This is a genomic window from Pseudomonas germanica (genome assembly GCF_019614655.1).
Classification (GTDB): domain Bacteria; phylum Pseudomonadota; class Gammaproteobacteria; order Pseudomonadales; family Pseudomonadaceae; genus Aquipseudomonas; species Aquipseudomonas neuropathica.
Genome location: NZ_CP071586.1, coordinates 355,001 through 412,671, shown reverse-complemented (window position 1 = coordinate 412,671; position 57,671 = coordinate 355,001). Strand labels below are relative to the sequence as shown.

General features: G+C 60.5%; 29 protein-coding genes, 3 rRNA genes and 1 pseudogene (2 of these 33 running past the window's edge). 11 read left to right on the top strand and 22 right to left on the bottom strand.

Annotated features, from left to right (window positions below; all coding sequences use genetic code 11):
• Positions 1–641 carry the 5' portion of a sulfotransferase family protein gene (locus J0G10_RS01800; RefSeq protein WP_220557266.1) on the bottom strand. Its footprint begins 205 nt before the window's first position, so 641 of the gene's 846 nt are visible here — the first part of the coding sequence; the start codon lies at positions 639–641; the stop codon falls past the left edge of the window.
• 150 nt (positions 642–791) lie between these two features.
• Entirely contained in the window at positions 792–2,372 is a 1,581-nt protein-coding gene (locus J0G10_RS01795; RefSeq protein ID WP_220557265.1) for a glycosyltransferase family 39 protein, read from the bottom strand.
• Between the two features lie 238 nt (positions 2,373–2,610).
• Between J0G10_RS01795 and J0G10_RS01790 the strand changes: the two genes are divergently transcribed.
• Positions 2,611–3,198 carry a phage tail protein gene (locus tag J0G10_RS01790; RefSeq protein WP_038367359.1) on the top strand — a complete coding sequence of 196 codons (588 nt, stop codon included), beginning with the start codon at positions 2,611–2,613 and terminating at the stop codon, positions 3,196–3,198.
• A 53-nt stretch (positions 3,199–3,251) separates the two neighbouring features.
• Entirely contained in the window at positions 3,252–3,563 is a 312-nt protein-coding gene (locus tag J0G10_RS01785) for a DUF6916 family protein (RefSeq protein ID WP_064117422.1), read from the top strand.
• Between the two features lie 42 nt (positions 3,564–3,605).
• On the opposite strand, the gene J0G10_RS01780 is transcribed toward J0G10_RS01785, so the two are convergent.
• The 4 genes from J0G10_RS01780 to J0G10_RS01765 are packed head-to-tail and all read right to left on the bottom strand — an operon-like array spanning position 3,606 to position 8,304.
• Complete coding sequence (locus J0G10_RS01780) at positions 3,606–4,100, bottom strand: GNAT family N-acetyltransferase (RefSeq protein WP_220557264.1); 495 nt, start codon at positions 4,098–4,100, stop codon at positions 3,606–3,608.
• Between the two features lie 11 nt (positions 4,101–4,111).
• Entirely contained in the window at positions 4,112–6,208 is a 2,097-nt protein-coding gene (locus J0G10_RS01775) for a biotin/lipoyl-binding protein (RefSeq protein WP_220557263.1), read from the bottom strand.
• On the bottom strand, positions 6,209–7,528 hold the full coding sequence (locus J0G10_RS01770) for an efflux RND transporter periplasmic adaptor subunit (protein WP_220557262.1): 1,320 nt from the start codon (positions 7,526–7,528) through the stop codon (positions 6,209–6,211).
• Positions 7,525–8,304 carry an efflux RND transporter periplasmic adaptor subunit gene (locus J0G10_RS01765; protein WP_220557261.1) on the bottom strand — a complete coding sequence of 260 codons (780 nt, stop codon included), beginning with the start codon at positions 8,302–8,304 and terminating at the stop codon, positions 7,525–7,527. The genes J0G10_RS01770 and J0G10_RS01765 overlap by 4 nt, the downstream gene beginning before the upstream one ends.
• Before the next feature lie 486 nt (positions 8,305–8,790).
• Between J0G10_RS01765 and J0G10_RS01760 the strand changes: the two genes are divergently transcribed.
• A complete protein-coding gene (locus J0G10_RS01760; protein WP_038367380.1) occupies positions 8,791–9,480 on the top strand; it encodes an NYN domain-containing protein in 690 nt (229 codons plus the stop codon).
• Here the strand turns inward: J0G10_RS01760 and J0G10_RS01755 are convergent.
• The 10 genes from J0G10_RS01755 to J0G10_RS01710 form a co-directional block, all read right to left on the bottom strand.
• Positions 9,461–11,041, bottom strand: coding sequence for an efflux transporter outer membrane subunit (locus J0G10_RS01755; RefSeq protein ID WP_245398012.1), 1,581 nt, complete (start codon positions 11,039–11,041; stop codon positions 9,461–9,463). The two genes, J0G10_RS01760 and J0G10_RS01755, sit on opposite strands and share 20 nt — an antisense overlap.
• Positions 11,038–12,108, bottom strand: a complete 1,071-nt coding sequence (locus J0G10_RS01750) for an HlyD family secretion protein (protein ID WP_220557260.1) — start codon at positions 12,106–12,108, stop codon at positions 11,038–11,040. The genes J0G10_RS01755 and J0G10_RS01750 overlap by 4 nt, the downstream gene beginning before the upstream one ends.
• Before the next feature lie 26 nt (positions 12,109–12,134).
• Positions 12,135–13,673 carry an MFS transporter gene (locus J0G10_RS01745; protein ID WP_220557259.1) on the bottom strand — a complete coding sequence of 513 codons (1,539 nt, stop codon included), beginning with the start codon at positions 13,671–13,673 and terminating at the stop codon, positions 12,135–12,137.
• Between the two features lie 223 nt (positions 13,674–13,896).
• On the bottom strand, positions 13,897–14,814 hold the full coding sequence (locus tag J0G10_RS01740; protein WP_016985559.1) for a LysR family transcriptional regulator: 918 nt from the start codon (positions 14,812–14,814) through the stop codon (positions 13,897–13,899).
• A gap of 197 nt (positions 14,815–15,011) precedes the next feature.
• Positions 15,012–15,878: an ABC transporter permease gene (locus J0G10_RS01735; RefSeq protein ID WP_016985558.1), complete on the bottom strand. Its 867-nt coding sequence runs from the start codon at positions 15,876–15,878 to the stop codon at positions 15,012–15,014.
• Between the two features lie 20 nt (positions 15,879–15,898).
• Positions 15,899–16,759 (bottom strand): ABC transporter ATP-binding protein, encoded by an 861-nt coding sequence (locus tag J0G10_RS01730; RefSeq protein WP_116029366.1) that lies wholly within the window; start codon positions 16,757–16,759, stop codon positions 15,899–15,901.
• 22 nt (positions 16,760–16,781) lie between these two features.
• A complete protein-coding gene (locus tag J0G10_RS01725; protein ID WP_095047028.1) occupies positions 16,782–17,678 on the bottom strand; it encodes a TauD/TfdA dioxygenase family protein in 897 nt (298 codons plus the stop codon).
• Positions 17,679–18,049: 371 nt separating this feature from the next.
• Positions 18,050–19,417, bottom strand: coding sequence for an HlyD family type I secretion periplasmic adaptor subunit (locus J0G10_RS01720; protein ID WP_007918311.1), 1,368 nt, complete (start codon positions 19,415–19,417; stop codon positions 18,050–18,052).
• Positions 19,407–21,563: a type I secretion system permease/ATPase gene (locus tag J0G10_RS01715; protein WP_095047027.1), complete on the bottom strand. Its 2,157-nt coding sequence runs from the start codon at positions 21,561–21,563 to the stop codon at positions 19,407–19,409. Before J0G10_RS01715 ends, J0G10_RS01720 begins: the two co-directional genes overlap by 11 nt.
• A 34-nt stretch (positions 21,564–21,597) precedes the next feature.
• Entirely contained in the window at positions 21,598–22,950 is a 1,353-nt protein-coding gene (locus tag J0G10_RS01710) for a TolC family outer membrane protein (protein WP_095047026.1), read from the bottom strand.
• 360 nt (positions 22,951–23,310) lie between these two features.
• Here J0G10_RS01710 and J0G10_RS01705 point away from each other — a divergent pair, with 360 nt between their 5' ends.
• Positions 23,311–42,249, top strand: coding sequence for an immunoglobulin-like domain-containing protein (locus tag J0G10_RS01705; protein ID WP_220557258.1), 18,939 nt, complete (start codon positions 23,311–23,313; stop codon positions 42,247–42,249).
• A 147-nt stretch (positions 42,250–42,396) separates the two neighbouring features.
• Positions 42,397–42,735 carry a hypothetical protein gene (locus J0G10_RS01700; protein ID WP_007918987.1) on the top strand — a complete coding sequence of 113 codons (339 nt, stop codon included), beginning with the start codon at positions 42,397–42,399 and terminating at the stop codon, positions 42,733–42,735.
• A gap of 342 nt (positions 42,736–43,077) precedes the next feature.
• Here J0G10_RS01700 and lapD read toward each other — a convergent pair whose 3' ends face one another.
• Both lapD and lapG read right to left on the bottom strand, forming a co-directional pair.
• A complete protein-coding gene (lapD, locus tag J0G10_RS01695) occupies positions 43,078–45,024 on the bottom strand; it encodes a cyclic di-GMP receptor LapD (RefSeq protein ID WP_095051123.1) in 1,947 nt (648 codons plus the stop codon).
• 14 nt (positions 45,025–45,038) lie between these two features.
• Positions 45,039–45,731, bottom strand: coding sequence for a cysteine protease LapG (lapG, locus tag J0G10_RS01690; protein ID WP_095113878.1), 693 nt, complete (start codon positions 45,729–45,731; stop codon positions 45,039–45,041).
• 197 nt (positions 45,732–45,928) lie between these two features.
• On the opposite strand from lapG, the gene J0G10_RS01685 reads away from it, so the two are divergent.
• The 5 genes from J0G10_RS01685 to J0G10_RS01665 all read left to right on the top strand — a co-directional run bounded on the left by J0G10_RS01685 (position 45,929) and on the right by J0G10_RS01665 (position 52,983).
• A complete protein-coding gene (locus tag J0G10_RS01685; protein ID WP_095126616.1) occupies positions 45,929–46,639 on the top strand; it encodes a GntR family transcriptional regulator in 711 nt (236 codons plus the stop codon).
• Positions 46,640–47,384: 745 nt separating this feature from the next.
• On the top strand, positions 47,385–48,161 hold the full coding sequence (locus tag J0G10_RS01680) for a DUF3050 domain-containing protein (protein ID WP_095051121.1): 777 nt from the start codon (positions 47,385–47,387) through the stop codon (positions 48,159–48,161).
• Complete coding sequence (locus tag J0G10_RS01675) at positions 48,158–49,087, top strand: diiron oxygenase (protein ID WP_095126617.1); 930 nt, start codon at positions 48,158–48,160, stop codon at positions 49,085–49,087. Before J0G10_RS01680 ends, J0G10_RS01675 begins: the two co-directional genes overlap by 4 nt.
• Before the next feature lie 13 nt (positions 49,088–49,100).
• The gene (locus J0G10_RS01670; RefSeq protein ID WP_220557257.1) at positions 49,101–52,493 is read left to right on the top strand and encodes an amino acid adenylation domain-containing protein; all 3,393 of its coding nucleotides are present in this window, start codon (positions 49,101–49,103) and stop codon (positions 52,491–52,493) included.
• A 22-nt stretch (positions 52,494–52,515) separates the two neighbouring features.
• A complete protein-coding gene (locus J0G10_RS01665) occupies positions 52,516–52,983 on the top strand; it encodes an SRPBCC family protein (protein ID WP_095126619.1) in 468 nt (155 codons plus the stop codon).
• Positions 52,984–53,125: 142 nt separating this feature from the next.
• Here the strand turns inward: J0G10_RS01665 and J0G10_RS01660 are convergent, their stop codons facing one another.
• Positions 53,126–55,006 carry a methyl-accepting chemotaxis protein gene (locus tag J0G10_RS01660; protein ID WP_095051117.1) on the bottom strand — a complete coding sequence of 627 codons (1,881 nt, stop codon included), beginning with the start codon at positions 55,004–55,006 and terminating at the stop codon, positions 53,126–53,128.
• Between the two features lie 262 nt (positions 55,007–55,268).
• On the opposite strand from J0G10_RS01660, the pseudogene J0G10_RS29910 reads away from it, so the two are divergent.
• Positions 55,269–55,505: pseudogene (locus J0G10_RS29910) on the top strand (PepSY domain-containing protein); the annotation flags it as partial.
• A 71-nt stretch (positions 55,506–55,576) separates the two neighbouring features.
• Here the strand turns inward: J0G10_RS29910 and rrf (J0G10_RS01655) are convergent.
• The 3 genes from rrf (J0G10_RS01655) to J0G10_RS01645 form a co-directional block, all read right to left on the bottom strand.
• Positions 55,577–55,692 (bottom strand): 5S ribosomal RNA (gene rrf, locus J0G10_RS01655).
• A 106-nt stretch (positions 55,693–55,798) separates the two neighbouring features.
• Positions 55,799–55,914, bottom strand: a 5S ribosomal RNA gene (gene rrf / locus J0G10_RS01650).
• 151 nt (positions 55,915–56,065) lie between these two features.
• Positions 56,066–57,671: ribosomal RNA gene (locus J0G10_RS01645) — 23S ribosomal RNA — on the bottom strand (it continues 1,288 nt past the right edge of the window).

Below are 57,671 nucleotides of genomic sequence, written 5' to 3'. Positions count from 1 at the left end.
TGTTCGAAATCGTGCTCGAACCAAGGCTCGCCAATGAACTCGTAGACCAGCCGCAACACGCGCTCCGGCGCCTGGGTCAGCAGGTCGTAATCGATGATCAGCAGTGAGTCCGCGTGTTCGCCGTAATAGGCTTCCTTGAGCGCCGCCCAGGCAAAACCCACCAGGCGATTGCGCTGAGCCAGGGTTTCGCAACGGCTGTACACCGTGTTGCGCTCCACGGCATCGCCAAACAGTTTGGTGTTTTCAAAGGGATTGGCGCGGTACAGCCGTTCGAGACTGTCCATCACCCAGGCGACGTTGCGCACGCAGGCGATGACTTTGGCGTGAGGAAACAGGTCGTTGAGTGCCGGCAGACGCGAGCTCCACTGCCGGTTGGTATCGAACACCACCGGTTTGTCGGCCTTGTCGGCATAGTAGGCGTCGAACAGACCGCGCAACAGGCGACGGCGCATGTCGGTGTCGATCACCGCACCGTACTCGCTGCCGGCGCTGCATTGTTCGAGGACACTGGAGAACAGCGATCCGACCGGGCTGGTCATTCCGGCGTGAAAGCGCGGGTTCTGCAGAAGAATCGCAGAAAGCAGGGTGGAGCCTGAACGCGGCAAGCCGGAGATAAAGTGGAACTGCTGCAATCCCTTCACCCTGATCTAAAGTCCCTTTGTCCGACAAAGCGTAGTCCAACAACCACCCTGCGACTAGTAGTGTTTTGATATCAACCAAGAGCAAAAAGAACTAATAAGTTAATTTTTAATCGCGAATTCTAAGGTGAAACGTTTTAGTCTGACCCGCACCTATTTGGCTGCAGATTGCGGCGTGATCAACCGCGCTTGCGCCCCACCCGCATAGACTTGCGCGCTGATCTGCCAGGTGACGGGTAACGGTGCAAATTCTGCCGGGTCATCGAAGGTGCCAACCAGCCATATCCGGGCATTGCCAGCAACCTCGGCAAGGCTGTCGAGGTAGACATCGTCGCTGACCAGCGTACCGAAGCCATACTCATTCGGGCGCGTCGAACGGCCATCCGCAGCTGGCGGCGTGTACAGCCGCACCTGTGCGCCAGTTCGATCGTAGTAGACGTAACTCAAGTACCAGAGCATGTCGCTGGTAACGATGCGATCACCAGGCTGGAAATGCTGATTGACGTAGTTCACCACGCGATCGAACTGATCGTTGCTGTCGACCGTGGCGTTGTTTTTCAGGCCAACCATTTCCACCCCGAGCAACGACACCAGCACCGCCAACGCGAGAACTCGCACGCGGCTGTACAAGCGGTCGATGGCCAGCCCCGCCAGCAGCGGCGAACCGAGGGCATAAGCGGTCAGATAGCGCTCGATGAACACCGGCGTGATGAACGACACCGCAAACACCAGCAACAGCGGTAAGCCGGTGTACAACGCCAGCAGGACACTGCCGCGCGACACGCTGCGATCTCGCAGCACCGCCACCGCCGTCAGCAGCAACAACGCCAGCGGCAATGCGCCGAACACCAGCAACGGCAAGTGTTCGCCGTCATCCTGGATCAACCAAGTCCAGATCATCGACGGCAACGACGCCAGCGTCACCGGGTCTTCCCAGCCAACATCGCCACCGACCTTGAGTTGTTCCATGTGCTGCGTCAGGTCGAGCAGGTTGGGCAGCCACGGCAGGTACAACGCCGCGATGGCCAGATTCGCCAGCCACCAGCCCGGGCGCTGGATGTGCCGCAAGCGATAGCCGCGCTGAAACCGAATCACCGTCAGATAAACCCAGTGACACAGCGCCGCCAGCACCGCGAAGTAATGGGTGTAGAGCGCCGCCGTCATCAACAGCACATAAATCACCAGATAGCGATGACGCTGCGGCCGGCGGATCCAGTAGACCAGCGCCAGCGTCGCGGCGATCAGCAGCAGGCCGAGCAGCGAATACATGCGCACTTCCTGGCTGTAGCGCACCGCTGTCGGCAATAACGCCAACAGCAGCCCGGCGAAAATCGCCGCGCGGCGCGTGGCCAGGCGATCCACCAGCCAGATGCCCATGCCGACCGCGGCGATACCGGTCAGAGCGCTGAGGCAGCGGATGGCAAAAATGCCGTCGTCGAACAGTTCGATCCAGCCATGCAGCAGCATGAAGTACAGCGGTGGATGCACATCGAACGCCGCGTGATGCCAGATATCGGCCAACGAATAGCGCGCCAGCAGCAGGCTGGAACCTTCATCGCCCCAAATCGCCGCAGCGGTCAGGTCGTAAAAGCGTACGGCGCCAGCCAACAACAAAATCGGCAGCAGCCAGTGTTCCCTGGCCCAGCGGATCAAACGCAAGCGGGCAAACCACGAACCCGGCAGCGCGTGCGGATCCTGTGTGTCGCCCACCGGTGTCACTCTGTTGACCGCCATTGCTGCCTCTTGCCGTGCCACGACACCACGCCTGTATGAGCCCGAACCTGCCAGTCACTCTAGGTCAGGCGCAGGAGCACCGTCGATGCCGATTTGCGACTTCACGACACCCGGCAACCTTGCCAATCCGGGTCTACGCTCTGGCGTGGCGTGACCTGGCCACGGAGTGCCAAGGCAATAGCATCAGCCTGATCCCACTAGCGGCCCGCCGACAACCAATCAGAAGGATAAGGACTTTATGGACGTTTACATGGGCACTGTTCTGACGTTTGCCTTCAACTACGCGCCCAGCGGCTGGGCCTTGTGCAACGGTCAGATCATCGGAATCAACCAGAACCAGGCGCTGTTTGCATTGCTGGGCACCACCTACGGCGGCAACGGCACCGTCAACTTCGGCCTGCCCAACCTGCAGAGCCGCATGCCGATCTGCCAAGGCAATGGCGGGGGCCTGACGCCGAGAGTCATGGGAGAAATCTCCGGCGCCGAGCAAGTCACTGCCACCCTCAACAACCTGCCGAATCACACCCACACCCTCGCCGGCCTTACCGCCACCACCACCGTGCAACTGGCCAACCCGGCCAGCAATCCGGCGGGCGCGCCGACGGCAACCAACGCCTACATTGGTGCTTCGGGCACCGGGCCGGGTCTGGCAAATATCTTTTCCGATGCTCAGGGCGCGTCACCCGTTCCGCTCAAAGGCGCCGCGACCACCATCAGCGGCACGATCTCGCCAACTGGCAACGGCTTGCCGCTGCCCATCATGAACCCATATCTGGTGCTCAACTTCAGCATCGCGCTGAACGGCATTTTCCCTTCGCGTAACTGATCGACCACCGGGGGATCACATCCCCCGGTTCCCCACTTTGCCGGAGCGAGACCATGCTGCAATCGGTTAAAAGCCAACATTTCCAGGCCCTTCTCGGGCGGATCGGCACCCTGTATCTGCCCGATGGCAGTGCATTGCAAATCCATATCGGCGAACTCGCAGAGAAACCGCTGGCGCAAATGCGTTACAGCGAGCGCATGCCATTCAGCGTCGAATTGAGCAGCCTGGAAGCGACTGAATTCGTCGATGGTTTATGTGCACTGGAGTTGCCTGAACTGGGGCGAGTGGACGGCATCTTCGTGTCGCGCGTACCACCGATGGGGCGGCCGCCAGAGCTGGCTTACTTCCACATCACCTTTAACTGACCCGAACCCAAGGAGCAGCCTTCGCCAGCTCCTGCACGGAGATTACCGGGGATACCAGACCAGTCGCTCCGCCGCCGGATTGCTTTCTTCAACCGCAAACCCGAGCGCGAGGTAATGCCGTCGCGCATGGGGATTGCTGGTCCAGACCACCGTCGCCACCGGGCAGCGAATCTGTTGCGCGGCTTTCTGTACACCTTGCAGCACGGCGCGACCAAAGCCCTGGCCACGCGCCTTTGGGATGAACGCCAGGTACAACACGCGAATCTCGTTAGCGCCGAAATCAGTACTCAATGCTCCGATCGCCGTGCCGAGCTTTTCCACCACGTAGTGCATGGCGTTGGGGTAGTTGTCGCCCATGCCCAGCTCCTGCACCTGAAACTGCTGGGCGACCACTTGCTGCACCTGTTCCTGCTCACCGTCGATCCATTGCAGGTCCGGCCGCGCGGTCTGATACAGGCTTTGCAAAAACGGCCCATCGGTTGCCCGCGAAGGCCGCACCACCAATCCTTCTGCCGCCACTGCTGCGCTGTCCGCCATCATGCTCTCCGTTAGAAACCGCTTTCCCTGACCCCCAGCGCCGCCATTCGGCGCCATGCCACACCGAGCAACGATTCGCCGCTGCCTTGCAAGATCACGACACCGCGCAACGGTTGCGGCGGTGTTGACGCATCGTCCAGCACGCTGAGCCGCGCGCCGTATTGCGCCTGCACCGGTTCGGCCCGCTGCTGTTGATCGCGGCGCACGGCAATCGGCCCCTGATGATCGGAGGTCAGCGCCTCCTGATCGACGTAGGCCACGCCGTTGGTATCGATTTCATTCAGTTGCACGGCGAGCGCCGGGTGCATCGGGTCATCGGCGATAAAGCGGCCACTGGCCCCGGGCTTGACTCGCCACAATTCGGCTTCCGCCAGATAGCCGCGCAGGCGCGCGCCGTCTTCGACGACCCGGGCCAGTGCATCCTTGCTCGACAACCAGCGCCCGACCGTCATGTTCGGCAGCAGATCACGCACGCTGCCGGCCTGCGGTGCGCGCAGCAGCAGGCGTTCGCGCTGCGCCGTCAGCCCGCGGTATTCGGCGACTGCTTCGGCCAGCCTTTGCTCGACAATGCCGGCATCGGCGGCGGTTTCGCTACGACTGGCCTGACGGCGCATCAATAGCTGCTGAATCTGGATTTCCCGGCGCACGATCGCCAGCCGCGACTCGAGATCCGGTGACTCCAGTTCAATCAGCACATCGCCCTGAGCGACTTTCTGCCCATCCGTCACGTTCACTGCTTTGACCCGCGCCGCCGTCGGCGCATGCAGGGCACTGGCGCGCCCGGCCTCGAGCATCGTCGGCAACTCCACCGAACTGCGCCACGGCACGATCAGCACCAACAACAACCCGAGCAGCGCCAGCGCGCTGAGCAGCACGCGCGGGCCGTGCGCCTGTTCGCGGCGGCTCCACCACTGGCGCCACTCACGCATGATCGGCAGAAAGATGAACCACACCAGTTCCACCAGCATCAGGAAGATCCCCAACACCTTGAAGAACAGGTGATAAACCGCCAGCGCGATCCCGAAAAACAACGCCGCACGCCACAACCATGAGCCATACCCCCAGATCAGCAAACGCCGTTGCATCTTCGGCGACCACGGCTCCGGCGCCGGGGCGCCATAGCCAAACAAAAACTCACGCAGGCGCCAGCGACAGAGGGCAAATGCGCGGCCCTGCAAATTGTCGACTTCCCAGAAATCACTGATCAGAAAATAACCATCAAAGCGCATGAAGGGATTGAGGTTGACCACCAGCGTGGTGATCCACGTGGCGCTGGCGAGCATGAACGCCGCCGTGCGTCCCGGCCCATCCGGCAGCAACGACCACGCCAGCAACGCGATACATGCCAACAGCAATTCCGCGAGCACACCACCGGCACCGATCAGTAATCGCGCACGGCGATCATTGACCCGCCAGGCATCGCTGACATCGGTATAGAACATCGGCAGCAAAACCATGAACGCCACGCCCATGCTCTGCACCCGACAGCCCGCGCGCTTGGCCATGAACGCATGGCCGAATTCGTGACAGAGCTTGGCGAAGAACAACGCCACGCCAAACGCCAATGCGCCGCCGAGGCTGAACAGGTGCGGAAACGTCCCGATAAAACGCTGCCAGTCGCGCGAGACCAGAAACACCCCCAACGCTAGCGTCGCCGGTAATCCGTAGCGCAACAGGCGCGGGCCGAAGCGCGCAAGCCACGGCCAGGCGCGATTGAGAAACGCGTCCGGGCGCCACAACGGAATGCGGAAAAACAGGTATTGATGCAGGAGGATTTGCCACAGGCTTTGCTTCTGCGCCAAGGCCTTGAGGCGGTAGCTGGCGCGCTGTTGATCGTCAAGCGCACTGATCAAATCGTGTCCGCGCAGGAACTCCAGCAACTGCTCAAGCTCCGTGCCGGCCAGCGGTAAACCCGGCTCGCGATTGGCCGCGCACAAGACTTGCTCGGCGTCGCCCAACGACCAATGGCGCAGCAGGCGCATCGCCGCCGCGCCGAGCTTGAAGTAACGGCCGCGCACTGGATCGGCGAGGGTCCAGCGCGGCGAACCGTCCAAGGCCGGCGCCGCGGGCGACAGTTGCAGGTCGGCACGCAGGCTCGGCAGATTCATCTACAGACCCACACTCTGGCGCAAACCGGCCAGTGGCCGGCGCAACAAGTACAGCGCCAGCGGCGCGCGGTCGCCGAAGATCTTCGCCGTGCCGCGCAGGCCGATGCGTGGCGGTGCCTCGGTAAAATTGGCGTCGAGCCGATAGGCCAGTTGACCGCCCGCCGTCGGCTGCGCCTCGTATGCCGAGCGTTCCAGTGAGGCGAGATGGCGCTTCAGCGGATCGCTGTCGAGAAACAACGCCACTTCGGCACCAGGCTCCAACGAGATCGCATCGCCCACCGCCAGTTCGATGCGCAGTTCAGCCTGGCTCGGATCGGCAATGTCCATGAGGCGTTCGCCGGTCTGCACCGGTTTGCCGGTCAAGCGTTCGGCGTCGGCGAACACCGCAATTCCGTCGCGCTCGGCGCGGACTTCGCTGCGCTTGAGCAACTCGCGGGCGTAGTCGCGTTCGGCGCGTTTCTGTTCGGCGCGGGCGGCGAGCAAATCGACCTTGGCGCTGGATTCCGCGTCGGCAAACGAGCGCTGCGAATTGGATTTCAATTCAGCTTCGGCCACACCCAACGCACGCTCAGCAACATCGGCCTGCGCCTTGAGCGTGGTGCTTTCGAAACGCACCAGCACATCGCCGGTTTTCACCGTTTGATTGGGTTTGACCAGAAACTCGGCGATCACTCCGTCCAGCGGCGCCGCCACCACGCGGCCCCCCAGCGGTACCACTTCGGCCGGGGCCAGCACCGATTGACGCACCGGAAGCAACAGCCCGAGCAACAGCACCGCCAGCAACGCCACCTGACGCTTACGGGTCCAGCGCAGCCGCCACGGTTTGCGCGGTTGCAGCGCCAGCCAGGCGTGGCTGTAGGTGTCACCGAGGTGCGACAGCAAGACTTGTTCGGAAGGATTCCACGGCACATCGCGCGCCAGCCACAAGCCGCCGAACACCTGCGCGTCGCGATCAACCAGCGGTAACCAGAACACCTGCGCAGCGGACAGACTGCGCCAGTCGGCCTGGATCGATTCGCTGAGCAATTCCGGCGCAATCACCCGCGCTTGCTTCAGCACATCCTGCTTGAACAACTGCGCCACGGCCTGCTCGACGAACGCCACGAACGGCGCATTCGGCTCGACCGCACTGACGCCCGTCACGGCTTGTACCTTGCCGGCGATCAATAACGCGGCATGACGAAAGCCAAACAACGACTGGCCGTCATTGACCAGGCTGTAGGCCAGTTGCGCGGCATCGCGGGCAGCGCGAGTCTGCCGTTCAAGGTCGAGAAAGCGCGCGAACACTTGTTCAGCGGCGCCGCTCACCGGCGCGTTCACTTCAGCTCCGGGAAACGCGCGGTGCCGCTCATGCCGGCGAGTAAACCTTTGGCTTCGGGAAGTGTTGCGACGAGCAACAGGGTCTGACTGCCCTCATCGATTCGCGCGCCGAGGCGTTTGACCGTGGCGTCGATCGGCTGGCCGGTTTCATCGGGAACGAAGCTGAAGGTCTGGCCGGGCTTGAGTCTGGCCATCCAGCGCGACGGCACCAGCAAATGAATTTCGAGGGTGCGGTTATCCACTACATCGAGCAGCGGTGCGCCGGCCGGCACGCTTTCATAGCGCTGCACCTTGCGCTCGACCACTTGCCCGTCGAACGGCGCGACCACGCTGCAGCGCTTGACCTGCACTTGATACACCTGGGACTGCGCCTGGGTTTCGCTGACCTTGGCCTCGGCCCGCGCCACTTCGAAACGCCCGACAGAATTGAGTGCCGCCAACTGTTTGTTGTGCGCCAGCTCTTCACCGGCACCCCGGCTGGCCGCTTGTGCGGCATTGAGCTGTGCCTGATAAGCAGAGCAATCGAACTTCGCCAGCGTATCGCCCTTCTTGAACGACTCGCCCTCGCTGAAGGGCAACTCGACAATCCGCCCGGAAAGCTCACTGGCCAGCGTCGCCTGATCACGCGCCCGCAACACCCCGCGCGCCTCACTGCTCACGGTGGCCGCCGCCGTCCCCGGATTATCCAGCAGCGGATCGTCTGGCCCGGGCGTTTGCGCCTGAACTGCACACGTAACCAAGGTCAATCCGATAACCCAACCACGAAAACGCTGCATAACCGCTACTCCCTGACGGATGTGCGGAGTCTACGACAGCGGGGGTTAGCGTCAAGCGAAAGGCCATCACTCTTCGGAAATGTAATGTTTCAAAAGAGAAGGCCGCCCCATGATTGTTTAAGGGATGTCGGCAAACTCCGGCTTCCTACACGAGTTGGAGATGCTACTGATTACGCATTGCGAAAAAGGTGATAGACAGGCTACCTATGCAAGTAAACCCGGGCCGAATCTACCCCTCTCTGCAATAACTTCTAATACAGACGGCCTTAAATGGCTTGACCCCGGTTGGCATTGGTAACCAAAACTGGCAAGCCGGTGCTGGAGATAAACCAGCGCAGTGAGCCCGCAATTATTTGGTGGTTGACCTGCATGACGCGCTCAATCTAGGATTGCCTTACTCAACCCCGTACGTAGCGATTCAGTTCGCTGGCAGTTGGGGTGAAGAAACCGGCTTAGGCCGGTTTTTTCGTTTCTGAGGAATAATTTGTGCGTACTGCTTTCTTTGTTGATGGCTACAACTTGTTCTATGGGCTGCTCGCGGGCACCCCCTATAAATGGCTCAATCTCGAAGGTTTGCTGATTCATGTCGCACACATCGAAAACCCGCAGAACGCCGTTGTCTCGATTGACTATTTCACCTCATCAATAAAACCAGAACTCGCGACGCTGGGCCGAATTTCAAAAGAGGCCCAAGACACTTACATAAGGGCACTGCGCACGACCAATGTCAGAGTGCATTTTGGTCGGCACCATCTTGAGCAGGCTAAAGCGCCTCGATTCATCGACAAAAACACCAAGGCCTCACGCCAGGACAAGGTCGACATCTGGAAGCTTGAAGAAAAGGAAACCGACGTTCATATCGCGATCAGCATGTATCGCACTGCCTGCCAGCAGGCAATGTTCGCAACACAAGATCGCGTCGAACAACTCGTACTGGTTTCGAGTGACACTGATATCACCCCCGCATTGAGAGCAATACGCGCGGACTTCCCTCACCTAACCATCGGCGTCATTCTTCCTCACAGGGCAGGTTTGAATCGACCCACCCCGGGCTCTCTGAAAGATCACTCGCACTGGCTGCGGCGCGTGATCACAGAGGAAGAATTGCTCCTTAATCAGTTTCCAGGCCGAGTAGCCACGCACAAAAAACCAGCGTTCAAACCGGATTATTGGTAGGTACTTCTGCCGGATACACCGACTCCCATCCCCCGCCCAATGCCTTGTACAACCCGACCATCGCCAGCGAAACACCGGTCGAACTCTCCACCCACTGTTCCTGCGTCGCCAGCAACGCGCCTTGCACAGTAAGGACGTTGACGAAGTCGACCACGCCTTCGACGTACTGCTGTTGCGCGGTGCGCAGGGCGATCTGGTTCTGCCGTACGGCTTCGGCGAGGCTGTCGCGGCGGCGCTGGCTGGCGTTGTAAGCAGTCAGTTGATCGTCGATTTCGTGCCATGCGCGCAGTACGGTTTGCTGGTAGGCGATCGCCGCTTCCTGTTGTTGCGCTTCGCGCAGTTGCAGCATGCCGCGCAGGCGTCCGCCATCGAACAGCGGCAGACTGAATTGCGGGCCGATGCCGAAGGCGCGTGAACCCCACGAGCCAAAGTCGCTGAGTTGCATGGCTTGCGAGCCGAGGTTGCCCGAAAGGGTGATGCGCGGATAGAAGTCGCCTTTGGCCACACCGATATTGGCGGTAGCAGCATGCAGGCGCGCTTCGGCCTGACGGATGTCCGGGCGGCGTTCGGCAAGTTGTGACGGCAGACCGATGGCGACTTGCAGCGGCGACTGCGGCACGGCGGCGTCGGAGGATAAGTCTTTGGCCAAGGCTTGCGGTGGTTCGCCCATCAACAGGCTGATCGCGTTGATCAACTGTGATTGGCGTTGCTCCAGTGCCGGCAAGCGCGACTCGATGGCGGCGACTTGCGCGGCGGCTTCAGCGACATCGAGGTCAGTTGCCACGCCATCGGCCAGGCGCAGTTGCGAGAGTTTCAGGCTGTGCCGGGCGACGTCGAGGTTTTGCTCGGTGACGGCGCGGGTGTTCTGCACGCCGCGAAGTTGAATGTAGTTTTGCGCCGTGTCGGCAAGCACGGCGAGCAGCACACCGCGCCGGTCGTTTTCGGCGACTTCGAGATTGGCGTCGGCGGCTTCGGTTTCGCGGCGCACGCGGCCCCAGAAATCCAGTTCCCATGAGGCGGAGAACCCGGCGTCCCACAGGTTGAAAGCGGAATCGCCGTTGTATCCGGACGGATCGTTCAGGCCCTTGCCGCTGTTACGTTCACGCGCATAGCTGCCGGTAGCGGCGGTGTTCGGATAGCGGTCAGCGCTGATAACTTGGCGGGCGGCGCGGCTTTGTTGCAGGCGGCTGCTGGCCAGTTGCAGGTCGAGGTTGCTCTGCACCGCGCGCTGAGTAAGCGCGGAGAGTTGCGCGTCGTGGAAGACCTCCCACCAGCGCTCGTTCAGGGGTTCGCTGACGGCTTGGCTGGGGGCTGACTTGGCGGGTTTGGCCCAGTCGGCGATTTGTGTGGCTTCGGGCTTCTGGAAGTCTGGGCCTACGGTGCAGGCGGTGAGACTCATTGTGAGCAAGGCACTCAAGGTGAGTGGCTGCCACAGCCCCCATCGCTGGCAAGCCAGCTCCCACAGGGATTGTGCAGATTGACCGAATTGTTTTGTTCTAAAGGTGGACCCTGTGGGAGCTGGCTTGCCAGCGATGAGGCCAGTCGATTCAACACGGCTCATCGCTGAGTCACCTCACGCACCGATGTCGCCGAGCTTTTGGTGTCAATGCTCGCCTCCACCGACATCCCCACGCGCAACCGTTCGGCCAACGGCTGACCCGGCTCCAGCATGATTTTCACTGGAATCCGTTGCACCACTTTGGTGAAGTTGCCGGTGGCGTTGTCCGGTTTGACTGCTGCGAAGGTCACGCCAGTCGCCGGGGCGATACTCTCGACACGACCGGTCAGCGCTTCACCACCCAGGCTGTCGACGCGTACTTGCACCTCTTGCCCTGGCTGCACGTCGGTCAGTTGCGTCTCCTGGAAATTCGCCACGACATACGCCTGCTGCAAAGGCACCACCGCCAGCAGCTTGCTGCCCGGCGTCACATAGGCGCCGACGCGCACGGCCCGTTCGCCGATCATGCCGTCCTGCGGTGCAGTGATACGCGTGTAAGAGAGTTCAAAACTGGCGATTTCCAGCGCCGCTTGTGCGTGCTTCAAACTGCCTTCGGCGGCATCCCGCTGAGCCGTGAGAATATCGACCTGCTTGCGCTCTGCCGCCAGTTTCGCCGTGGCGGTGTCGAGATGAGCCGTGGCCTGATCGATGCGAGTGCGCGCCTGTTGCGCGTTTTGCACGGTGCCGGCGCCGACGCCCGCCAAGTGGTTGTAGCGGTTCAATTCCTGCTGGGCAAAGGCCATTTCAGCCTTGGCAGACACCACCGAGGCTTGCGCCTGGGCGATCACCGAAGTCTGGCGCTCCAGCGTCGCTTTGGCATTCTGCAACTGCGCCCGCGCGACCAGGGTTTGCGCGTCCGCTGCCTCAGCTGAAGCGCGCAAGTCGCGATCATCGATCAGCGCCAGCAACTGGCCCGCCTTCACTTGCTGGTTGTCCTCCACCAAGACTTCCTTGATAAACCCGGCCACGCGCGGCACGACGAGCGTGTAGTCGGCAGAGACAAAGGCGTCGTTGGTGTTTTGCTGGGTGCGTTTACCAAACACACCGGGGAATGCCAGGTATACCAGCACGCCGACAGCCAGCGCGGCCGCTACAGCCACTGCGAGTTTTTGCTTTGCTTGAGTCGTCATAAAAACCTTCTGTTTCAGTGAAGCAATCAGGTCGGCGCGCGCGGCGGAAAGATCCGCGTCGGCAGCCAGAAAATCAGCAGGATCAACGCCACTGCGACGCCGGCCATGCACACATAGAGATCGGAAGAAGTCAGCACCACGGCTTGTTCGTGCAGGCGATGGGCGAGGCCCGGATCGCTGCGGTCGGCCAGCGGCGAATTGCCCAGGCTGTCGACCAACATGGTCGAGTGGAAATGCAGACGCGCGGTGGTCAGCGCTTCGATCACCCCGGTAGCGACCACGGCCGCCAAGCCTTTTACCGTGTTGAACCACGCGGAGGCGAACGGCCCGTCCTGCGGCTGGATGCTGCCGGTGGACAACATCAACAGCGGCAACACCGACATCGGCTGACCGAAGATCTGCAGCCATTGCAGGACGTAGAAATTGTCGCGAATCCATTCTGAAGTCAGCAGCGATCCGCCCAGGCAGGACAGCGTCAACATGCTCAAACCCATGCCAAGCACCCAGCGGCAATCGACCCAGCGCAGGTTGCACAACGCAGCCACCAACGGCAGCGCAATCAGTTGCGGCAATGCGGCGATCAGCATGATCGGTGCGGTCTGCGCCGGGCGATAACCCTGCACCTGCGCCAGATAACTCGACGGAATCAACACCACCGCCTGCAGAACTATCAGCACACCGGCCAGGGTCATCAAGGCGAACGACAGGTTGCGGATACCGAGCATCTGCAATTTGAAAAACGGGGTCGGCTGCGACCACTCGTTGATCAGGAACGCCACCAGCAGCAGCGAGCCGGCGCCGAGCAATCCACAGATCAGGCTCGACTCGAACCAGTCCAGCCGATTGCCCTGCAGCAAACCGATCACCAACATGCAGATCGCCGGAAATCCCAGCAGCAGGCCTTTCCAGTTGAACGATTTGAGGCGCTCCAGGCGCAGCGGGTCCTGCGGAATACCCCACGCGACCATCGCCATGGCGATCAGACAAGGCACGATGATTTGCCAGAACGTCCACTGCCAGCCGACGTATTCGGTCCATAAACCGGCCAGCGGCGTGCCCAGGCCGGGGCCGAATGTCGCCGTCAGTGCGTAGCCGGCCAAGCCATAGAGTTTGATATTGGCGGGCAGAAAACGCAGGGCGACGGTCATCAGCATCGGCGGCAATGCGCCACCGGCCAGACCTTGCAGGATGCGCATCAGCAGCAGACTTTCGTAGTTCGGCGCGAACGGACAGAGCACGCCGAGCAAGGTGAACAAAGCGATCGCGCAGAGCGTGAACCGCCGCAACGAGAAGGTCACCGAACACCACGGCGCGAAGGCCATGGCCGCGACCGAGGTGGCGGTGTAGCTGGCGACCAGCCAGGTGCCTTCGTCGTAACCGATGTGCAACCCGCCACGGATGTCGGCCAGGGCCACCTTGGTGACCATCTCGTTGAGGCCCGACACCAGCACCGCCAGCAGCACGCCGACCAGGCCGATGATGATCCGCGCCCCGAACACCGGTGGCGCGGCCGCCGTCGCCGGGCTGGCCGCAGCGATGGGCACCGCCGCCGTCAGGGATGACATGAATACACACTCCGGAGGGAAAAGTACCGGAGCATCTTAGTCGGGCTTGGCAATGACGAAAATTGACTTATTGGCAGCTTATAAGTGCGCCAGACGCAATCATTAACCTCTGTAGGAGTGAGCCTGCTCGCGATAGCGTTGGGTCAGCCAATGTATGTGTTGACTGACACACCGCTATCGCGAGCAGGCTCACTCCTACAAGGGTTTTGTGTGGGTTCGCAGATTAAGGCTGGGCAGCCAGCCACGTTTCATCACAACAAGCCTTGAGGGTTTCGCGCAGCCAGCGGTGCGCCGGATCTTTGTCGAAACGCGGGTGCCAGGCTTGGGTCAGCATCAAGGTCGGCAATGGGATCGGCAGGTCGAACGAGCGCAGTTTCAAACCGAGCCGGCGCACGCTGAGCAGCGCTTCTTTGGGCACCGGCAGGATCAGGTCGGAATCCGGCAAGGCAAACATCGCCGCATGAAAACTCGGCGCGATCACCGCCACGCGCCGCTCCAGACCCAGCGCATTCAGCGCCGTATCAATCGGGCCGCGCGCGATGCCGCGGCGCGACATGCTGATATGGGAAAACCCGGCATAGCGCTCGGCGGTGATTTCACCGTCGAGCAATGGATGGTCTTCGCGCACCAGTCCCACGAAGTGCGTCGAAAACAGATTCTGCACTTTGACTTCAGGGGTGACGGGGCGGGTGTTGCTGACGCTCAGATCGATGCGGCCCTCGCGCAGAGCCTCATCGTCGCCATCGCCTTCCGGGACGAAACGCAATTCGCAGTGCGGCGCCAGTTGATCGAGGGTGTCGAACAGCTTGCCGCCGTAGACACCGATGAAGAAGTCATTGGCGCGGATGCTGAAGCGCCGGCGCAGCGTGCCCAGCTCCACGCTGTCGGCGGAGCGGAACAGCAGCGCGGCCTGCTCGACCACATCGCGAACTTGCTCGCGTAATTCCAGGGCTTTGGGGGTTGGCACCAGGCCTCGACCGGCGCGCACCAGAATCGGATCACCGATGGCCTCGCGGATCCGCGTCAGGGTGCGACTCATGGCTGCCGGACTGAGATTCATCCGCCGCGCCGCGCCGACCACACTGCCCTCGTCGAGCAAGGCGTCGAGGGCGACCAGAAGATTCATGTCCGGAAGTTGCATGCTGAGCACTCTTGGCCGATCAGGATTGATCTGGGCGCAATGCTAGCAAACATCCTTTAGGTATGGAGGCGCCGGACAGGACGCCATCGCTGGCAAGCCAGCTCCCACAGTGGTTGAGGCGTTCACAACATCTGAAAACACCAAAAAACCTGTGGGAGCTGGCTTGCCAGCGATGGGGCCAGCCGTCACGCCAGAAATTACCGCTGCATCCCCCACCGCTTAACAGTCACCCGCTCCAGCGTATCGAACACCAGATTCTCCACCAGCAACCCGATCAGAATCACCACCGCCAACCCGGCAAACACCTTGTCGGTATACAGCTCATTGCGATTCTGAAAGATGTACCAACCCAGCCCACCCTTGCCGCTGGTCGCGCCAAACACTAGTTCCGCCGCGATCAACGTGCGCCAGGCAAACGCCCAGCCGATCTTCAGCCCGGCCAGAATCGACGGCAGCGCCGCCGGGATCAGGATGAACAGCACCAGCCGCAAGCCCTTCAAACCGTAATTGCGCCCGGCCATGCGCAGCGTTTCAGAAACTCCGAGAAACCCCGCGTAAGTGTTTAGTGCCAAAGCCCACAACACCGAATGCACCAGCACAAAAATCAGGCTGTTCTGCCCTAGGCCAAACCACAGCAGCGCCAGCGGCAACAGGGCAATCGCCGGCAACGGGTTGAACATCGAGGTCATCGTGCTCAGCAGATCGCGCCCCAACTGCGTCGACACCGCCAGCGTGGTCAGGGCAAACGCCAGAACGATGCCGATCAGGTAGCCCTTGATCAGGACCACCAGCGATATCCACACCTTGGCCAGCAGCTCACCACTGAGCAGCCCCTCGAACAGCGCGTGGCTGGTCTGCAAGAAACTCGGCAGCATCAGGTCATTGTTCTGGATCCGTGCGACCACTTCCCACAGCACCGCCAGCACAATCAGGATCAGGCCTTTACGCAACCAGCCCTGTTGCCACAGCCGCGTGCCGAGCGACAACTCCCGCTCGACCGGCACTTCAGTCAGCGGCTCCAGAACAACTTCAAACTCTTCACGCACGGATGATGAATGGCTCATCGGGTAGTCCTCCTGGCCGCTCAATAGGCAATGCGAATGTCGTTGAAGTCGTGATCACGCTCGGTTTCCGGCGACTGGCCTTCGTCGAACAGCAGTCGATGAATGCGCCGCGCCGACTCCTGAAACGCCACGCCACCCAAGCTGTGCAAGTCGTATTGATGGCTGTGCACTTCGGCGCGCACTCGGCCGGGATGCGGCGACAGCAGCAGGATACGATTGCCGACCACCAACGCCTCTTCAATCGAGTGGGTGACGAACAGCAGAGTGAAGCGCACCTCTTCCCAGAGCAGCAGCAGTTCTTCCTGCATCTTGCGCCGGGTCAGCGCATCAAGTGCGGCGAATGGCTCGTCCATCAGCAGGATTTTCGGCTGCATCGCCAACGCCCGGGCAATCGCTACGCGCGCTTTCATGCCACCAGACAAAGTGTGCGGATAGGCATCGGCAAACGCCGCCAAGCCGACCTTTTCCAGATAGTGCAGCGCGCGTTCTTCAGCTTCTTTTTTCTTCAGCGTGCGTGAGGCGAGCAGCGGAAACATCACGTTCTGTTTTACGGTTTTCCACGGCGGCAGCTGATCGAATTCCTGAAACACCACAATCCGGTCCGGACCCGGCGCATCGACGCGCTGACCTTGCAGACGGATCTCGCCTTCGCACGGTTGAATGAACCCGGCGACCGCTTTGAGCAAGGTGGATTTGCCGCAACCGGACGGCCCGAGCAACACGTAGCGATCGGCCGGATCGATTTCGAAACTGACCTGGTGAGTGGCGCGCACCACGCGTTGCGGGGTGCGGTATTCGAGGCTGACATGATCGACCGCCAGCAGCGCTTCGCTGCGAGCGATCGGGTTGCTGGCCGCGTGGCCTTGCAAGGGAGCGTTCATGATTTGATCAATCTCCGGCGAATCAGAAAGGCGCGTCGCCCTGAATGGTCGTGCGATACAGCTTGCGGCGCAGGTGCGCGGGGCAGCCGGCGGCGAGATGGATCAGCGAACGGTTGTCCCAGAACACCAAGTCGTGTGGCTGCCACTGATGGCGGTAGATGTTTTGCGGCAGCACGCTGTGGGCGTAAAGCTCGGTCAGCAACTGCTGGCTCTCGTCATCCGGCAGGCCGACGATGCGCGTGGTGAAACCTTCGCTGACGAACAACGCCTTGCGGCCGTTTTCCGGGTGCGTGCGCACCACCGGGTGCACCACTTCCGCGACTTGAGCCAGTTGCTCCGGGGTCAGGGTCGGGCGCCAGTTGCCTTCGAATTTGGTTTCGCTATAGCGGGCGGTGTAGGAATGCGCGGCACTGCGGCCTTCGACCGCTTTGCGCAACGCTTCGGGCAAGCTGTCCCAGGCTTTGTGCATGTCGGCGAACAGCGTGTCGCCGCCCTCCTCTGGCAACTCCTGTGCATGGAGCATCGAGCCGAGACTTGGCAACTCTTTATAGGAGAGATCGGAGTGCCAGAACTTGCCAGCATCGCCGAGGCCGATGTTCTGGCCGTTTTCGATGATGTTGGAAACAATGAGGATTTCCGGGTGATTGGCCAGCAGGAACTGCTTGAGCACGTGGATCTGCAACACGCCGAAGCGGCGGCTGAAGTCGATCTGTTGCTGTGGGGTGATTTGCTGGTCGCGGAACACCACGACGTGGTGATCCAGGTGCGCGCGATGAATGCGTGCGAAGTCCTGATCATTGATCGGCCGGGTGAGGTCAAGGCCGATGATTTCGGCGCCGACGGCACCGCTGAACGGGCGGATTTCAAAGGATTGCGGCGCGGCGGTCGCGGCGCTTGGGGAAGCAGTAGCTGCGGACATCTTTCCATCTCCCACGCACGGCGCGCTCACGGGCGCGCTCGTCGATCAGACACTCACGCTGGATTGCGTGTTGGTTCAGGTCGTGCGGCGCGCCGATTGGTCGGCAGGTACGCAGGGGGATGACTTTATAGCTATAAGAATTGGAAATTAAATACCGTTAATGAATAACGATATGGCGATTGGTGAGGAATGGACTGGATGGTGAGTGACGGTTTTTGTCACTTACTGACAGGCATGTGGTGTTTTGGCTGCCGCCATCGCTGGCAAGCCAGCTCCCACAGGGTTCTCGGCTGGAACATCAATATGTGTCCGACACAGAAACCTGTGGGAGCTGGCTTGCCAGCGATGAGGCCGGCAAGGCCACTAGAGAATCAACGCTCGTGCAACGCCTCAGCCCGCGCGCGAATAATCGGCTTGAGCAGATAACTCAACACCGACTTCTTGCCGGTAATGATATCCACCGACGCCACCATCCCCGGGATGATCAGCAACGGTTTTTCATCCGTACCCAAGTGGCTGCGCTCAGTGCGCACCTTGATGATGTAGTAGGTGGTTTTCTTGTCTTCGTCGGTGATGGTGTCGGCACCGATCTGCTCAAGCTTGGCTTTGAGCCCGCCGTAAATGGTGTAGTCGTACGCGGTGAATTTGACGATCGCTTCCTGCCCCGGGTGCAGGAACGCGATGTCCTGCGGACGGATCTTCGCTTCGACGAGCAAGGTGTCGTCCAGCGGTACGATTTCGACCATGTCGCTGCCCGGCTGAATAACGCCGCCGATGGTGTTGACCAGCAACTTGTTGACGATGCCGCGCACCGGCGATGTCACCAGCGTGCGGCTGACGCGGTCTTCCAGCGCCTTGCCGGTAGCGCTGGCCTTGTTCAGGTCGGTGCGCGCCTCGTTGAGTTGGGTCAGCGCTTCGCTGCGGAATTTACCGCGCGTCTCGTCGATCTTGCGCTGCACTTCCTTGATCGCCGATTCAGCGCGCGGAATCGCCAGCGTCGTTGCATCCAGCTGACCACGGGTTTCCACCTCGGCACGCTTCAGACGCAAGACCTCTACCGGGGACACCGCGCCCTGCGCCACCAGCGGCTCGGACATATTGATTTCCTGCCGCTGCAAGCCGAGCTGCTGCCGATACTGCGCTTGCTTGGAGGCGAATTCGCGCAGCTCTTGCTGACGCTGAATCAACTGCTCCTGCAAACCACCAATTTCGTCATGCAATTGCTGACGGCGGCTGATGTACAGCGATTCCTCACTTTTCGCCTGGCCCGGCACGGCCTTGAGCACGTCCTCGGGGAAATTCAGCGGACGGTCATCCACTTCGGCGCTCAGGCGCTCGACCCGCAGCAACATCGACAGGCGATCGGCTTCGGTTTCGCCGACGTTGGAGGCAAATCGCGTGTCATCGAGACGAATCAGCGGCGCACCCGCCTCGACGATCTGGCCTTCCTTGACGAACAGTTCAGAGATGATCCCGCCCTCAAGGTTCTGGATTTTCTGGATCTTCGACGACGGAATCGCCTTGCCGTCGCCCTTGGTCACTTCGTCGATCACGGCGAAGTTGGCCCACAGCAGCAGGAAGATGAAGAAGCCGATGATCGCCCAGATGGTCAGGCGCACGACGCGCGGGGCGTCCTCGATCAGCGCCTTGTTGACCTCTGGCAGCGGCTGCCCCTGCAACGATGCCGAGCCTTTGAAGTAGCGACGGATCGAATCCTTGAAACCCGACTTAAGCAACACTGATCTGCCCCTTCTTCAACGCTTCCATCACGGCGGCTTTCGGGCCATCGGCGAGAATCTGTCCACGGTCAACCACCAGCAGGCGATCGACCAGCGACAGCAGCGACGCCCGGTGCGTCACCAGCACCACAGTCTTGTTTTCAATCACGGCGGCGAGGCGTTGCTTGAGGCGTTCTTCACCGGTGTTGTCCATGGCGCTGGTCGGCTCATCCATCAGCAGGATCGGCGGATTGAGCAACAAGGCCCGGGCCAGCGCAACGTTCTGCCGTTGACCGCCGGAGAGGTTCTGCCCGCGCTCGCCAACTTGCAGCTCATAGCCTTGCGGGTGCAGGCGGGCGAATTCGTGGACGCCGGCCAGTTCGGCCGCCTGCAGGACCAGCTCGTCTTCGACATAACGCGCGCCGGAGACGAGGTTGTCACGCAGGGTGCCGGCCAGCAGTTGGATGTCTTGCGGCACGTAGCCAATGTTGTAGCGCAGTTCGCTGACGTCGATCTGGCGGATATCCACACCGTCGACCAGCAACGCGCCATCGTCCGGCTGATACAGGCCGACCAACAGTTTGGCGAGGGAGCTTTTGCCCGAGCCGCTGCGTCCGATGATGCCGATTTTCTCGCCCGGACGGATCACTAGGTTGATGTTCTTCAGCGCCGGGTTCTGTTGTTCCGGGTAGGTAAAGCTGAGCTGGCGGCACTCGATCGCGCCTTGCAGCACCTTGCGGCTCAGCGGGCGCTCTTCGAAATTGCGCTCTTGCGGCAGCTCCATCATCTGGTCGACCGAGGTCATGGTTACCCGCGCCTGCTGATAACGGGTCAGCAGACCCGACAGCGACGCCAGCGGACTCAGTGCGCGGCCGCTAAGCATGTAGCAGGCAATCAGACCGCCCATGCTCAGGTTGCCGGCGATGATCTGGTACACGCCGAAGACAATCATGATCACCCCGGCCAGTTGCTGGATCAGCAGGGTGATGTTCATCGCCAGGCCGGAAAGCATTTTCACCCGCAGCTCGAGACGGCTGAGGGTGCCGATGGTCTGTTCCCACTGGTACTGGCGTTCGCTCTCGGCGTTGTTGACCTTGACCGCGTCGAGGCCGGCGAGTGTTTCGATCAGGCTCGACTGGCGCTCGGCACCGAGGGCCATGGTGCGCTCCATGGTCGCCACCAGCGGTTTCTGCAACGCGTAGCCGATCAGCAAGGCAATCGGGAAAGCCAACACCGGAATCCACACCAAGTGCCCGCCGAGAATGGCGATAACGATAAAGATGAGGATGGTGAACGGCAGGTCGATCAGGCTGGTCAGGGTCAGCGAGGCAAGGAAGTCGCGCAGGCTCTGAAACTCGTGGATGTTCTGCGCAAAGCTGCCGACCCGCGCCGGGCGGTATTTCATCGACATGCCGACGATGCGTTCGAACAGCGTCGCGGAGATGATCAGGTCGGTTTTCTTCCCGGCCAGATCCAGGCACAAACTGCGCAGGCTCTTGAGGATCAGGTCAAAGAGGTAGGCGCCGGTAATCCCGAGGGCCAGCACCCACAGGGTCGCTTCGGCCTGGTTCGGCACCACGCGGTCGTAGACGTTCATCACGAACAGCGGCGCGGCCATGGCGATGATGTTGATCAGGAAACTCGCGGCGATCGCATCGGCATACAGCCAGCGCGAACGCTTGAGGGTGTCGCGGAACCACGAGCGTGCGCGCGGAATCAGCGTGCCGTGGTTGACGTCGAATTTGTGTTGCGGCTGAGCGAAGAAGACCTTGCCGGTATAATCGTCGGCGAGCAGTTCGCGACTGACGATGGACTCGCCGCCGTCGGTTTCGCTGAGCAGCACCCGCGCTTCGTTGTCACCCTGCCAGCCGAGCAGGACGGCGCTGCGGCCATCCTTGAGCAGCAACAGTGCCGGCATGGCGATCGCCGGAATTTCTTCCAGTTTGCGCTGCAGCACTCGACCTTGCAGGCCGGCGCGAGCCGCCGCGCGGGGCAGCAACTCGACACTGAGGCGTTGTTTGGGCAGCGGCAGGCCGGTGGTCAGCATCGCCGCGCTGGCGGGTTTCTGGTGGAGCATGCAAAGGGCGAGCAGGCCGTCCAGTAACGGATCGTCGTGCAACGCGCGTGGATCATGACTGAGTTGAACTCGACTGACTTCTGATTCCACGCTCGACACTCTTTGACAGTTGAAAAGGGATAACTCAATTCATCCCAGGCAGCTGGACCTTGGGCTTCACGTCGTTTTGCACAACGGATGCCAACGGTGCGACCACTCCCTGGCTTCTGAGCAACTCGCCCATGGTCGCCTTGATTCGGTACTGAGTAAATAACTGAATGTTTTTGATTTCAGCCAGACGCCGCGAAGCGGTGAACAACTCGTTTTCGCTGTCGAGCAAATCGAGCAGGGTCCGTTCGCCGAGGCTGAACTGACGCTGGTAAGCGGTGCGCACCGAGGTGCTGTGGTCGACGTATTGCTGAGCGATCGGCACCTGCGCGTTGGCGTTGTTCAAGGCGTTCCAGGCCAGACCCAGCTCTTCGTTCAACTGACGCAAAGCGTTGTTGCGGATGTCCAGCGCCTGGTTCGACAGGTACGACTTGGATTCCAGATCGGCCTTGTTGCTGCCGCCCGAATAGAGGTTGAAACGCATGCGCAGCATGGCTTGCCATTCGTTGTTGTGACCGTTCTGGCCGTCGAGGTCGTTGTCGGCGGTGCGCCCCAGTTCGGCGTCGAAACGTGGGTAGAAGGTCGACTTGGCTGTTTCGTATTGTTTCTCGGCGGCGGCGATGTCGGATTCGGCCGAACGCAGGATCGGGCTGTTTTCCAGCATCTGCTGCCGCGCTTCGTTGAGGTTGGCCGGCATCATTGCCATGAACGGCGCCGGCCGCTCGAGTTGATCGGGCATCTGGCCGACGGCGCTGAGGAAATTGGTTTCCGAGTCGGCCAGATTGGTCTGCTCGGTGATCAGGTTGTTGCGGGCCTGGGCCATCCGCGCTTCGGCCTGATCGAGGTCGGCACCGCTGCCGACGCCGCGCTGGGTGCGCAACTGGATCTGATCGTAGATGCGCTGGTGGCTCTTGAGGTTTTCTTCGGCCAGACGCACGAACTCACGACGGGTCAGCACGTCCAGATAAACCTGGGCGACGGTCAGCGCGGTGCGCTCGGAAGTACCAAGCAACGAGTACGCACGGGAGTTAACGGTGGCTTGTTGACGCCCGACTTCGCTGGACGTCGCAAAACCGTCGAAGACCATTTGCGAGAGACGTAAACTTGACTCGCTGCGGTTCAGGGTTTCCCAGTGGTTGCCGCCGCCATTGGCGCGGGTGGTGACGCTGTCGGTGCCTTCACGGCCATAACCGCCGAGCAGATCGACCTTCGGCAGGTATCCCCCTTTCGCCGCTCTTAATTGATAATCCGCAGCCAAACGACTGTTGACCCCTGCCTGGATTTCCGGATGGACATCCAGTGCCTGCTGCATGGCTTCTGGTAAGGATTGTGCTTGTACAAAAGAGGCGGCGAGGGCGAAGGGTACGGCGAAAAGCAGGGGCGAACGCATGATAGGAATTTCCCAGAACTTCTTGTCTTGAATCACAGCAAAACGTGGCGCTGCGTCGGATGATGGCAACCAGATTGACCGTATGTCGGAAAGTTCAAAACAGGAACTGGATCACACGCTAAAGGACAGGTCGCCGCGGAAATATCAATGTGACATTAGTGGGGCGATTGTTTAGGATGGCACCCAGAAGGTCAATAGTTTGGCATAAAGTTAATAGCGAAAGAATATAGCCAAATTATTGACGATTAGATGCGTCAAACTTGATTCGCAAATTTTAAAAGTACGTCCAGACTGAGTCGGCGCCAAAAGCCATCAGGTCTATGGAAGTCAACTGAACGTGACACCCCCGGAGAGTCTTCAATGAGCAGTGTTGTTGCCATCGTCAAAAGCATTGTCGGTCAGGTATTTGTAGTCTCCCCTGAGGGTGTACGTCGCGTACTCGTTGAAGGCGATCGCCTGTTCGTGGGTGACCAGATCGACACCGGCCTATCCGGCGCCGTATCGCTTGAGTTGGCTGATGGCCGCACCCTCGATCTGGGCCGAGAAACCCAGTGGAGCGCCAACGCGCCTGACTCCAGCACTGACCTGGCCGAGGCCACTGCGCAGGCAGCGCCGTCGGTAGCCGAACTGCAGCAAGCCATCGCCGCCGGTGTCGACCCGACCACCGCGCTGGACGCCACTGCTGCCGGCCCGAGTGCCGCAGGCACGGGCGGTGCCGCCGGTGGTGGTCACAGCTTCGTCATGCTCGACGCCACCGCTGGCCGCGTTGACCCGACCATTGGTTTCCCGACTGCAGGCATCAACGCTGGCGGACAAGCCGCGCAAAACATCACCGGCGGCCAGACCACCGACACCACCACCAACGCCTTGCGTGATTCGACCCTGAGCCTCAGCGCCACGCCGTCCATCACCGAAGCCGGCGGCGTGCTGGTGTACACCGCGACCCTGACCCAGGCGCCGCTGACCGACCTGACCATCACCCTGTCCAACGGCGCGGTGATTGTGATTCCGGCAGGTGCAACCACTGGCACCGTCAATGTGCCGCTGGCGCCGAACGACACTGTTTATAACGACCCGACCCAGATCGACGTGACCGTCACCGGCACCACCGGCGGCAATGGCATCACCGTGACCCCGCCGACCACTCCGGCCACAACCCAGGTCACTGACACCATCGACACCACCACCGTCACCCTGACGGCCGGGCCGAGTGTCACCGAAGGCGGGCAGATCACTTACACCGCGACCCTGACCAACCCGGCGCAAACCCCGGTGACCGTCACCCTGTCGAACGGCTCGACCATCACCATCGGCGCCGGCCAGACCACCGGCACGGTCAACGTGCCGACCCCGGCCAACGACGTCTATAACAATGGCAGCACCGTCACCACGACGATTACCGGTGCCAGCGGCGGTAACTTCGAAAACCTGGTGCCGAACCCGACGCCAGCGGTGACCACCATCACCGATTCGATCGACACCACCAACCTGACCCTGACCGCCACCGGCACTGTGGTCGAGGGTGGCCAGATCACTTACACCGCGACCCTGACCAACCCGGCGCAAACCCCGGTGACTGTCACCCTGTCGAACGGTTCGACCATCACCATTGAGGCTGGGCAGACCACCGGCACCGTCAACGTGCCGACTGCGGCCAATGACGTCTACAACAATGGCGGCACCGTCAGCACCACCATTACTGGCGCTACCGGCGGCAACTTCGAAAGCCTGGTGCCGAACACCACGCCTGCGACCACCACCGTTACCGACTCGATCGACACCACCAGCGTGAGCCTTACCGCCACCGGTACGGTCGTCGAAGGCGGCCAGATCACTTACACCGCGACGCTGACCAATGCTGCGCAGACTCCGGTGACGATCACCCTGTCGAACGGCTCGACCATCACCATTGACGCCGGCCAGACCACTGGCACCGTCAACGTGCCGACTGCGGCCAACGACGTTTACAACAATGGCAGCACCGTCAGCACCACCATCACCGGTGCTACCGGTGGCAATTTCGAAAATCTGGTGCCGAACACGACGCCAGCGACCACCACCATTACCGACTCGATCGACGACACCAACCTGTCGCTGACGGCAACCGGGACCGTGGCCGAAGGTGGTTCGATCGTTTACACCGCGACCCTGACCAATCCTGCCGGCACACCGGTAACCGTGACCCTGAGCAATGGCTCGGTGATCACCATCGAGGCTGGCAAAACCACTGGCACCGTGACCGTTCCGGCGCCGGCCGATGATGTCTATAAAGACTCAGGCAAAGTCGAAGTCACCATCAAGGATGCAACTGGCGGCAACTTCGAGAATCTGGTGCCTAGCACCGTTCCAGCCGTGACCGAAGTGACCGACACCATCGACACGTCGACCGTGAAACTGACGGCTGACACCTCGGTGGCTGAAGGTGGCACCGTCACTTACACCGCCACCGTCGGTGCGCCGGTGACTGGCTCGCCAGTGATCGTGACCCTGGCCAACGGTCAGAACATCACCATCGAAGTCGGCAAAACCAGCGGCACCGTGACCACCACCGCCCCTAACGATGCGTTGACCGGCAATGCGCCGCTGACCAACTCGATCACCGGTGTTTCCGGTGGTAATTACGAAGATCTGGTTGCCGACAAGACCCCGGTATCGACCACTGTTACCGATGTCGCCGACACCACCGACCTGTCGCTGAGCGCCACCGGTTCCGTGGCCGAGGGTGGTTCGATCGTTTACACCGCGACGCTGACCAATCCGGCCGGCACGCCAGTCACCGTGACCCTGTCGAATGGCTCGGTGATCACCATCGAAGCGGGTAAAACCACTGGCACCGTGACCGTTCCAGCGCCATCTGATGACGTTTACAAAGACGCCGGCAAAGTCGAAGTCACCATCAAGGATGTGTCTGGCGGTAATTTCGAGAACCTGGTCCCGAGCACCACGCCAGCCGTGACCGACGTCACTGATACCATCGACACGTCGACCGTAAAGCTGACGGCTGACACCTCGGTCGCTGAAGGCGGCACCGTCACTTACACCGCCACTGTCGGCGCGCCGGTGACCGGCTCGCCTGTTGTCGTGACCTTGGCCAATGGTCAAAACATCACCATTGAAGTCGGCAAAACCACCGGCACCGTGACGACCATTGCACCGAACGATGCGTTGACCGGCCACGCGCCGATTACCAATGCGATCACGGGCGTGAGCGGCGGCAATTACGAAGACCTCGTTGCCGACAAAACCCCGGTCAGCACCACCGTCACCGACACCACTGACACCACCGACCTGACGCTGAGCGCGACGGGCACCGTGGCTGAAGGTGGCCAGATCAGCTACACCGCGACCCTGACCAACGCCGCAGGCTCGCCTGTCACCGTTACCCTGTCGAACGGTTCGGTGATCACCATCGAGGCTGGCAAAACCACTGGCACCGTGACCGTTCCGGCGCCCGCCGATGACGTCTATAAAGACGCTGGCAAAGTCGAAGTCACGATCAAGGACGCGACTGGCGGCAACTTCGAGAACCTGGTGCCGAGCACCGTTCCTGCCGTCACCGACGTGACCGATACCGTTGATACCTCGACGGTGAAACTGACCGCCACCGAGACGGCCGCTGAAGGTGGCACCGTCACCTACACCGCCACTGTCGGCGCCCCAGTGACCGGTTCGCCTGTGGTCGTGACTCTGGCCAATGGTCAGAACATCACTATCGAAGTCGGCAAAACCACCGGCACCGTGACGACCATTGCACCGAACGATGCGTTGACCGGCCACGCGCCGATTACCAATGCGATCACGGGCGTGAGCGGCGGCAATTACGAAGACCTCGTTGCCGACAAAACCCCGGTCAGCACCACCGTCACCGACACCACTGACACCACCGACCTGACGCTGAGCGCGACGGGCACCGTGGCTGAAGGCGGCCAGATCACCTACACCGCGACCCTGACCAACGCCGCAGGTTCGCCTGTCACCGTAACCCTGTCGAACGGTTCGGTGATCACCATCGAGGCGGGTAAAACCACTGGCACCGTGACCGTTCCGGCGCCCGCCGATGACGTCTATAAAGACGCTGGCAAAGTCGAAGTCACCATCAAGGACGCGACTGGCGGCAACTTCGAGAACCTGGTGCCAAGCACCGTTCCGGCTGTCACTGACGTAACCGATACCATCGACACCTCGACGGTCAAACTGACCGCCACCGAGACGGCCGCTGAAGGTGGCACCGTCACCTATACCGCCACTGTCGGCGCCCCAGTGACCGGTTCGCCTGTGGTCGTGACTCTGGCCAATGGTCAGAACATCACTATCGAAGTCGGCAAAACCACCGGCACCGTGACGACCATTGCACCGAACGATGCGTTGACCGGCCACGCGCCGATTACCAATGCGATCACGGGCGTGAGCGGCGGCAATTACGAAGACCTCGTTGCCGACAAAACCCCGGTCAGCACCACCGTCACCGACACCACTGACACCACCGACCTGACGCTGAGCGCGACGGGCACCGTGGCTGAAGGTGGCCAGATCACCTACACCGCGACCCTGACCAACGCCGCAGGTTCGCCTGTCACCGTTACCCTGTCGAACGGTTCGGTGATCACCATCGAGGCGGGTAAAACCACTGGCACCGTGACCGTTCCGGCGCCCGCCGATGACGTCTATAAAGACGCTGGCAAAGTCGAAGTCACCATCAAGGATGTGTCTGGCGGTAATTTCGAGAACCTGGTCCCGAGCACCACGCCAGCCGTGACCGACGTCACTGATACCATCGACACGTCGACCGTAAAGCTGACGGCTGACACCTCGGTCGCTGAAGGCGGCACCGTCACTTACACCGCCACTGTCGGCGCGCCGGTGACCGGCTCGCCTGTTGTCGTGACCTTGGCCAATGGTCAAAACATCACCATTGAAGTCGGCAAAACCACCGGCACCGTGACGACCATTGCACCGAACGATGCGTTGACCGGCCACGCGCCGATTACCAATGCGATCACGGGCGTGAGCGGCGGCAATTACGAAGACCTCGTTGCCGACAAAACCCCGGTCAGCACCACCGTCACCGACACCACTGACACCACCGACCTGACGCTGAGCGCGACGGGCACCGTGGCTGAAGGTGGCCAGATCAGCTACACCGCGACCCTGACCAACGCCGCAGGCTCGCCTGTCACCGTTACCCTGTCGAACGGTTCGGTGATCACCATCGAGGCTGGCAAAACCACTGGCACCGTGACCGTTCCGGCGCCCGCCGATGACGTCTATAAAGACGCTGGCAAAGTCGAAGTCACGATCAAGGACGCGACTGGCGGCAACTTCGAGAACCTGGTGCCGAGCACCGTTCCTGCCGTCACCGACGTGACCGATACCGTTGATACCTCGACGGTGAAACTGACCGCCACCGAGACGGCCGCTGAAGGTGGCACCGTCACCTACACCGCCACTGTCGGCGCCCCAGTGACCGGTTCGCCTGTGGTCGTGACTCTGGCCAATGGTCAAAACATCACCATTGAAGTCGGCAAAACCACCGGCACCGTGACGACCATTGCACCGAACGATGCGTTGACCGGCCACGCGCCGATTACCAATGCGATCACGGGCGTGAGCGGCGGCAATTACGAAGACCTCGTTGCCGACAAAACCCCGGTCAGCACCACCGTCACCGACACCACTGACACCACCGACCTGACGCTGAGCGCGACGGGCACCGTGGCTGAAGGTGGCCAGATCAGCTACACCGCGACCCTGACCAACGCCGCAGGCTCGCCTGTCACCGTTACCCTGTCGAACGGTTCGGTGATCACCATCGAGGCTGGCAAAACCACTGGCACCGTGACCGTTCCGGCGCCCGCCGATGACGTCTATAAAGACGCTGGCAAAGTCGAAGTCACGATCAAGGACGCGACTGGCGGCAACTTCGAGAACCTGGTGCCGAGCACCGTTCCTGCCGTCACCGACGTGACCGATACCGTTGATACCTCGACGGTGAAACTGACCGCCACCGAGACGGCCGCTGAAGGTGGCACCGTCACCTACACCGCCACTGTCGGCGCCCCAGTGACCGGTTCGCCTGTGGTCGTGACTCTGGCCAATGGTCAGAACATCACTATCGAAGTCGGCAAAACCACCGGCACCGTGACGACCATTGCACCTAACGATGCGCTGACTGGCCACACGCCCCTGACCAACGTGATTACTGACGTGAGCGGTGGTAACTACGAGAACCTCGTTGCCGACAAGACCCCGGTTTCGACCACTGTTACTGACACTGTCGACACCACCAACCTGTCGCTCACTGCGACTGGCACCGTGGCTGAAGGCGGTTCGATTGTTTACACCGCGACCCTGACCAACCCGGCTGGCACGCCAGTCACTGTGACCCTGAGCAACGGCTCGGTGATCACCATCGAGGCCGGCAAAACCACTGGCACCGTGACCGTTCCAGCGCCAGCTGATGACGTCTACAAAGACGCCGGCAAGGTCGAAGTCACTATCAAGGATGCTACCGGCGGCAACTTCGAGAACCTGGTGCCAAGCACCGTTCCTGCCGTCACCGACGTGACCGATACCGTTGATACCTCTACGGTCAAACTGACCGCCACCGAGTCGGCGGCTGAAGGTGGCACCGTCACCTACACCGCCACTGTCGGTGCTCCAGTGACGGGTTCTCCGGTTGTAGTGACTCTGGCCAACGGCCAGAACATCACCATCGAGGTCGGCAAAACCAGCGGCACCGTGACCACCACCGCGCCAAACGATGCGCTGACGGGCCAAGCTCCGCTGACCAACTCGATCACCAACGTTTCCGGCGGCAATTACGAAAACCTCGTTGCCGACAAAACCCCGGTCAGCACCACCGTCACCGACACCACTGACACCACCGACCTGACGCTGAGCGCGACGGGCACCGTGGCTGAAGGCGGTTCAATTGTTTACACCGCGACCCTGACAAATCCGGCCGGCACGCCAGTCACTGTGACCCTGAGCAACGGCTCGGTGATCACCATCGAAGCGGGCAAAACTACCGGCACCGTGACCGTTGCGGCGCCTGCCGATGATGTCTACAAAGACGCCGGCAAGGTCGAAGTCACCATCAAGGACGCCACCGGTGGCAACTTCGAGAACCTGGTGCCAAGCACCACGCCAGCCGTGACCGAAGTCACTGACACCATCGACACCTCGACCGTGAAGCTGACGGCCGACACCACGGTCGCTGAAGGCGGCACCGTCACCTACACCGCCACTGTTGGCGCTCCGGTGACCGGTTCGCCTGTGGTCGTGACCCTGGCCAATGGTCAGAGCATTACCATCGAAGTCGGCAAGACCACCGGCACTGTGACCTTCACCGCGCCGAACGATGCGTTGACCGGTCAAGCGTCGCTGGGTAATTCGATTACGGGTGTAAGCGGCGGTAACTACGAAAACCTGGTGGCCGACAAGACCCCGGTTTCGACTTCGGTCACTGACACCGTCGACACCACTGACCTGTCGCTCAGCGCCACCAACTCGGTCGCCGAGGGCGGTTCGATCATCTACACCGCGACGCTGACCAACCCGGCTGGCTCGCCAGTGACTGTGAACCTGTCGAACGGCTCGGTCATTACCATCGAGGCCGGTAAAACCACCGGCACCGTGACTGTCGCTGCGCCAGCCGATGACGTCTACAAAGACGCCGGCAAAGTCGAAGTCACCATCAAGGACGCCACCGGCGGCGACTTCGAGAATCTGGTACCAAGCACTGTCCCGGCCGTGACCGAAGTCACTGATACCGTCGACACTACCACCGTCAAACTGACCGCCACCGAGTCAGCGGCTGAAGGTGGCACCGTTACTTACACCGCCACCGTAGGCGCTCCAGTCACCGGTTCGCCGGTCGTCGTGACCTTGGCCAACGGCCAGAACATCACCATCGAAATCGGCAAAACCATCGGCACCGTGACCACCACTGCGCCGAACGATGCGTTGAACGGCCACACCCCGCTGACCAATGCGATCACTGACGTAAGCGGCGGTAACTACGAGAATCTGGTTGCCGACAAGACTCCGGTTTCGACCACTGTTACTGACACTGTCGACACCACCAACCTGTCGCTGACTGCGACCGACACCGTGGCCGAAGGCGGTTCGATCGTTTACACCGCAACACTGACCAATCCGGCCGGCACGCCAGTCACCGTGACCCTGTCCAACGGCGCCGTGATCACCATTGAGGCGGGTAAAACCACTGGCACCGTCACCGTCGCTGCGCCCGCCGATGACGTCTATAAAGACGCCGGCAAAGTTGAAGTCACGATCAAGGACGCCACTGGCGGCAACTTCGAGAACCTCGTTCCGAGCACCAACCCAGCCGTTACCGACGTCTCTGACACCATCGACACTTCGACGGTCAAACTGACCGCCACCGAGTCGGCGGCTGAAGGTGGCACCGTCACCTACACCGCCACGGTCGGTGCGCCAGTCACTGGCTCGCCAGTTGTGGTGACCTTGGCCAACGGTCAGAACATCACCATCGAAGTGGGTAAAACCACCGGCACCGTGACCACTACCGCGCCAAACGATGCGCTCACTGGCCACGCTCCGCTGACCAACGCGATCACTGACGTTTCCGGCGGCAATTACGAAAACCTCGTGGCCGATAAAACTCCGGTCAGCACCACCGTCACCGATACTGTCGACACCACCAACCTGTCGCTGAGCGGCACCGGTTCTGTGGATGAAGGCGGCCAGATCACCTACACCGCGACCCTGACCAATGCCGCTGGCTCGCCGGTCACCGTGACTCTGTCGAACGGTGCCGTGATCACCATCGACGCCGGCAAAACCACCGGCACCGTCACCGTCGATGCGCCGAAAGATGACGTCTACAAAGATGCCGGCACCGTTGAAGCGACCATCAAAGGCGCGACCGGTGGCGACTTCGAAAACCTGGTCACCAATACCGCCCCGGCGGTCACCACCGTCAACGACACCATCGACACCTCCACCGTGTCGCTGACCGCCACGGCGAACGTCGCCGAAGGCGAAACCGTGGTCTACACCGCGACCGTGACCGCACCCGTGACGGGTTCACCGGTTGTCGTGACCCTGTCCAACGGCCAGACCATCACCATTGCCGTCGGTGAAACCACCGGCTCGGTGAACTTCGTTGCGCCGAACAGCCCATTGGCCGGCGGCAGCTCGCTGAGCGTGACCATCGACGGCGCCACTGGCGGCAACTACGAAAAACTGGCAGTCGACGGCAAGTCCGCCGACACCGCGGTTTCGGACACCACCGACACCACCAACCTGAATCTGACCGCGACCGATTCGGTGGCTGAAGGCGGGTCGATCGTTTACACCGCGACGCTGACCAACCCGGCCGGCACCCCGGTAACCGTGACGCTGTCGAACGGTTCGGTGATCACCATCGAAGCGGGCAAAACCACCGGCACCGTGACCGTTCCTGCGCCTGCCGATGACGTCTACAAAGACGCCGGCAAGGTCGAAGTGACGATCAAGGATGCAACAGGCGGTAACTTCGAGAACCTCGTTCCGAGCACCGTGCCGGCCGTGACCAACGTCACCGACACCATCGATACCACCGCCGTCAAACTCACCGCGACCGAGTCGGCGGCTGAGGGCAGTACCGTTACCTACACTGCTACCGTCGGCGCGCCAGTCACCGGTTCGCCTGTGGTTGTGACACTGGCCAACGGTCAGACCATTACCATCGGCGTCGGCCAGACCACCGGCACCGCGACCACCACCGCGCCGAACGATGCATTGACCGGCCACGCGCCGATCACCAATGCGATCACCGAGGTAAGCGGCGGCAACTTCGAAAATCTGGTGGCTGACAAAACGCCGGTTTCGACCAATGTCACCGACACCGTCGACACCACCAACCTGTCGCTCAGCGCGACCGGTTCCGTCACCGAAGGCGGTTCGATCGTTTACACCGCAACCTTGACCAACGCCGCAGGCTCACCAGTCACCGTGACCCTGTCCAACGGCGCCGTGATCACTATCGAGGCTGGTAAAACCACTGGCACCGTGACCGTTCCAGCACCGGCTGACGACGTATACAAAGACGCGGGCAAAGTTGAAGCGACGATTTCGACTGCCACCGGTGGCAACTTCGAAAATCTGGTGCCGAGCAATGTTCCGGCTGTGACCGAAGTCACCGACACCATCGACACCACCACCGTCAAACTGACCGCCACCGAGTCGGCGGCTGAAGGCGGTAATGTCGTCTACACCGCCACTGTCGGCGCGCCGGTGACCGGTTCGCCGGTGGTCGTGACCCTGGCCAACGGTCAGACCATTACCATCGGCGTAGGCCAGACCACAGGCACCGCCACCACCACCGCGCCGAACGACGCATTGACCGGCCACGCGCCGATCACCAATGCGATCACTGAGGTAAGCGGCGGCAACTTCGAAAATCTGGTAGCTGACAAAACGCCGGTTTCGACCAATGTCACCGACACCGTCGACACCACCAACCTGTCGCTCAGCGCGACCGGTTCCGTCACCGAAGGCGGTTCGATCGTTTACACCGCAACCTTGACCAACGCCGCAGGCTCACCAGTCACCGTGACCCTGTCCAACGGCGCCGTGATCACTATCGAGGCTGGTAAAACCACTGGCACCGTGACCGTTCCAGCACCGGCTGACGACGTATACAAAGACGCGGGCAAAGTTGAAGCGACGATTTCGACTGCCACCGGTGGCAACTTCGAAAATCTGGTGCCGAGCAATGTTCCGGCTGTGACCGAAGTCACCGACACCATCGACACCACCACCGTCAAACTGACCGCCACCGAGTCGGCGGCTGAAGGCGGTAATGTCGTCTACACCGCCACTGTCGGCGCGCCGGTGACCGGTTCGCCGGTGGTCGTGACCCTGGCCAACGGTCAGACCATTACCATCGGCGTAGGCCAGACCACAGGCACCGCCACCACCACCGCGCCGAACGACGCATTGACCGGCCACGCGCCGATCACCAATGCGATCACTGAGGTAAGCGGCGGCAACTTCGAAAATCTGGTAGCTGACAAAACGCCGGTTTCGACCAATGTCACCGACACCGTCGACACCACCAACCTGTCGCTCAGCGCGACCGGTTCCGTCACCGAAGGCGGTTCGATCGTTTACACCGCAACCTTGACCAACGCCGCAGGCTCACCAGTCACCGTGACCCTGTCCAACGGCGCCGTGATCACTATCGAGGCTGGTAAAACCACTGGCACCGTGACCGTTCCAGCACCGGCTGACGACGTATACAAAGACGCGGGCAAAGTTGAAGCGACGATTTCGACTGCCACCGGTGGCAACTTCGAAAATCTGGTGCCGAGCAATGTTCCGGCTGTGACCGAAGTCACCGACACCATCGACACCACCACCGTCAAACTGACCGCCACCGAGTCGGCGGCTGAAGGCGGTAATGTCGTCTACACCGCCACTGTCGGCGCGCCGGTGACCGGTTCGCCGGTGGTCGTGACCCTGGCCAACGGTCAGACCATTACCATCGGCGTAGGCCAGACCACAGGCACCGCCACCACCACCGCGCCGAACGACGCATTGACCGGCCACGCGCCGATCACCAATGCGATCACTGAGGTAAGCGGCGGCAACTTCGAAAATCTGGTGGCTGACAAAACGCCGGTTTCGACCAATGTCACCGACACCGTCGACACCACCAACCTGTCGCTCAGCGCGACCGGTTCCGTCACCGAAGGCGGTTCGATCGTTTACACCGCAACCTTGACCAACGCCGCAGGCTCACCAGTCACCGTGACCCTGTCCAACGGCGCCGTGATCACTATCGAGGCTGGTAAAACCACTGGCACCGTGACCGTTCCAGCACCGGCTGACGACGTATACAAAGACGCGGGCAAAGTTGAAGCGACGATTTCGACTGCCACCGGTGGCAACTTCGAAAATCTGGTGCCGAGCAATGTTCCGGCTGTGACCGAAGTCACCGACACCATCGACACCACCACCGTCAAACTGACCGCCACCGAGTCGGCGGCTGAAGGCGGTAATGTCGTCTACACCGCCACTGTCGGCGCGCCGGTGACCGGTTCGCCGGTGGTCGTGACCCTGGCCAACGGTCAGACCATTACCATCGGCGTAGGCCAGACCACAGGCACCGCCACCACCACCGCGCCGAACGACGCATTGACCGGCCACGCGCCGATCACCAATGCGATCGCTGAGGTCAGCGGTGGCAATTACGAGAATCTGGTGGCCGACAAGACCCCGGTTTCGACCACGGTCACTGACACCGTCGACACCACCAACCTTTCGCTCAGCGCGACCGGCACCGTGGCCGAGGGCGGTTCGATTGTTTACACCGCAACCTTGACCAACCCAGCGGGTTCGCCAGTTACCGTAACCCTGTCGAACGGCGCGGTGATTACCATCGACGCCGGCAAAACCACTGGCACCGTGTCCGTTCCAGCGCCAGCCGATGATGTCTACAAAGACGCCGGCAAGGTTGAAGCGACGATCTCGACTGCAACGGGCGGCAATTTCGAAAATCTGGTGCCGAGCACTGTTCCGGCTGTGACCGAAGTCACCGATACCATCGACACCTCAACCGTCAAACTCACGGCTGATACGTCGGTAGCTGAAGGCGGCACCGTCACTTACACCGCCACTGTCGGCGGGCCGGTGACCGGCTCGCCGGTTGTCGTGACCCTGGCAAACGGCCAGAACATCACCATCGAAGTCGGCAAAACCACCGGCACCGTAACCTTCACCGCACCGAACGATGCGCTGACCGGCCAAGCGCCGCTGACCAACTCGATCACGGGTGTCACTGGCGGCAACTACGAAAATCTCGTGGCCGACAAAACACCGGTCAGCACCACCGTGACCGACACCGTCGACACCACCAACCTGTCGCTGACTGCGACCGGTTCTGTGGCTGAGGGCGGCTCGATCATCTACACCGCTACATTGACCAACGCTGCCGGCTCGCCAGTCACCGTGACCCTGTCCAACGGCGCCGTGATTACCATCGACGCCGGCAAAACCACTGGCACCGTGTCCGTTCCAGCGCCAGCCGATGATGTCTACAAAGACGCCGGCAAGGTTGAAGCGACGATCTCGACTGCAACGGGCGGCAACTTCGAGAACCTGGTGCCTAGCACCGTACCGGCAGTGACCAACGTCACCGACACCATCGACACCACCACTGTGAAACTGACGGCGACAGAGTCGGCAGCTGAAGGTGGCAACGTCACCTACACCGCCACTGTCGGCGCACCAGTCACCGGCTCGCCGGTTGTCGTTACCCTGGCCAACGGTCAGACGATCACCATCGGCGTAGGCCAGACCACCGGTACCGCGACCACCACGGCGCCAAACGACGCATTGACTGGCCACGCACCGCTGGCCAACTCGATCACTGAAGTAACAGGTGGCAACTTCGAGAACCTGGTGGCCGACAAGACCCCGGTTTCGACCAATGTCACCGACACTGTCGACACCACCAACCTGTCGCTGAGCGCGACCGGTAGCGTGGCCGAGGGTGGCTCGATTGTTTACACCGCAACGCTGACCAACGCTGCCGGCTCGCCAGTGACCGTGACGCTGAGCAACGGCGCCGTGATCACAATCGACGCCGGCAAAACCACCGGCACCGTGACCGTTCCAGCTCCTGCTGACGACGTCTACAAAGATGCCGGCACCGTACAAGCAACCATCAGCACCGCTACCGGTGGCAACTTCGAAAACCTGGTGCCAAGCACGACTCCGGCTATCACCAGCGTTACCGATACCATCGACACCACCACCGTGAAACTGACGGCAACGGCTACTGCGGCAGAGGGCGGCAATGTCGTCTACACCGCAACCGTCGGTGCACCAGTAACCGGTTCGCCAGTCGTGGTAACCCTGTCGAACGGTCAGACCATCACCATTGGAGTCGGCCAGACCACTGGCACCGCAACCACTACCGCACCAAACGACGTATTGACCGGTCACGCACCGCTAACCAACGCGATCACCGACGTCAGCGGCGGTAACTACGAAAACCTCGTGGCGGATAAGACGCCGGTCAGCACTACGGTGACCGACACTGTCGACACCACCAACCTGTCGCTCAGCGCTACCAATTCGGTCGCTGAAGGTGGTTCGATTGTTTACACCGCGACCCTGACCAATGCGGCTGGTTCGCCAGTGACCGTGACGCTGTCGAACGGCGCCGTGATCACCATCGACGCCGGCAAAACCACCGGCACCGTGACCGTTCCAGCCCCGGCCGACGACGTCTACAAAGATGCCGGCACCGTACAGGCGACGATCAGCAACGCCACTGGTGGCAGCTTCGAAAACCTGGTGCCGAGCACAACACCGGCCATCACTAGCGTTACCGATACCATCGACACCACCACTGTGAAACTGACAGCTACCGGCACAGCGACGGAAGGCGGCAACGTCGTCTACACCGCGACCGTCGGTGCTCCGGTGACCGGTTCGCCTTTGGTTGTAACGCTGGCCAACGGTCAGACCATCACCATCGGCGTAGGACAGACCATCGGCACCGCGACCACCACGGCGCCAAACGACGCACTGACTGGTCATGCGCCGCTGACCAACTCGATTACCAATGTGACTGGCGGCAACTACGAAAACCTCGTGGCCGACAAAACCCCGGTATCGACCAACGTGACCGACACTGTCGACACGACCAATCTGTCGCTCAGCGCTACCAATTCGGTCGCTGAAGGTGGTTCGATTGTTTACACCGCAACGCTGACCAACGCGGCTGGTTCGCCAGTGACCGTGACGCTGTCGAACGGCGCCGTGATCACCATCGACGCCGGCAAAACCACCGGAACCGTGACCGTTCCGGCACCGGCTGACGACGTCTATAAAGACGCCGGCACCGTCCAGGCAACGATCAGCACCGCCACCGGTGGCAACTTCGAAAACCTCGTGCCAAGCACCACGCCGGCAATCACCAGCGTTACCGATACCATCGACACCACCACGGTGAAACTGACCGCGACCGCCACTGCCGCTGAAGGCGGTAACGTCGTCTACACCGCAACTGTCGGCGCGCCAGTGACGGGCTCGCCAGTCGTGGTAAGCCTGTCGAACGGTCAGACCATCACCATCGGCGTCGGCCAGACCACGGGCACCGCGACCACCACTGCGCCTAACGACGCATTGACCGGCCATGCACCGCTGACCAACTCGATCACCAATGTGACTGGCGGCAACTACGAGAACCTCGTGGCCGACAAAACGCCGGTTTCGACCACCGTCACCGATACCGTCGACACCACCAACCTATCGCTGTCCGCGACCGGCACCGTGGCCGAAGGTGGTCAGATCACTTACACCGCTACGCTGACCAACGCCGCTGGCTCGCCAGTCACCGTGACCCTGAGCAACGGCTCGGTGATCACCATCGACGCGGGTAAAACCAGCGGCACCGTGACCGTTCCAGCACCAACTGACGACGTCTACAAAGACGCCGGCACCGTGCAGGCGACCATCACCGGCACCAGCGGCGGCAGCTTCGAAAATCTGGTGACCAGCAACACGCCAGCCGTGACCAACGTCACCGACACGGTCGACACCACCACCGTCAGCATCACTGGCAGCAGCTCGGTGACCGAAGGCCAGACCGCCAGCTACACGGTCAGCCTGAACCACCCGGCGCAAACCGAAGTGACCCTGAAAATCGTCTACAGCGGCACCGCCGCCGACGGTTCGGACTTCACCGGCGTGTACACCGTGAAGATCCCGGCCGGTGCGAGCAGCGCGCAGTTCAATGTCGCGACCATCGATGACAAGATCACCGAAGGCACCGAAAACTTCGTGGTCAAGATCGATTCCGCCACCGGCGGCAACTTCGAAAACCTCGCGGTCAGCAGCACCAACGGCAGCGTCAGTACCTCGATCATCGACAACGATGCGCCGCCGGTGCTCGACCTGGATGCCAACAACTCCAGCGGCGCCACCGGTGCCGACTACAAGGTGACCTTCACCGAAAACACCCCGGGCGCGGGTGTGTCGATTGCCGACACTGACATCAGCATCACTGACCCGGACAGCACCATGCTCACCGGTGCCACTGTGGTCCTGACCAACCGTCAGGACGGCGATGCGCTGAACCTGGGCAACAGCGTCAACGGCATCACCATCAATGCCAACAGCACCAACGGCACCGTCACGCTGACGCTGTCCGGTAACGCGACGCTGGCCGACTACATGCAGGCCATCAAGAACATCAGCTTCACCAACGGCAGCGAAAACCCGAGCACCGTGCCGCGCATCATCACGGTGACCGTGACCGACGGCGGCAATTACTCCAACACCGCGACCACCACGGTCAACGTGGTGGCGGTCAACGACGCTCCGGTGGCAGCGCCAAGCAACGTCACTGGCACCGAAGACACTCCGCTGGTGCTCGGCTGGTCGACCTTCGGCGTGACCGACGTCGACAGCCCGGCCAGCAGCCTCGGCATCAAAATCACTCAGCTGCCGGGCGAAGGCAAACTGCAGTATCTGGACGGTTCGACCTGGAAAGACGTCGCCAACAACCAGACCTTCAGCAAGGCTGACATCGACGCGGGCAAGCTGCGCTTCCTGCCGGATGCCAACGAGTCGGGGGTCAACGGTTACGGCGGCAGCGGTCTGGGCAACAACCAGGCGGACTACGCACAGATCAAATTCCAGCCAACCGACGGCCAACTGCTGGGCAACACCGGCACCGTGAAGATCGACATCACGCCAGTGGCGGACGCGCCGACCGTGAGCGTGGCCGACAACAGCGTGAAGTCCACCGGGCTGATCAAGGAAGTCTGGACCGGCCTGGCGGGTCTGGGCACCAACGGCAATGGCGCGGATTCGACCACGTTGAAAAACGTCATCGACGGCGCCGGCAAACCGAACTCCAGCGGCTCGGTGACCAATGTGCAGTCCGACGGTAGCGTTGCGGCGGGCACGGCATCGAAGACGTCAGGCCTGATTTATCTGGAAGCCGGCAAAACCTACACCTTCAGCGGTATTGCCGATGACAGTTTGTTGATCACGATCGGCGGCAAGAGTGTGGCTTCGGGTACCTGGGGCGCGGGCGGCGCCATCAATGGCTCGTTCACCCCTACCACCAGCGGCTACTACACCCTGGACATCTACCACCACAACCAGAGCGGCCCGGGCAGCTACGACGTCAACCTGTCGGTCAATGGCAGCACGCCGATCGACCTGAGCAGCGCCGGCGTGCCGATCTACACCGGCGTGCAGGATCTGATCAATTCGGGCGTGACCGTCTCCGATCTGCACGGCAGCAACGGCGAAGGCTATTACGACGGCTACAAACTCAATACCGGCGCCGAAGGCACCACGGTGAAACTCTCGGCAATCACCACCGCACTGACTGACACCGACGGCTCGGAAACCCTGAGCGTGAAGATCAGCGGCGCACCGGTCGGCTCGGTGCTCAGCGATGGCGCGGGTCACACCTTCACCGTCACTGCCAGCAGCGGCGACGCCAACGTCACTGGCTGGAACCTCGGCAGCCTGACCGTAACGCCACCGCCGTACTACAACGGCCAATTCAACCTGACCGTGACCTCGACCTCCACCGAGATGGTCGGCGGCTCGGCCAGCAGCACCGCGACCATTCCGGTCAGCGTGGTGCCGGCGGTCTACAACGCCGTGGTTGCGACGTCGGGCGACGACACCGTCACCGGCACCGATGGCAACGACATAATCGTCGCCGACATCGGCGGCCTGACCGTGGTCCCGGGCACCAACTACAACATCGCGTTCATGGTCGACAGCTCCGGCAGCATGAGCAGTTCGTCGCTCAACGCCGCCAAAGACTCGCTGACGTCGGTGTTCAACAGTCTCAAGCAGAGCCTGGGCGGCAGCAATTCGGGCACGGTGAACATTTTCCTCGTCGACTTCGATACCCAGGTCAACAAGTCGGTGTCGGTGAACCTCAACGACCCGAACGCGCTGACGCAACTCAAAGCGGTACTGGACTCGATGGCCTCCGGCGGCGGCACCAACTACGAGGACGTGTTCAAGACCACGGCCAACTGGTTCCAGAGCGCTGACGCTGTGGCCAACACCGGCGCGAAGAACCTTACGTACTTCATCACCGACGGCCAGCCGACCTATTACCAGAGCGGCGAGCAGACCAACCCGACGCTGTACGGCAACGTGAAGCTCGACGATGTGGTGAAAACCAGCAACTACAAGCCGGGCGACACCTTCAGCACTTACATCGACAATACCCACGCGTTGACGATCAACAGCGCCGGCACCGTGACCCTGCAAACCTACACTTCGTGGTGGGGCTGGAGCAGCTCTAATCTGGGCACCATCCACGCGCAGGGCGACGGCACTTATGAGTTGTCGAGTCTGGCGGGTACCGGTAACAGCACCAACTCGTCAACGACCAGCAACTCGACCAGTGGTTTTGCCTTGCTCAACGGTCTGTCGAACGTCGAGGCTATCGGACTGAACAACGATGTCAGCCTCAACGATCTGAAGCCGTACGATACGGATAAAACGCCGCAGACCAACATTGATCCGAAGGATCTGGCCAACTCGATCATCGGCCACACCGAAGCGACGCTGCCGGGCAACGACACCGTCAGCGGTGGCGACGGCAATGACATCCTGTTCGGCGATCTGGTCAGCTTCAACGGCATTGCCGGCGAGGGTTATCAGGCGATGCAGGCGTTCGTTGCCAAAGAAACCGGGGTCGATGTCAGCAAAGTCACCACCAGCAACGTGCACCAGTACATCACCGAGCACTATCAGGCGTTCGATGTCTCCGGCGCGCACGATGGTAACGACACCCTGCTGGGCGGCGCGGGCAATGACATCCTGTTCGGCTCGGGCGGCAACGATTTGCTCGATGGCGGCAAAGGTAATGACATCCTGCTCGGCGGCACCGGCAACGACACGCTGATCGGCGGTCAGGGTAATGACATCCTCATCGGTGGTTCGGGTGCCGACACCTTCGTCTGGAAGGCGGGCGACACCGGCAACGACGTGATCAAGGACTTCAAGGCCAGCGAAGGTGACCGCATCGATCTGCGTGATCTGCTGCAGGGCGAGACCGGCAGCACCATCGACAACTTCCTGAAGATCACCACGGTCGACGGCACGTCGTCGCTGCAAGTCAGCTCGGCGGGCAAGTTCAACTCCGGCGACGCTGCGGCGGCAACCCCGGACGTGACGATCAAACTGGAAGGCAACAACTGGTCGAGCGCCAACATTCACAACCTGATTGCCGGCAGCGACCCGACCATCAAGGTCGACCACAACAACAGCTGATAGTGAACAAAACGGCCGCCCCGATGGGGCGGCCGTCACGTTTGTGCTGACCGGACCGGTGACGATCGCGTCGCCGCACCGCATACTCGCGCACAGTTGGCTATGCTGCTGACAGCATGACGCTGGTTCATTTCTGAGGGATGCTCAATGTTTTACGTGCAACGCGATGCGCAAGGTCTGTTGATTCGCGTGGAAGCCGCGGCCTACGCCGAGGCCACGGAAACGCTGCCGGCCGACAGCCATGAAATCCAGGCCTGGTTCGCCAATGAAGTGGTGGAAACCAGCCTGAAACAGCTCAAGCAGAGCGACTTCGAAATGATTCGGGTACTCGACGACCTGATTCAGGTGCTGACCCAGAAGGGCGTGATCCGCGTCACCGACCTGCCGCCGGCGGCTCAGGCCAAGTTGATGGACCGGACCCAGGCGCGTGAGGCGTTGGGCGGGTTGAGCCAGTTGATCGATGAGGATGAGGGCGGGTTGATCTGATCCACCCGGTATCAAAAGCCTACCCTCACCCCAGCCCTCTCCCCGAGGGAGAGGGGGCCGACCGAGGTGTCTGGCGTCATACATCGACCTGAAAAACCGGGTCGATTATGGATTCAGCGCAAATCGCTCACGTCGGCGTATTTCCCGAATATCCCCTAATCAGTCCCCTCTCCCTGACCGAGAGGGGTCGACCGAGGAGTCTGGCGCTATACATCGACCTGAGAAATCGAGTCGATTATGGATTCAGCGCAAATCGTTCACGTCGGCGTATTACATCAATATCCCACGATCAGTCCCCTCTCCCTCTGGGAGAGGGCTAGGGTGAGGATGGCTTTTGCAATCTCACCGCCAAGGCCGAGGCTCACCAAACAACTGCCCCTGAACCCCATACAAGCCCATCTCGCGAATCACCGACAACTCCCCTTCCGTCTCGACCCGCTCGGCAATCAGCGGCAGATCAATGCTGTGCGCCGCACGCTGGATCGCCTCGATAAACAGACGCTTGTCACTCTCCTGATCAATCGCACGAATGTAACTGCCATCGATCTTCAAGTACGCCAGCCCCAGCCGCGCCAGGTTGCCGATCATGCTGAAGCGACCACCAAAGCGTTGCAGGCTCAGAGAGAAACCGAGTTCGCGCAGGCGCCGGGTCAACTGCTCCAGCACCGCTTGTTCGGGCAATTGCTCCTCGCCGATTTCCAGGGTCAAGCGCTCGCCCAGGTTGGAATGCGCGCGCAGAATCTCGAAGACTTTGTTCAGTGCCTGCGGATCAGCCAGGGTCGCCGAGGACAAGTTCAGCGCCAGCGAATCTTCGTGCCCTTTCATCTGCTCCAGCACGCGTTCGAGCATCAAGCGGTCAAGCCGTGCAGTCCAGCCGAAGCGTTCCAGCCACGGCAGGAAGCGCCCGGCCGGGATGGTCTTGCCCTGATCATCGAGCAGGCGCGAGAGCACTTTGTAATGCAGCACCAGCTGCGTGTCTGCAGCGGCAACCACTGGCTGGAAATACAGCTCGAAACGCTGCTGACTCAAGGCCTGATCGAGCAAGCGATGCCAGGCATGGTGATCGTCGCCGACATCCGCCGTCAGGCTCTGATCGATGCACGCCCAATTCTGCTCGCCCTGACCTTCAGCTTGCGCCAGCGCCTGATCGCCGAGCGTCAGTACTTGTTGCGGTGAATCACCGTGGGTGAACGGCGCCAGGCCGATCGACGCCACGGCAGCCACGTCGGTCGCCCCGGTGGCGTGCAGACTGCTCAAAGCGCTGTCGAGGTTCTGCGCCAGTTGCAGCGCTTCCTCACGGACCAGCCCCGGCGCCAGCACGGCAAACTCACCGCCACGAATACGGGTGACGAGGTTCTGGGTTTCCGGGTATTTGGCGCATTCGCGGGACAGTTGTTCGCCAACAGCCTTCAACAATTCATCGGTGCGCTGACCGCCCAAGCGCTGGTTGAGCCCGGCCAGATCCTTGACCCGCAACAGCAGCAGATAACCGGAACTGGCCTGCTCCGGGTTGCTCACCCGGTTGTGCAACTGCATCTCGAAATAACGTCGGTTGGCCAGCCCGGTGAGATTGTCCTGATAGGACTCGGCGCGCAGTTTTTCGCTACGTTCGGCCTGCTCCTGGAACAGCGCCTTGAGCTTCTCGACCATCTGGTTCATCGCCTGCACCACGCGGCGCAATTCAGGTGTGCGCGGCAATTCCGGCAGGCTGAGGAATTCGCGACGGGCGATGGCGTGGGACTGCTTGACCATGTAATCCAGTGGCTTCAATTGCCGACGCAGTAGCAGCGCGCCAAGCACGGCACTGATCGCCCCGCAGATCAGCAGCCAGCCAAGGCTACCCAATGCGCTCTGCCACAATTTGGCCACAGCAAACATCGGATGGCTGACTACCTCGACCCGCGCCGCCTGCTCCCAGCCACGGCTGACCAGCGCGTCGCCACCGGCCGGCTCCAGCCCGATCAGCTTGACGAACCAGTCCGGCACATTGGTGACGGCCGGAATGCCGTTGCGCTCAACAATCGTCTGGTCAGTCTTCAGATCGACCACGCGGATGCTCGCGTAATAACCGCTGTCGAAAATCGAGCTGACCAGCAACTCGACCATGGCCGGGTCGTCGATATTCGGCGTCAGCGACAACGCCAGCGCCGTCGCGGCGTCCTGGGCGTGGGAACGCAACTGGTTGACGTACTGGGTGCGCGAGCTCTCCAGACTGACCATGAAGCTGCCGGTGAAGGCGACCACCAGGAACAGACAGATAGCGATCAACAGCTGTTTGAACAAAGACATCTGAGCGCATGCTCCTAGTTAGTCGTTTCGACCGGGAAACCTTCGGCCTGCATTTTCTTCAACACATCCTGCCAGCGTGACAGGCGTTTGGTATCTCCGACCTTCTTGTTGCCCTTGGCGCCTGGCAGGTACAACCCTTCAGCATTAAAAGAGTAGACCGGCAGCAAATCGGTTCGCTGCGACGCCGGCTGGATCGGGTCGATCAGGCTGTCGAGCACCAGAGGCATGGCATCGGGGGTGGCATAGTAAGTCAGGACCATATGCGCGCGGTTCTGGCGCAACGCTTTGACATAAGTAATGCGCAGCTTGTCACTGGAAACCCCAAGGTGACGCAAGCTGAAATACTTGGCGATCGCATAGTCTTCGCAGTCGCCGGCGCCCTTCCACAGCGCCTCGATCGGCGTTTCCCAGTAATCGACCTCGTGCCACAGATCGATGTCTTCGACATAGCGCACCTGTTTGTTGAAGAACAGGTTCACCACTTTGAGCTTTTCCATCTCGCTGACCTGTTTCTGCGTGGCCAACAGATTCTGCCAGGCATCAATGCGCTGCTGGCCGGCACCCAGCGGCCCGTAGAGTGCCGTGGCTTTGCGGCTGATCGTGGAAAAATCCCAATCGGCATGCAGACCGCCCAGCATGACGCCGGCCAGCAGCAGTGCGCAGCCTAGCCAGCGCAGAGTCCGGGGGATCGCGAAACGTACCGCCACAGCAGGTTTCCAGGGGGCAGGAAGGAAAGCGTTTGATGGTGAAGCTTAGCCCGACAAAAAACAATGGCACCATGAGATCATACTCGGCACGCTAAACTTCAGTTGGCACAGCGATGTTTTACAAGGTTTGACAACCTGTAGAGCAATCACTAGTGTAATTTGGATCCAAACCAGGCCGACATACAGGGTGCGTAGTCGTGACACAGAAGCCCAAACCGTTGCACAGCATTAAAGTCGATGGACCGATTCCTGCTCATCTGGCCCGTTCGGTGATCGAAGAAACCCTGCGCTCAGCAATCCTCGACGGTCGTCTGCCCTGTGGCACGGCGCTGCGCCAGCAGGATCTGGCCGACCTTTTCGGTGTCAGCCGCATGCCGGTGCGCGAAGCGTTGCGCCAGCTCGAAGCCCAAGAACTGCTGAGCGTTACTACGCATAAAGGTGCAGTGGTTGCGCCATTGATTCAGGGTGATGCTACCGAAACCTACGAGCTGCGCATCCTGCTCGAATCCGAAGCCATGCGGCAATCGATTCCGCTGCTGACCGCTGCCGACCACGCACGCGCAGCCGGGTACATCGAAGAGCTCGAGGCGCAACACGACTACACGGAAATCGGCCGACTCAACCGTTTGTTCCACATGGCCCTGTACAGCAAGGCGCCCAACCAACGCTTACTGCGACTGGTTGAAGACGGGCTAAACGAAGAGGAGCGTTTTCTGCGCTTCAACCTTGAGGCCATGGGCCTGGGCAAATTGTCCCAGGACGATCATCGGGCGATGTTGCAAGCCGTGCTGGATCGCGACACTGAACTGTCGATCAAACTCCTCGAGCAGCACCTCAATCGCGGTGTCGAAGTGATTACTCGTTATCTCGCTACCCCTGCCGCGCAAAACCGCCAAGCTGCGCGCTGAGCGCGCACCGCCCCGCGAATCACCCGCTTACAAATCCCCAAGCGATCCGCCAGCCCTCTGCTGGGCGGATCCACATGTCCGCTCTAACCTCCCTGCGCCGTTCAGTCCGATATTTGCAAGTTACCGCTGATGAATCGGTCATAGCCGTGGCGCAAATTTACCCGCACTCTTGAGCCGCCACCCCATAAAGAACGGGCGACGCGCCGCCCTGCCGGCGCAGTCCCCGCACCAGGAACCTACGGAAGGAGCCTTGCCACGGGAAAAAGGAAGTCATGGCGCGGGGTCACGGCCAACTTCCGCCCCTTTTAAATCATTCAACTCTTATTACTGGAAAGTTGCTTCGAGTGAGGCATTCACTCTTCTTGAGCAATTTTGGCCGTTATTCGCCGAAAGGAGCAACTACGCCCAAATAAAACTTTATTTGAAAGTTTTATTGGAACAACTCAACTTCAAAAAACAGCCAACTTAAAATAATTAAAAATATACTTGTTAAACACTTTGTCGGTGTATTAGCTTTTCTTCGCCAAGTTTGAACTTCACCCTTCACCTCGGCAGCAGCCCAATGCCTGCGGAGCAGCAGCAGCGCTTTATGGGCAGACATGAAGTCATGTCAAAGGTATATCGATCCGCACTTACCTATCAGGAAGGAAGGCTGTCGTCCGTCGACAGAAAACAAGTAAGTCGTAATTCCATTGATTGCGCAGTTGCAGAGCAGTTCCATTTAATATCAACGATAAAGGACATCATGATGCCCACTAAGCACCAACTCACCCTGAAGAAAGCCGAACTTAGCATTCACCCGATCTTTTCCGAGATCACGTCGTTATCGGTATTGCGTCGTTTCATGGAAACCCATGTATTTGCCGTGTGGGATTTCATGTCGCTGACCAAACGCCTGCAGCAGGAACTGACCTGCACGCGTTTGCCCTGGCTACCGCCGCGTGACCCTCACGCCGCGCGGTTGATCAACGAGATCGTTCTCGGTGAAGAATCGGATGATCGCCTGACCGAGGGGCATTACAGCCATTTCGAGTTGTACTTGGATGCGATGCGCGAAATCGGCGCGAGTACCACCGCCGTAGAGCGCTTTGTCGCCCTGCAACAGGAAGGCGTGAGCTATGACGTCGCGCTGCAAAGCGTCGAGGTTGATCCGGCTGCCGCGCAGTTTGTCCGCGATACTTTGCGTACCGCCCTGCATGCTCCCGGACACAGCGTGGCGGCGGCGTTTCTGCATGGTCGCGAGAGCGTGATCCCGACCATGTTCCAGCGCATTCTTGACGACTGGGGCATCGGTATCGAACAGGCGCCGACCTTTCGCTATTACCTGGAACGGCACATCGAGGTCGACTCCGAAGACCACGGCCCGGCGGCCGAACACCTGCTCGAGCGCCTGGTCGACGGCGACCCGCAACGTGAAGCCGAGGTCTACGCCAGCGCCATTGCCGCCGTGGAAAGCCGTATCGCCTTGTGGGACGGCCTGCGCGTAAGCATGCGCGAGCCGTTGGCAGAGGTGACCCAATGAACGCTGCTGACTATCAATCCTTTGCCGACGCCTGGGAGAATCGCGCGACCATCCGCACCCGCCCGCGACGCGTACTCGAAGACGACGAACGGCTGATCTATCCGCTCAGTCGTCAGCCGCTGGTACTCAGCGAAACCTTCCTGCGCGAGTGCCCGCAACAGCGTGATTTCGCCTTGGTACAGACGCTGTACAAATTCATCAACGACGTGGTGATTTTCGAGACCGAGATCGTCGACAAGACCGCGCGCAGCATCGCCAAGAATCGCTTCGCCGTGGCCTTCCCGTTTGCCTGTCGTTACGACGCGATGACCGTGGTGGTCGACGAGGATTACCACGCCCTCGTGGCGATGGATTTCATGCAGCAAACAGTGGCGATGACCGGCATCGAACCGATTCAGCTCCCCGATGAAATCGAACTGAGCCGGGCGATTCCTGCGGCAGTAGCGCTGGCGCCAGAGCACCTGCGCAGCGCGGTCGAATTGATCTGCGTGGCCATCGCCGAAAACACCGTGACCGGTGATGTCGCGGCGTTCGCACGCGACGACACGGTCAAGCCGTCGATCAAAGGCCTGATGGCCGATCACTTGCTCGATGAAGGTCGCCATTCGAGTTTCTGGGCGCGGATGGTGCGCATCTATTGGCACACCGCCAACGCGGCGGATCGCGAAACCATCGCGCAGATTCTGCCGGTGTTCATCGGCCATTACCTGACCAACGACATCCAGAAAGCCTTCGACCTGCGCCTGATCGACGCACTGCCGGTCAGCGAGACCACCCGCCGCTCGCTCAGGGACGAGATGGCCGGGCTCGCGTTCCCGATCAATCGCCACCATCCGCTGGTGGGCAACATCGTCAAGTTCTTCCACAACAGCTCGCTGCTCGACACGCCGTGCGTGCAGCACGCGTTACGCGATTACCTGGTTTGATGAGGAGGCCGACATGAAACGTCTCGACATTTTGCTGATTGGCGCCAGCCAGGCGATGACCGACCTGGCGCAGGAACTGGAACAACACGGTCACTCATTGCAGCGCAGCGCTGCCGGTGCAGCGACGGTGGATCTGATCATCGACGATGGTTTTATCGGCGCCGGCGATTTCTGCTCGATCCCGCACCTGCATCTGCGTTTGGGTGTCGGCGTGCAGAGCCATGCCGGTTTGCCGACACTCGATTTGCTGTGTTTCCTTGGCTCGTCACTGATCAGCCGCGTGCCGATTGGCGATGAGCCGTCCGGCAATGGGCAGGCGCTGCGGCAACGGGTGCTGACGCAGGTGGTCGATGAAGTGGCGTTGCTGGTCAGCCGCTTCTCCCGTGATGCTGACTATCTGCAGCAGGCCGCGTCAGTGACTGCGCCGGATTTCGAGAGAATGGAAAACCTGCTGTTCCTCGACAGCCTGGCTTACGTCCATCGCCGCAACGACACGACCAATCTCACACTGCTGGAAGAGGCGCAGATCCCGGTGATCGAGCGCCTGCAACGAAGCTTGATCCACCACGCTGAACGCCCGGCGCTACACATCGCCGAACAGTCGATCAGCTATCGCCAACTGCACGCTCACAGTCGTGCGCTTCAGCAGCGGTTGCTGCCCTTGCTCGAGCAACAGCCAAAACCGTGGGTGGTCGGCATTTGCCTGCCAAAAAGCCCGGCGCTGTTCGCCTCGATTCTGGCGATCCTCGGCAGCGGCGCGGTGTATCTGCCGCTGGAGCCGAGTCATCCGTTACAGCGTCAGCAATACATTCTGCAAAATGCTGGCGCGCTGCTGTTGCTGCATGATGGCGAGCATCCGCTCAGCGCATCCTTGGCGGGGCTGGACGTCAGCCGCATCGACAGCTCAGAGGCAGATCTCAGCCAACCGCTAATGCGCCGCCGTCCCGACCTTGATGCACCGTGCATGGCGCTCTATACCTCGGGCACCACCGGACATCCGAAAGGCGTGTTGCTCAGTCAGGCCAACCTCGCGCACTTCACCGCGTGGTACGCCGATTACGTGCAATTGCAGGCCGAGAGTCGGGTCTTGCAGTTCTCGTCGCTGAGCTTCGATTCGTCACTGATCGACATCTTCCCGACCCTGCTGGAAGGTGCCGAACTGGTGGTGCCGGACGACACGCAACGGCGCGATCCATTGCAACTGGTCGCGTTGATCCGCCGCCGACACCTGACCCACGCATTCCTGCCACCGGCGCTGTTGAGCATCCTGCCGCTGGAGCAACTGGAAGGCGTGCAAGTGATGACCGGCGGCGATGTCTGCGAGCCGTTTGTCATTGAGCAACTGACCCGTCAAGGCACACTGCACAACCTTTACGGCCCGACCGAAGCCACCGTACTGATCACCGCGCGCCAGCTCAAACCGGGCGACAGTAACCGCACCCTCGGGGCACCAATCGCCAACAGCCAAGTGCTGATTCTCGATGACGATTTGCAACCGGTGGCGGAGCACACCGTCGGCGAATTGTTCATCATCGGCCCCGGTGTTTGCCTCGGTTATCTGAACAATCCGCCGCAGACCGCCGAGCGTTATCTGACCCTGCAATTGCCGGACGGCCAAACGCTGCGCGCCTACCGCAGCGGCGACATGGCCAGGTGGGGCGAGCACGGTATCGAACTGTGCGGGCGGCGCGACAATCAGGTAAAAATCCGTGGCTTCCGGGTCGAGCCGGAAGAGATCGAGCGCTGCCTGCGCGAGAGCCAGTTGTACCGGCAAATGGCGGTGGTGATCGACAGTCAGCGGCGCATTCTCGCGTTCCTCGCACAAGCGCAATCGGACACCGCACGCGACGCGCTGAAAGCCCACGCCAGACAGTTTTTGCCGGACTACATGCAACCGGTGGCGTGGACCGAGCTGGCGAGCATGCCGTTCGCCAGCAACGGCAAAGTCGATCGCAAAGCACTGCTGGAACTGCCAGTGAGCGTGCAGGACAACGGGCCGAAATGCCTGCCGGTGAATGCCGATGAAGCGCTGTTGCTGGAGATCTGGGCGGAGTTGCTGGAGCTGCCGAGCAGCGACATTTCCACTGACGAAAGCTTCTTCAATCTTGGTGGCCACTCGATTCTGCTCTCGCGCATGTTGCTGCGTTTGCGTGAGGAGTTCGGGCGTAGCATTTCGATCAACCGCTTCATCGAACTGCCGACCATCATCAAACTGGCAACGCTGGTACGCGGCACCGATGACAGCGCCGTACTCAGCGCCCAGGCCATGGCCGACGCCGAGCGTGCACTGGAAATCGAGCCACTGCCGATCAGCCACATGGGCGATGTGCATAAAGTCATCGTAACCGGCGCCAATAGTTTTGTCGGCGTGCACATCGTTGAGGCGCTGCTCGGTTGGGGCGCCAGCGAAGTGGCGTGTCTGGTGCGCGACGGCGGCGGTAAAACTGCGGCGCAACGCTTTGCCGAGTCACTGCGTGAAAACCGCCTGGAGCATCTGGATCTGAGTCGCGTGCGGGTTTACGCGGCGGATATTACGCGCCCGCAGTTGGGCCTGAATGACGACGACTATCAGCGCCTGGATCGCGAGTTCGGCGCACTGGTGCACAACGCCGCTAACGTCAATCACGTACTCGATTACGAGTCGCTGGCGGCGGACAACGTCGAACCGATTTTCGCCCTGCTGCGCTTGTGCGAAGGGCAGAGCAAAAAGGTTTTCAACTTCGTCTCGACGCTGTCGGCTTCCAGCACGGTGGACGATGCTGGACGGGTGCTGGAACTGCCAGCCGCCACGACCCCACCGATCTATATTCGCAACGGCTACAACCTGTCGAAATGGGTCGGCGAACGCATCCTCGAACGGGCGCGGGAACGCGGTGTACGGGTCAATCTGTATCGCCCTGGCAACATTAGTTTCAACAGCCTCAGCGGTGTTTGTCAGCCGCACAAAAACCGTTTGATGCTGATGCTCAAAGGCTCGATCCAGCTCGGCCAGGTGCCGGCCTTCGCGCTGAATTTCGACCTGATGCCAGTGGACTTTCTTGCCCGCTTCATTGCCTTCCACGCCAGCCGTTATTCACCCGAACGTGCGGTGTTCAACCTGCATAACCCCGAGCCATTGAGCTGGGATGCCTACGTCGCTTCGTTCCGCGAAACCGGCAGCAAGTTCGCACTGGTCAGCGTCGCCGACTGGCAGCAGCAGCTCGGGCGTGTCGATACCGACAACGCGCTGTTCGGCGTGCTCGGTTTCTACCTCAACGGCTTCGAAGAAGACATCGGCGACATCTCCCTGATTGGCCATGCCAACGCTGAGGCCGGCGTGCAGTTGATGGGCGCGCACTACCCACAGAAATCCCCGGCACTGCTGCGTCGTGGCTGCGATTACCTGAAAGAAATTAACTTCATCTGATCCATCAAACAGGAGCAACACCATGAGCACTCTGCAACCCGACACCCTGATCAAAAACCCGCATGGCTACCACGTTGCGTCTTCGGTAGAAGTGCCGGCAGACGCGGCGCAGGTCTGGGCAGTGGTCGGCCAATTCGGCGGTTTCGACCGCTTCATTCCGGCGCTGTCGCACATCGAAACAATCGGCGAGGGTGTGTCCTCGCTGCGCAAAAAATGCTTCAAGGATGGCAACGTGGTGGTCGAGCAACTCAACTCCCGCGATGAGCAGGCCCGATGCATGACCTGGACGACGATTTACAACACGTTGGGGGTGGCGAATCTGTGGGCGGCGATGAATGTCGAATCGCTGGGCGCGGGTAAGTCTCGGGCGACGTGGACGATCATTGCCGAGCCGGCTGCGGGCGGTGAAGAGGCACTGCCAGGGTTCAAGGATTTTGTGCAGGGGTTTGCGGATGATGCGATGGGGAATGTGCTGAAGCTGTTTGTTTAAGGCTTGAGCTTGGCGGGGAGTTCTAGACCGCTATCGCGAGCAGGCTCACTCCTACAGTTGATCGGGTTCCTTCAGATGGAGCCCGGTTAATTTGTAGGAGTGAGCCTGCTCGCGATGAACGATAACGGGGTCTGACTTCAGGTCAGATCTTGAAGCTGTCGACCAACTGCTTCAGACGATTGGCCTGCTGCGACAACGCATCACAATCCTTCAACGTTTCATTGAGGTTGGCGACGCTCTGCTGGTTCAGCAGGTTGATCTGGTTAACGTCGACGTTGAGGGTTTCCACAACCGCGGTCTGCTCTTCAGTGGCCGCTGCCACCGATTGGTTCATGCCGTCGATTTCACCGATACGTTGAGTCACGCTGACCAGACGCAAACCGGCCTGATTGGCCACTTCCACGCTCTGCTCGCTGGACACCTGACTGGCGTTCATCGTGGTCACCGCTTCCCGCGAACCAATCTGCAACGACGTGATCATTTTGTGGATCTCTTCCGCCGACTCCTGGGTGCGATGGGCAAGGTTTCGCACCTCGTCCGCCACCACGGCAAAACCACGTCCGGCTTCACCGGCACGCGCCGCTTCGATTGCGGCGTTAAGTGCCAGCAGGTTGGTCTGCTGCGAAATCCCTTTGATCACATCGAGGATGTGGCCGATGTTGTCGGTGCTGGCGTTCAGGGTTTCGATCTGCGTGCACGACAGGCTGATCTTCTGCGACAACTCTGTCATCGCTTGAATCGTCTGCTCGACCACCTGACGACCGTCATCAGCCTGCTCGCTGGCGCCGCTGGCGTGTTGCGAAGCATCGGCGGCGTTGCGCGCAATTTCCTGAGTGGCGGCGCCCAGCTCGTTAATAGCGGCAGCCACGCTGTTGGTGCGCGCGCTTTGTTCGTCAGAACCGACGATCGAAGCGTTGGACGACGCCATCACGCGCTGCGACAAGTCATGCACGTGGCGGGTTGCCGAGGACACTTCGGAAATCGACGCGTGAATCCGTTCAACGAACTGGTTGAATGCGCTGCCCAATTCACCGAATTCGTCTTTGCTCTCAACCACCAGACGACGGGTCAGATCGCCTTCACCCTGAGCGATGTCCTGCATCGCACGACCCATGGTGGTCAGCGGACGCATCAACACATTGATCAACAGGCTCAGCAGCAGCGCAATCGCAGCCACAGCAACAAACATCGCGATCAGCGCCGAGGTGCGGAATTGGCTGAGTGCGGCGTAGGCTTTATCGCGATCGATCGACAGACCGATGTACCACTGCGCATTCGGCAGATCGCTGACCGGGGTAAACGACAGAATACGTTCCTGACCGTTGAGCACGACGTTCTGGTTGCCCTTCTCGATGCGCACGCTGGTGTTCGGGTAGATGTCTTTCAGGTTTTTCATGACCTGATCTTTGTCCGGGCTGACGATCACCTGACCGTCGGCGCTGACCAGAAACGCATGGCCAAGGCCACCGAAGTCCACCGAGTTGATGATCTTCACCAGGGTTTCCAGGCTCAGGTCACCACCGACGACGCCGAGCAGTTCGCCGTTCTTTTTCACCGGCATGGCGATGGTTACCACCAAGCCACCGACGGCCGCCATGTACGGCGGCGTCAGCATGGTTTTGTCGGCAGCGACTGCTTGCTTGTACCAAGGGCGCTGACGCGGGTCATAGCCGTCCGGCATCTTCGCGTCAGGGCGCTGGGTGAACACACCGTTGGCCTGACCGACATAGGTGAACTGGAAGTTCGAGGTGAACGCTGGTTGATCGACCAGGCCCGGGAAATCCGCGTCCTTGCCCTGATGGGCAACGTTCTGCGCGAGGTTTTCCAGCACCAGAATCCGCCCGCTCATCCAGTTCTGCACGCTGCTGGCGGTCAGATCACCGGCCTGCTGCACGGAAGACTGGAGGTTCTGGCGAATGGTGTTTCGCTGCAGATAGTCGTTGTAGAGGGTGAACAGCGCGAACGCCAGGACCACGACGCCCGAGGCGGCCAACAGGATTTTATGGCTGAACTTGAGATTCATTTCATGGGACTTCTTATGCCAAAAGTGGGGATGCGTTCCGGATGCAACATTCCATGTACAGTGCAGGCAGCGTTCTACTAGCCGCTCTACTTTGGTGCACGCATGTCTCACCAGTCTGTCGGCACGTGTCGGAGAAATCTTAGGGCCACACAGGAAATGGATGGTATTTCTGCCAGATTCCCGCCCAACGGCGTGCCAGAGCGTTCGTCACGGTGTTTTTCAGGAGCAATGTTGGAGCGGCAATTGCAAATTCTGGTTGTGATTTCATGGTACGGACGGGCGCTTGTCAGGGCAGGAGATTGCTGGGCAGGGGACGTTGGGAGAGCAGTTTTACCGGTTGCAGGTGCCGTTACATGGAGGTCGAATCATTGGTGTTAAGGGGTAAGTGATGATCACGGTGCTAGCCGCTTTGATTGCAGACTTGTCGGGGACTGGCGTCTACATCTGGTGGCGCAAATGGCAGGCCCGACGTATCAGCAAGACACGTAAAGCTTTCTGATCATCGGTTTTGCAGGCCCTGAAATGACAAAACCCCTGTCTGCGTTAGCAGACAGGGGTTTCGGAATTTAATCTTGACGATGACCTACTCTCACATGGGGAAACCCCACACTACCATCGGCGATGCATCGTTTCACTGCTGAGTTCGGGATGGGATCAGGTGGTTCCAACGCTCTATGGTCGTCAAGAAATTCTTTATCTGGCCCGTCAACACGGTAACAAGCCAGCAAAAACGGATGTTTCTACTTAAAACAAAACCCCAACTGCTTTCGCAATTGGGGTTTCGGAATTTAATCTTGACGATGACCTACTCTCACATGGGGAAACCCCACACTACCATCGGCGATGCATCGTTTCACTGCTGAGTTCGGGATGGGATCAGGTGGTTCCAACGCTCTATGGTCGTCAAGAAATTCGGGTACTGACTCGTGGCCAAATGGCCTCGCTTCAGCAAATTGGGTATGTGATAGCTTTCGGTGTTTGTGAACATCGAACTTTCGGTTCGTTTCGTCTTCACACACCGCAATCTGGTCTCTTCGACGCAAATTGCTTGGGTGTTATATGGTCAAGCCTCACGGGCAATTAGTATTGGTTAGCTCAACGCCTCACAGCGCTTACACACCCAACCTATCAACGTCGTAGTCTTCGACGGCCCTTCAGGGAACTCAAGGTTCCAGTGAGATCTCATCTTGAGGCAAGTTTCCCGCTTAGATGCTTTCAGCGGTTATCTTTCCCGAACATAGCTACCCGGCAATGCCACTGGCGTGACAACCGGAACACCAGAGGTTCGTCCACTCCGGTCCTCTCGTACTAGGAGCAGCCCCTCTCAAATCTCAAACGTCCACGGCAGATAGGGACCGAACTGTCTCACGACGTTCTAAACCCAGCTCGCGTACCACTTTAAATGGCGAACAGCCATACCCTTGGGACCGGCTTCAGCCCCAGGATGTGATGAGCCGACATCGAGGTGCCAAACACCGCCGTCGATATGAACTCTTGGGCGGTATCAGCCTGTTATCCCCGGAGTACCTTTTATCCGTTGAGCGATGGCCCTTCCATACAGAACCACCGGATCACTAAGACCTACTTTCGTACCTGCTCGACGTGTCTGTCTCGCAGTCAAGCGCGCTTTTGCCTTTATACTCTACGACCGATTTCCGACCGGTCTGAGCGCACCTTCGTACTCCTCCGTTACTCTTTAGGAGGAGACCGCCCCAGTCAAACTACCCACCATACACTGTCCTCGATCCGGATAACGGACCTGAGTTAGAACCTCAAAGTTGCCAGGGTGGTATTTCAAGGATGGCTCCACGCGAACTGGCGTCCACGCTTCAAAGCCTCCCACCTATCCTACACAAGCAAATTCAAAGTCCAGTGCAAAGCTATAGTAAAGGTTCACGGGGTCTTTCCGTCTAGCCGCGGATACACTGCATCTTCACAGCGATTTCAATTTCACTGAGTCTCGGGTGGAGACAGCGCCGCCATCGTTACGCCATTCGTGCAGGTCGGAACTTACCCGACAAGGAATTTCGCTACCTTAGGACCGTTATAGTTACGGCCGCCGTTTACCGGGGCTTCGATCAAGAGCTTCGCGTTAGCTAACCCCATCAATTAACCTTCCGGCACCGGGCAGGCGTCACACCCTATACGTCCACTTTCGTGTTTGCAGAGTGCTGTGTTTTTAATAAACAGTCGCAGCGGCCTGGTATCTTCGACCGGCATGAGCTTACGGAGCAAGTCCTTCACCCTCACCGGCGCACCTTCTCCCGAAGTTACGGTGCCATTTTGCCTAGTTCCTTCACCCGAGTTCTCTCAAGCGCCTTGGTATTCTCTACCCAACCACCTGTGTCGGTTTGGGGTACGGTTCCTGGTTACCTGAAGCTTAGAAGCTTTTCTTGGAAGCATGGCATCAACCACTTCGTGTTCTAAAAGAACACTCGTCATCAGCTCTCGGCCTTAAGATCCCGGATTTACCTAAGATCTCAGCCTACCACCTTAAACTTGGACAACCAACGCCAAGCTGGCCTAGCCTTCTCCGTCCCTCCATCGCAATAACCAGAAGTACAGGAATATTAACCTGTTTTCCATCGACTACGCTTTTCAGCCTCGCCTTAGGGACCGACTAACCCTGCGTCGATTAACGTTGCGCAGGAAACCTTGGTCTTTC

Coding starts and splice junctions, on each gene's coding strand:
- J0G10_RS01785 (WP_064117422.1), top strand. CDS start 3,252: ATGCTGCAATCGGTTAAAAGCCAACATTTCCAGGCCCTTCTCGGGCGG.
- J0G10_RS01745 (WP_220557259.1), bottom strand. CDS start 13,673: ATGTCATCCCTGACGGCGGCGGTGCCCATCGCTGCGGCCAGCCCGGCG.
- J0G10_RS01665 (WP_095126619.1), top strand. CDS start 52,516: ATGAGCACTCTGCAACCCGACACCCTGATCAAAAACCCGCATGGCTAC.
- J0G10_RS01680 (WP_095051121.1), top strand. CDS start 47,385: ATGATGCCCACTAAGCACCAACTCACCCTGAAGAAAGCCGAACTTAGC.
- J0G10_RS01765 (WP_220557261.1), bottom strand. CDS start 8,304: ATGCAGCGTTTTCGTGGTTGGGTTATCGGATTGACCTTGGTTACGTGT.
- J0G10_RS01710 (WP_095047026.1), bottom strand. CDS start 22,950: ATGCGTTCGCCCCTGCTTTTCGCCGTACCCTTCGCCCTCGCCGCCTCT.
- J0G10_RS01735 (WP_016985558.1), bottom strand. CDS start 15,878: ATGAGCCATTCATCATCCGTGCGTGAAGAGTTTGAAGTTGTTCTGGAG.
- J0G10_RS01660 (WP_095051117.1), bottom strand. CDS start 55,006: ATGAATCTCAAGTTCAGCCATAAAATCCTGTTGGCCGCCTCGGGCGTC.
- J0G10_RS01755 (WP_245398012.1), bottom strand. CDS start 11,041: ATGAGCCGTGTTGAATCGACTGGCCTCATCGCTGGCAAGCCAGCTCCC.
- J0G10_RS01700 (WP_007918987.1), top strand. CDS start 42,397: ATGTTTTACGTGCAACGCGATGCGCAAGGTCTGTTGATTCGCGTGGAA.
- lapD (WP_095051123.1), bottom strand. CDS start 45,024: ATGTCTTTGTTCAAACAGCTGTTGATCGCTATCTGTCTGTTCCTGGTG.
- J0G10_RS01670 (WP_220557257.1), top strand. CDS start 49,101: ATGAAACGTCTCGACATTTTGCTGATTGGCGCCAGCCAGGCGATGACC.
- J0G10_RS01725 (WP_095047028.1), bottom strand. CDS start 17,678: ATGTCCGCAGCTACTGCTTCCCCAAGCGCCGCGACCGCCGCGCCGCAA.
- J0G10_RS01705 (WP_220557258.1), top strand. CDS start 23,311: ATGAGCAGTGTTGTTGCCATCGTCAAAAGCATTGTCGGTCAGGTATTT.
- J0G10_RS01675 (WP_095126617.1), top strand. CDS start 48,158: ATGAACGCTGCTGACTATCAATCCTTTGCCGACGCCTGGGAGAATCGC.
- J0G10_RS01795 (WP_220557265.1), bottom strand. CDS start 2,372: ATGGCGGTCAACAGAGTGACACCGGTGGGCGACACACAGGATCCGCAC.
- J0G10_RS01790 (WP_038367359.1), top strand. CDS start 2,611: ATGGACGTTTACATGGGCACTGTTCTGACGTTTGCCTTCAACTACGCG.
- J0G10_RS01730 (WP_116029366.1), bottom strand. CDS start 16,759: ATGAACGCTCCCTTGCAAGGCCACGCGGCCAGCAACCCGATCGCTCGC.
- J0G10_RS01780 (WP_220557264.1), bottom strand. CDS start 4,100: ATGGCGGACAGCGCAGCAGTGGCGGCAGAAGGATTGGTGGTGCGGCCT.
- J0G10_RS01740 (WP_016985559.1), bottom strand. CDS start 14,814: ATGCAACTTCCGGACATGAATCTTCTGGTCGCCCTCGACGCCTTGCTC.
- J0G10_RS01750 (WP_220557260.1), bottom strand. CDS start 12,108: ATGACGACTCAAGCAAAGCAAAAACTCGCAGTGGCTGTAGCGGCCGCG.
- J0G10_RS01775 (WP_220557263.1), bottom strand. CDS start 6,208: ATGAATCTGCCGAGCCTGCGTGCCGACCTGCAACTGTCGCCCGCGGCG.